Origin of the sequence: Undibacterium sp. KW1 (assembly GCF_009937955.1) — a bacterium.
GTDB lineage: Bacteria > Pseudomonadota > Gammaproteobacteria > Burkholderiales > Burkholderiaceae_D > Undibacterium.
Window position 1 is genome coordinate 2,247,609 of record NZ_AP018439.1, and the last position, 57,671, is coordinate 2,305,279.

The following is a 57,671-nucleotide window of genomic DNA, read 5'->3' on the forward strand; positions in this document are numbered from 1 at the left end:
CGCGTCTATCAGGCAAATGCGCAAACCATCAAAACGCAGGATCAGGTTTTGCAGACACTGGTCAACCTGCGTTAATGGTGATTTTTATTTGAATTGACATGCGTCTTTTAAATCTCAGGCAAACAGGAGCAGCTCATGGATAGACTGGTATATACCGCGATGACCGGTGCCAAGCATATCCTTGAGCAGCAGGCTACCGTCTCGCATAATCTGGCCAATGTCTCGACCACGGGTTTCCGGGCGCAGCTTGATTCATTCCGTGCCGTGCCTGTCAAAAGCAATGGTCTCGCTACCCGCGCTTTTGTCGTTGATGCTACAGTCGGCACGGACTTTTCTACCGGCGCCATGCAAAACACAGGGCGTGAACTGGATGTGGCAGTCGAAGGCAAGGGCTGGCTGGTGGTGGAGAAGGCGGATGGCACTGAGGCCTTTACCAGGCATGGTAGTTTGAAGGTCAATGAAAACGGTATTTTGCAAACCCAAAGTGGGTTGAATGTCGTCGGTGATGGCGGTCCCATCACCATCCCGCCGGAAGTATCGATTGCGATTGCCAAGGACGGTACGGTATCGACCATACCGACTGGCACCAAGCCAAATGCGGTGCAAGTCATAGGTCGCCTGAAACTGGTCAATCCGCCGGAAGAAAACCTGGTGCGCGGCGATGATGGTTTGTTCAAAACCAAGGACGGTAATGCGGTTGATGCCGATCCCCTGGTAGGTGTGGCAGGCGGCATGCTGGAAAACAGTAATGTGAATGTCGTCGAATCCATGGTCAACATGATTAATCTGGCGCGCAGCTTTGAAATGCAAATGAAGCTTTTGCAGAATGCCGAGAATAACGCCACTAAAGCCAGTCAGATCCTGACTTTGAGTTGAGTGCTGATGTAGCACAATAGCCTTGTAGAAGTCTTTGCCGCGAAGATAAAGCGACGCAAAGTAAACCAGGGCAAAAGGGGAAAGCAATGATACGTTCACTATGGATAGCCAAGACTGGCCTGGATGCGCAGCAAACGCAGATGGATGTCGTATCCAATAACCTGGCCAACGTCAGCACCAATGGCTTTAAACGTTCACGTGCCGTGTTCGAGGATTTGCTGTACCAAAATATTCGCCAGCCCGGCGCGCAAAGCTCGCAGCAGACGCAATTGCCGTCCGGCCTGCAACTCGGTACTGGTGTGCGCCCGGTTGCAACAGAAAAGATTTTCACGCAAGGCAATTTGCAACAGACCGGTAATAGCAAGGACGTGGCAATTCAGGGGCAGGGATTCTTCCAGGTTCTGCTGCCTGATGGTTCTACTGCCTATACCCGTGACGGTTCCTTCCAGACAGATAATCAGGGGCAGTTGGTGACCTCCAGCGGTTTTGTGATTCAGCCAGCGATTACTATTCCTGCCAACGCACAATCGATTACGGTGGGGCGCGATGGTACGGTTTCTGTCACCCAGCCAGGTTCGGTAGCGCCTGTGCAGGTCGGTTCACTGCAATTGGCTACATTCATCAACCCGGCTGGTTTGATGGCGATGGGTGAAAATCTGTACGTAGAAACGGCGGCCTCTGGCAATCCGGGTACGAATACACCCGGCACCAATGGCGCTGGCTTGCTGATGCAAAGCTTTGTAGAAACATCGAACGTGAACGTGGCAGAAGAGTTGGTCAATATGATACAGACCCAGCGCGCTTATGAAATCAACAGCAAGGCGATCACTACTTCAGACCAGATGTTGCAACGACTGTCGCAACTGTAATGAATTAACTGGCACCCATGCGGATGTATCCTGGTGGGTGAACACATGATGACCTATACAAAATTATCCCTGCTCTTGCCATTGCTGGCACTCACGGCTTGCGCCATGACGCCACCACCTATCGTGCACCAGCCCACATCCATTCCGGCGCAATCAGCCAGGCCACAAAAGCAGGCGAATGGTGCAATTTTCCAGCAAGCCACTTATCGCCCTTTGTATGAAGATGCGCGGGCCCGTCTGGTAGGCGACACCCTGACCATATCCATCGTTGAGAAAACATCTGCGGGCAAAGCTGCTGCTGCGTCCAACAGCAAGTCTGGCGCAGCTTCTTTCGCTGCACCTACGGTATTTGGTGTGCCGGCAACGACCACGGCACAGGCCAGTCTGGCGACTTCTTCATCGACCAAATATGATGAAAAGGGCGCACAGACGGCCAGTAATAATTTTACCGGCACGATTGCCGTCACTGTCATCGATGTGCTGCCTAACGGGAATTTGCTGGTCAGCGGTGAGAAACAACTGGCCTTTGATAAAGGGGCAGAGTTCGTGCGTTTTTCTGGTGTGATCAACCCCACCACGATAGCCGCAGGCAATGTCGTCGCTTCTACACAGGTTGCAGATGCGCGATTTGAATATCGCTCCACATCGAAGATTGATATGACAGAAATGAGTTCGATGTTTTCGCGGTTTTTCCTTAGCTTCCTTCCTTTATAGCGAATTTTTTAGCAAACTCTCAGGGTAGTTTTATGAACGCACTTTCCACCTCCAGAATGATCAGGGCAGCCATACTTGCCATGGCAGTCATGACTGCCATGATCGCGCCGGAAAGTCGGGCAGAGCGTATCAAGGACCTGGCAGGCATACAGGGCGTGCGGCAAAATCAGTTGCTTGGCTATGGCCTGGTGGTTGGTCTCGATGGCAGTGGTGACCAGACTACGCAAACCCCGTTCACAGTGCAGAGTATCATCAGCATGATGCAGCAACTGGGCGTCGCCATCCCAGTGGGAACCAGCCTGCAATTAAAGAATGTGGCCGCAGTCATGGTGACTACCTCCTTGCCAGCTTTTGCCCAGCCCGGGCAGACCCTGGATATCACGGTGTCGTCCATGGGTAACGCAAAAAGTCTGCGCGGTGGCACACTGCTGATGACTCCTTTAAAAGGTGCGGATAACCAGATTTATGCGATGGCACAGGGCAATGTGCTGGTCGGTGGTGTGGGTGCTTCGGCAAACGGCAGTAAGGCGCAAGTCAATCATCTAAGTGTCGGTAAAATTTCTGGTGGTGCGACGGTGGAGAGGGCGGTACCCAATTCAGTTTCCCAGGGACCTACCATACAACTGGAGTTGAACAGCTCGGATTTTTCCACTGCCAGCCGGGTGGTGGATGCGATCAACCGCCGCTTTGGCCCGGACACGGCAGCAGCCATGGATGGTCGTGTGATACAGGTGAAAGCACCAGTCTCTGCCGATCAACGCGTGAGTTTTCTCGGCAATCTGGAAAATATCGATGTGACGCCAGCGCAAATGGCAGCGAAGGTTATCTTGAATGCCAGGACTGGCTCTATCGTCATGAACCAGGCCGTGACGCTGGAAACCTGTGCTGTCGCCCATGGGAATCTGTCTGTCGTCATCAATACTGACAATACGGTCAGCCAGCCAAATGCACTGGCAGCCGGACAAACAGCACCTACGGCTAATTCAACCGTCACGATCTCGAAAGATGCGGGTCAATTGATGATGCTAAAGGCTGGGGTATCTCTGGCTGAGGTGGTCAAGGCCCTCAATGCCATCGGTGCGACACCGCAAGATCTGCTGGCCATATTGCAGGCCATCAAGGCATCCGGTGCCTTGCGTGCGGACCTGGAAATTATCTAAGGAATCGTGATGATAGGGCGCACCGATTTCAGCGATAAAACAGCCTTTGACACCAGGGGGCTGGATGAACTCAAACAGTCGGCCAGGAATAATTCGCCCGAGGCAATCAAGGGCGCAGCACAGCAGTTTGAGGCACTGTTCTTGAACGTCATGCTGAAATCCATGCGTCAGGCAGGTGGGCAGGACGGTTTGTTTGAAAGTGAGCAAAGCCGTATGTATACCTCCATGCTGGATCAACAATTGTCGCAGACCATGGCCAAAAAGGGTGTGGGCCTGGGAGATGTGCTGGTCAGGCAGTTATCAAATAATGCCATGAACCTGGCGCTGGAAGCAGACCCTGCCACCGGTTCCGGCAATCTGGCCAACCCCGCCAGCATGCGCGGTATCAACACTTACCTGGACAATCTCAAATTCGAGCAAATGCCCGCGAATGCGCCAAAAACCGCGTTTACTGGACCAAATCACGTGCGCGAGTTCCAGGAAAAACTGTCTGCCCATGCTGAGCAGGCCAGCCAGGAAACCGGTATTCCTGCCAAATTCATGCTGGGCCAGGCTGCTTTGGAAAGTGGTTGGGGACGCCGTGAAATCAAGACCGTGGATGGTTCCACCAGCCATAATATCTTTGGCATGAAGGCGACCAAGGGCTGGAAAGGCAAGACAGTTGATGCAGTTACAACAGAATATGTGAATGGCGTAGCCCAGCGCAAGGTAGAAAAGTTCAAGGCTTACGATACTTATGCCGATGCATTCAAAGACTATGCTAAATTGATCACCAAGAATCCGCGTTATGAAAACGTGATGGCTAATGCCAAAGATGCAACAAGCTTTGCCCAGGGTCTGCAAAAAGCCGGTTATGCGACTGACCCCGAGTATGCCAACAAGCTGACAAAGATCATCAAAAACTCCCTTTCTACGTAATTTCACCATAGGTCTCCAGTGAAAGTGCAATCAGATTAAAGTTTTACCGAAACGCACCGAAAACATGATTGATGGTACTGGGTGGCTAACTTAGCAAAAGAGCAGGTTCAATTATGGGTTCAAATATATTTGGCATTGGGCAATCGGCACTGGCTGCGGCGCAGCTGGGCATTGCGACGACCGGTCATAATATTGCCAATGCATCAACTCCTGGCTATAACCGTCAAACTATCCTGCAAGCGGCGAATGAACCGCAGAATCTGGGCGGCTCATTTATCGGGCAAGGTGTGTCGGTTACGCAGATACAGCGCCAATACAATTCTTTCCTGGCTGGTCAGGTCAATGCTTCTCAATCAACAAAAAATCAGGCTGATGTGTATTACAGCCAGATCAGCCAGATCAATAACCTGGTGGCAGACCCTACTGCAGGTGTGACACCAGCTCTGCAAGATTTTTTCAAGGCTTTCCAGAATCTGGCTGCCAGCCCTAATGGCACGGCTGGCGCTGCTGCGCGCCAGGCCGCATTGTCGTCAGCACAAGCGCTGGCTGGCCGCATCAATGGTTTGGAAACGCGTCTCGACCAGATCACTGACGACGTCAATGGGCAAATTGGTACGACTGTCGGTGCCATCAATAGCTATGCTTCACAAATAGCCAGTTTGAATGACACCATAGAAAGAGCCAAGGGTATTTCAAATAGTGCCAGTGGGCCTAATGATTTATTGGACCAAAGGGATCAACTCATCACTGAATTGAGCAAGCTGACCAAGGTCAGCGTAGTGCCCCAGGGTGAAAAATATAATGTCTTTATTGGCAATGGTCAGCCACTGGTACTTGGCAGCAATGTTACGCAATTGCAGGTCAGCCAGTCATTGACGGATCCCAGCCGCACTGAAGTTTCTTACCTCGTCAATGGTTCTTCCGTGCTGTTACCTGAAAACAGTTTTGGCGGCGGCAAACTCGGTGGTTTATTCGATTTCCGCTCCAGCACCCTGGACGTGGCAAAAAATAGCTTGGGCAGGATAGCAATTGGCCTCGCCACGCAATTCAATGACCAGCAAAAGCTGGGGCTGGATTTGAACGGCCAGGTCGGTGGCGATTTCTTTACAATTTCTGGTCCTGTAACAACACCAAGTGCGCTCAATACTTCGACAGCGGGTATCAATGCAAGCATCACCGATACTTCTGCATTAACGACCAGTGACTATCGTCTGCAATTTATCGGCGGCAATTATAAAATTACCCGCTTGTCAGATGGGGCAACACAGTCTTCGGCAACTTTGCCTTTGAAGTTTGATGGTATTAATTTTCAGCTTGCACCGCCACCGGCAGCAGCGGCTCCGGCAGCGGGCGATGAGTTTCTGATCAGACCTACCATAGCGGGGGGCGCCAGTATTGCGGTAGCTATCCAGGACCCGGCCAAACTGGCTGCGGCGGCACCTTTGACGACATCTTTCCCGACGACCAATACTGGTAACGGCAAGATCAGTGTTGGTGTTGCCAATTCCCAGGCTGCCTCCAGCAGCAACTCTGCCACGGCCACGATAGGCTCGGCAACAACGGACGATTCTTTTCTTGGCACCAGCCTGGTCACACCAGTTAATCTAACGTATTCGGGCGGTAATATTACTGGCTTCCCTGCCGGTGCCACAGTATCTGTCAAAGTCGGTGCTGTTACGACGACATATCCGCCTCCAGCAACCGTGCCGTATACCAGCGGCGCTGCGGTCAGCTTTAGTGGTGTCAGTTTTTCGATCAAGGACGGCGCTGCTCCGCCTTCCAATGGTGATGTGTTTACCATATCCAAGGCGCTACCAGTAGCACCGAGCACGTTGACATTTAATTCCGCTGGCAATACCCTCACTGGCTTCCCGGCGACTGCGAATGTCACGGTGACCAATGCCGGTGTTGCTACAACTTACCCGGCCGGCACGGCGGTGCCCTATACGTCTGGTTCCACGATCAGTTATAACGGCATCAGTTTCTCGATATCGGGTAATCCTGCCAACGGTGATGTGTTCAATGTCGCGCCGAATACCAATGGTTCTGGTGATAACCGTAATGCGGTATTGCTGAGTAATCTGCAAACGCAAAACACCATTGGCGGTGGCACGACCACCTTCCAGGGGGGGTATGCCCAGTTCGTCAGCCTTGTGGGTAACAAGGCGCATGAGTTGCAAATTACCAGTGCTTCAGAAACAAAATTGCTGGCGCAAAATATCACTGCCCAGCAAACTGAATCAGGTGTGAACCTTGATGAAGAAGCTGCCAACTTATTGCGCTATCAACAGGCATATCAGGCGGCAGGCAAGTTGATGCAAATTGCAAGTACATTGTTTGACTCCTTATTGGCGTTGGGCAGATAGAGGTTATTATGCGTATCAGTACCAGCACTATTTATCAAACTGGCGGTTCCAATATTAGCGATCTGCAGTACGGTTTGAACAAGACCCAACAGCAAATCGCTGCTGGCCGTCGTGTGTTGACACCGGAAGATGATCCGATTGCCTCTGCACGTGCGCTGGTTATTTCCCAGTCAGATTCTCTAAATACCCAGTTTGCGACGAATAGGCAAGCTGCCAAGAATAATCTCAGCATTGCTGAGAGTACGCTCAGCAACGTCACTGATACCTTGCACAATATCAAGGCGCTGATTGTGCAGGCAGGCAATGGTTCTTACAACGATACCGATCGTGGATTTATCGCTCAGCAATTGCAAGGCAATCTTGATCAATTATTTGGTCAGGCAAATGCCACTGATGGCACGGGTAATTACTTGTTTTCAGGTTTCAATACCACTACTGCGCCTTATACCAAGACAGCGGGTAGCGCTGTTTATAATGGGGATCAGGGGCAGCGCTTTATCCAGGCAGACACATCAAGGCAAATACCGCTCAGTAGCCCTGGCATTGATATTTTCCAGAATATCCGTACCTCGACTGGCCAGTTCAATGTGCAGTCTAATCCGTCCAATGTAGGCACTGCAGTCGCTGCGGCGACGATCAACACCCCTACCTCAGCGAATCTGACGGGTAATAATTACGAAGTGGCTTTTGATAATCTGGGTACTTCATTTACTGTGACAAATAAAACCACAGGTAATGTGGTGGTTCCATTGACCCCGTATGTCAGTGGCGCAACGGTTACCTTTGATGGTATAGATTTGAATGTCACCAACGCGGGTGGCCCACCAGTTGCTGCGCCTGGCCCAAACGACAAGTTTTCAATACAACCAGGCAATCAAAATATCTTTGAAACTGTCACCGATATCATCAATGCCTTGAACACGCCTGCGGGTACGGCGGCAGCAAAAAAAGATTTGACTGCAGCGCTGACACAAGGCAATAACAATATCGACAAGTCTTTGAATAATGTATTGACCGTGCGTGCGCAACTGGGCACCAGCCTGAAAGAGATTGATGACCTTGATAGTGAGGGTGATGCCAAGGGCGTCGCTTTCAAACAGGATTTGTCTGCCTTGCTGGACCTGGATTATGCCAAGGCGATTACTGAACTCAATCAGCAACAAACTACCTTGCAGGCAGCGCAGCAATCATTTGTTAAGACATCTGGTTTGTCTCTGTTTGACTATATCCGCTAAGAACGTGCTTGCGATCTTAGAGGCTGTTCGAGATCTTATTGTAAACAAAAGGAATATTGCGTAAACTTAGGTGATGAGAAAAGCCTACCCAAGCGACATCAGTAGAGAACAGTTTGCGAAGATAGAAGATATTCTGCTGAGCGCACGCAAGAAAACCAAGCCGCGCCAAGTGGATTTATATGATGTTTTTTGCGCGGTATTGTACGTGTTAAAAAGTGGCTGCCAGTGGGACATGATACCGAGCGACTTTCCTCCTAAAAGTACGGTGTACACGTACTTTAAGCAATGGAAAGAGAAGCCGTTGGAAGTGAGTTAAGCCTGCTGGAGCAGGCTTTAAAAAAATCAGGTTGGCGCGGCCCGTACCAAACATGGTCGGAACGTACACAGCACCTTTTTGATTGTTGACGCCCAGAGTGTCAAAAACACGGATACGGCAAAACACAAAGGCTACGATGCAGGGAAGAAAATATCAGGAATCAAGCGCCATATTGCCGTTGACACAGAGGGGCTACCTCATGCCATTGCCGTGACAACAGCCGACATCACGGATAGAAAGGGAGCACTGGAAGCGTTTGAGCAGCACAAGCATTCCTTGGGCAAGGTTGCCAGCGTGCTCGTCGATGGTGGTTATACGGGACGCCCTTTTGCTGAGGGTGTCCATCAAATTCTGGGGGCGTCTGTACAAGTTGCCAAGCGCAATGAACTCCACACCTTTAGTGTCATGCCTCAGCGGTGGGTGGTGGAACGCTCTTTTGCCTGGCTTGAGAAATGCCATCGCCTTTGGAAAAACTGTGAGCGACAATTGAATACCAGCTTGCAATTCGTTAATTTGGCATTTCTCACTTTGCTCTTGCGGCGCGGGTGATCAAAAAAGATCTCGAACAGGTTCTTACTGCGCGAGCGTGATCGGGGCTCATGTGCTGCTCAAAATGCTCATGTACTTAAGTACATTCCGCTTTTTGCGCTGCTCTTCACCCCGCTGACGCTCGCTACAGATCGTAAACACGTTCTAACAAACTCTGATCTTTATGTATGAAGACAAAAAAGCAGCCTGGGCTGCTTTTTGTTTTCAGGTCATTCTGATGTTTAAATCTTTTCCATATCTTCTGCATCCAGTGCAATCACATGGGTTTGCAGGATGCCGCGTTCGTCATGCCATTCACGCACGACACAAGGTGCGCCTTCTTCATCAATCGCAATGACCTTGAAAAACTGACCTATCATCGATTCTATGAGGATGCGTTCATCTTCAGGGAAACTCTTGATAAATCTTTTGTCTAGATTGACTACGCGGACGATATCACCCAGAACGACGGGTTGGTTTTTGCAATCGACGGCGGCTTGAGGTGCAGACATGGTTATTTCCGGTAAATTATTTCGGATATTGTACTTGGTCTCGATCATTCTGCCGCAGGCAAAATAAAAAGGCTTGATTGTTTCAAGCAATCAAGCCTTTCAGATCTCAACTCTTGGCGTCAGGAAGTTTTCTTTTCCCGCGCAACCCAATACAGCGCAATGATGATCAACGCGTAGGGGATCATGGACAAGGCATTGGCATTGACACCGTCAAAGAAGGGATTGTTTGCTGTCGCCCAGTCACCAATTTTCTTGTCAAAATCGGTCAGGATACCTGCCGTGAAGGCAATGACGATACCAGCCAGCGCACCGCCGGCAATATAGCCAGATGATAGCAAGACACCAGAGCTGCGGTCGCCAGCTGCCTGTTTCTCTTCTTCACTGAGATGCTTGTTGTGTTCCAGCTTATTGTTACGACGATCTACTGCCCAGCGTATCATGCCGCCAACAAACAGTGGGGCCGAGGATGATAGTGGCAAATACACGCCCACCGCGAAGGCCAGCGATGGGATGCCTGCCATTTCAAGTACCAGCGCAATCATCACGCCAAACAAGACCAGGGTCCAGGGCAGTTGTCTGTCCAGGATACCCTTGATGATGTAAGACATCAGCACAGCTTTCGGCGCATCGTATTTCTTGACTTCAGTACCGTCAGGGCGTTTGTTGTAAGCACCATTGATACCGGGATCGACCAGATAGACTGCCTTGCCTGCATTATCAACGAAGTATTTACCGGCAGGGCCGCCGACATTGTCATTCTTGTGCCAGACCTTGTATGTGCCTTTATCTGTATCAGCTTGCGGGCCTTGCAGTTGTGCAGTGTCAGTCAGTTTCGATGCATCTGTCTGCAGAGCAGGGGCAACCTGTGCTGCCGGGACATACACAGTACCGGAGTCATTCAATTTCAACAGGATAGGGCCAAGGATCAGGGCAGAAGACAGGGCACCTGCCAGGATTGCATACTGTTGCAAACGCGGTGTGGAACCAACGATGTAACCGGTTTTCAAATCCTGTGAGGTGGTACCCGCGTTGCTGGAAGCGATACAGACGATCGCACCGACAGACAGGGCCGTCACATAGTATTGACCACCAGTCCAGCCCATGATCAGGAATATCAGGCAAGTGAACAGCAGGGTTGCTACTGTCATGCCAGAGATGGGGTTGGATGAAGAACCAATTTCGCCAGTCAAACGTGAAGAGACAGTCGCAAACAGGAAGCCGAACACCAGGATCAGCAAGGCACCCAGGAAATTCATGTGCAGCGGCGTCGCAAATGTAATGACAGCAATAATGGCCAGCGCACCGATGACGACCCACTTCATCGGGATATCCTGATCAGTACGCAATGGCGCAGTAGCTGCTGCAGCACCTTTGCCCAGGCCGGATAAACCAGCCGACAGGCTGCGCCAGATAGTGGGCATGGCACGCATCAGGCTGATCAGGCCGCCAGCAGCAACTGCACCAGCGCCGATGTACAGAATATAAGCGCCACGCACATCATGTGAACTCATTTCACTGATGAGCTTGGTTCCTGGGGCCAGAGGCACACTCAAGGCATCACCAAAGAACTTGATCATTGGTATTAGCAAGAGGTAAGACATGACACCACCGGCTGCCATCACGGCGGCAATGCGCGGGCCGATGATATAGCCTACACCCAGCAATTCAGGGGATACTTCTGCACCCAGCGAGCCACCTTTGAGTGGTGCACCGAATACAACTTCCGGCGTATCTTTCCAGCCTTTGAGAGCGACGTTGGCGATCTTGTACAAGAGGCCGATGCCAAAGCCGCCAAAGATAATCGCAGCACGTTTGCTGGCATCGTCTGCTGCATTTGGATTGTTCTTTTCACCGGCAGCTTCACGGGAAGAATCAGTCGCTGCTGCCTTCAAGACCTCGGCACAGGCCGTGCCTTCAGGGTATTTCAGCTCATCGTGCTTTTCCACGATCATGGTTCTGCGCATGGGGATCATGAGCAAAATACCCAGCAAGCCACCGAGGCAGCCAACCAGCATGACGCGGGAAATTTCCAGGTCAAAACCCAGGATCAGGATGGCTGGCATGGTCACGCCAAGGCCAAAGGCCAGGGATTCACCAGCCGAACCTGCGGTCTGGGTAATACTGTTTTCCAGGATGGTCGCATCTTTCGCGCCCAGTTTATTACCCAGGCGGAACAGAGTGATGGCGATCACCGCTACCGGGATCGAGGCGCTGACGGTCAAACCGACCTTGAGTACCAGATACAGGGACGATGCACCGAAAACCATGCCAAGTAATACACCCATGATCAGGGCTCTTGCGGTCATTTCGGGAAGGTGGGCTGAGGCCGGGATATACGGCTTGAACCCTGAGCCCGGCTTGGCAGCGGGCGTTGACATTTCTGTTGGCATTGGTCTACCTATTGTTGTCAAAAAGGCTGAATAAGAGGGTGCTCCATTTTCAGCGTGGCGAATAAACAATCCCCCTCTGTCACCTGAGGGGGATCGATGAAAAAACATAAATGTCCGCGCATTATCACGCTTTTTTCAGCCTGTTTGCAATGCCATCCTTAAACTTGTTGCATCTCCTCTTGTTTACTCAGGCGTGGCAAGGCTGTAATGCCGCGGATGATAGGGTTTTTTGCTGCAAGTATTGCCAGCAGCAGGGCTGCGCCACCGGCAAAACCCAGGGCATAACGTAAGCCCATATGCTCACCCAGCCAGCCACCGATCAAGGCGCCAGGGCCTGCCGGTATCAGTATCAGCCAGCGCATGGTGCTGGTCATGCGGCCCAGCATGGCTTCTGGCGTGACTGCCTGACGCAAGGCCAGGAAGTTGATAAAGATCAGTACGCCGCCTATGGAGAAACACATCAGCATGAAACCAAATGCAGCGATACCCCAGTTATTGGTCGGTGCCAAGGCCAGCAAACCCCAGCCCAGACCACAGACTGCCACGCCCAGCACCATGCACGGACCCGGCCCAATAGTGCGGCTGATGCGGCTGCCATATACGCTGGCGATAATGGTGCCCACACCCATACCCATATAGCTGAGACCAACTGCCTGTTCAGACAAACCCAATTCACGCGTGGCAAACAGGATTTGCACCACCAACGCCGCGTTATAGCAAAGCTGCCAGCCACCTACTGTCAAGGCCAGCGCGATCAGCAGAGGTTTATTGGCGACAAAAGACAGGCCTGCCTTCAAGTCACGCCAGAAGTGTGCATCTGCACGTGGCTCCCTGACTTCATTGACATGAATGCCTCGCAAGATCACAGCGGATGTCAGTAAAAGAATGGCATCAGCCAGCAAGGCTATCGGTGCACCCAGCAACTTGATCAATGCACCAGCCGTGGCGGGGCCTGCAACTTCTGCACCTGAGGTTGCCAGTGCATTCTTTGCATGTGCTTCCACCAGGCGGTCTCGTGGCACGATCTGTGTCAGCACGATTTGCGAAGCTGTGCCAGCAGTGGTATTTACTACACCAATCATGAAGCCGACTACATACAGCCAGGTCATGTTGAGATAACCCAGCCACCAGGCCACAGGCACACTGGCGACCGAAATGGATATCATTATTTCGCCAACTACATACACTGGCAGCTTGCGCACCCTGTCCAGCCATACACCTGAAGGCAGAGACAGCAAGACAAAGGGCAGGATCTCCATGAAGGTCAGCATGCCCATCTGGGTGGCACTGGCGTGCAGTAACAGGGCGGCAGTCAGCGGCAGGGCCAGCATGGTGACCTGGGCACCAAACGAGCTGATCAGTATCGAGGTCCAGAGACGCCGATAGACAAGATCGCGTAACAAGTCCCTTTCTGGGAGCGAAAACAGTCCTAAAATTTTATTTTTCATAATGAGCAATACAATAATTTGCCCGTGTCTTTATTCTTGACGAGATGAATAGTAGTACACAGGTCTGGGCGTCTATGCGCAACCAGGTTGGAGCAAAAAAGCAAAGGCGGATGATATGTAATGCCTGGTTTGGCCTGGTATGGCTGAGCAAAACTGGGGCAGCGATTACTACCGTATCATCGGAGCATCTGGCGGCTAGCGCAGATTAGTCGAACTCGTACAGCTATTCGAACTTAATGGGGCTTGGAGTATGCGCAAAGCTACGTCGCCAGTGCTGAAAAGCCTGGATGCACCACGGTGTTGCTAGTGACGCTGTAGTTTGAAAGTGCATTTACCCGAGTCCTGAGGGTTGAAAGTGAATGAAAATTGAATCAGAAAATTACCCCGCGTCACAGATTTTTATTGACGCACAGTACAAATAGATTGTATTGCTCTTCATTAGTTCCCGCTAGTGAAAAAAATATGATGTTTGAAAAACCTGTAGTCATGATTGACTTTGAAACCTCCGGCATGTCACCAGAACAGGGAGGGCGCGTTACCGAAGTGGCAGCATTGCGCATCGTCGGTGGTGAAATTGTTGACCGTTATGTCAGCCTCATCAACAGCAATGTGCGTATCCCTTACTTTATTACTGAATTGACAGGCATTACCCAGGCCATGGTCGATAAAGCACCCCCAGCATCTGAAGTGCTGCCTGAACTCGTGGAGTTTATTGGTAACGATACATTGGCTGCGCACAATGCCAGTTTTGATGAGAAGTTCTTATTGGCCGAGAGCGATAGGCTGGGCCTGTGGCCTGCCCATGATGGCGTGATTTGCTCGGTCAAACTGGCGCGCAGGGTGTTTCCTGGCTTGAGTACTTATTCCTTGGGCCCACTGGCAGCTTCCATGGGCATACGTTTCAAAGGTTCTGCTCACAGGGCAGAGGCAGATGCAGAAGTCGCATCAAATTTGATGTTGCGCATAGCCAGCGAGCTGGGCCAGCGTTATGGCTATTCCGCAATTGACCCGCGCTTGCTACAGGATATTAACAAGCTGGCAGCAGCCAAAGTGCCTGCATTTTTGAAAAAGCACAGAGCGGCTGAGATTGCGGCTGATGCGGCGCCGGTGCACTTGCTAAAGACCAAGGGTGTGCAACGCTTTCGCCACTACAAAGGTGGTATTTATGAGCTGGTGTGCGAGGCAACGCAAGAATCTGATTTAAGCCCCGTCATTGTTTATCGCGCCCACGATGGTTCCATCTGGACCAGACCCAGGTCGGTCTTTTTTGAAATGCTGCAGATCAATGGCGCAGAAGTCATGCGCTTCACGCCCATCAAGGAATAAAAAAGGCGGGCACATTTCATCTTACCCGCCTTGCATGTTGCTTTTCTTGTTATGCCGGTTTAGCCTGCTCAGTCTGCGTCAGCGGGTTTGCTGCTGCCGATGCCTGCTTGGGAGGCCCATCGGTAATCAGTTTGCGTAAGACAGGGATCAGGACAATGAGGACGATGCCTACGCCAACACTACTCCAGCCCAGTAAAGAGAAAATGTAGTTATAGGTTGGATTGGTGGATGAGGCCAGACCTTCTGTCGCATCAGGGATCAGGCCTGAGAATTTGCTGGCCAGAATAGATGCTGTGCCGGTTACCAGCATCCAGGTGCCCATCATGACGCCCTGATACTGGCGCGGTGCCAGTTTGCCTATCATGGCATAACCGATAGGCGAAATAAGCAGCTCAGCAATACTTTGCAGGATGTAGCTGATGAATATCCATTTGAAAGCCACCAGGCCGTTGCTGGCAGCAGTTGCTATGCCTATGGGCAGGACAAGGAAGCCCAGACCGATGATAATCAGTGAAGCAGAGAACTGACGCGGAATATCTATATTCCAGCCCTTGGCACGCAACTTGTCGAACAACATCGCCATCAGCGGGCCGCCAAACATGATGACAAAGCTATTGATGTTTTGTATCCATTGCGGCGCAACTTCATAGCCCCAGACCATGCGATCTACATTGCTGACGGCAAACAGTTGCAAGCCCATCGGGGCCATTTGATACAGTGTCCAGAATACCAGCGAACCTATGGTCAGCAAGACGTAGGCCGTCATATTATTACGTTCACGTGGCTCTTTGTGAATGGCAGTCAGGATGATGAAAATGACAGCAATCGCAATGCTGATGATCATGACCAGGTTGCCCGTCATCTCAGCGCGGTGCAGCATGAATTCAACCAGCGGTACCAGGCCAGCCATGACCGCCAGACCGACCAGAAAGCGCCAGCGGAACTGGTTTGCGGTGGCATCAAGCAGGGTGGTGTTCAGGTCACACAACCTGCGCCAGTTGATTGCCGCCAGTACGATCGCCATGAAGTTGCCTATGGTGGCGAAAATAAACAGGCTGGCATAGTCTTCTTGCAGCTGGTAATAACCGGCAGCGGTGAAGCCAATAAAAAAGCCCAGGTTCATGCCTGCATAATTCCACAGGAAGGCGCTTTCGCGACGATTGTCTTCAGGTTTGAAGCGTTGTGTCAGCATCAGGTTAAGACAGGTGACGTTCAGACCACTACCCGTCAGGAAGAAGGCCAGTCCCCAGTACATGGTGGCTGAAGTACCTACGGAAATAGTCGCACAGCCTATGACTTGCAGGATCATGCCACCAACAAACAGGTTGCGGTTACTGATAAAACGACCTGCCAGATAACCACCAAACAAATGCAGACCATAATTAAATGCACCAAACACACCCATGATGGCCGTGGCATCCTTGGCAGTAAAGCCCAGCTTCTTGGTCGCATACAGTACCAGGGTGGAATACAGTACGGCAAAGCCCAGGGTGGCAAAAATCTGTATGAAAAACAATGCGCCTGCGCCTTCAGGTACGGCAGCCAGTCTTTGTTTGATTGTGGACAAGGTGGTCTCCAGAGTGGTGGTCTGGCAGGCATTGTAAAGCAAAGAAATACTGGAAATAAGACAATTTGTATAGATAATTTCCATGCAGAAGCTGGAATGCAAAAACATGCGAAAATGAATGATAGTCAAGTCAGCTCAAATCTGAATCAACAAGACCATAGGAAGCAATGGACAGCATAGATCTCGAAGTACTTAAAACCTGTGACGCGTGGATCAAGGCAGGACAAGCCTGCGAACTGGTCACTGTCATCAAGACCTGGGGTTCCAGTCCAAGGCCGGAAGGCGCGACGCTGGCTATTGCCGGTAGTGGGCAGGTGGTGGGCTCGGTCTCTGGCGGCTGCATAGAAGACGACTTGATAGAAAGAGTGCAGCGCGACGGCATGCAGCGTCATTTGCCAGAGATCGTCACCTATGGCATTACCGCAGATGAAGCTCACCGTTTTGGCCTGCCTTGTGGTGGCACGATAGAGCTGGCTATAGAGCCTTTATCAGCGCGCAGCAAGGTGGACGCTTTATTGCAAGGTTTGCAAAGGCATGAATTGTTGGCGCGACGTCTGGATTTGCATACGGGGGAGGTGACACTTGATAGAGCCGATCCGGGTCAACAATTACAGATTACGGATGACGCTTTGACGACCGTACACGGCCCGCGCTGGCGCTTGCTCATCATAGGAGCCGGGCAGTTGTCACGCTTTTTGGCCAGTATCGCAGTAGGCATGGATTACCAGGTCACAGTCTGCGATCCGCGTGAAGAATACCGCAGTGGCTGGCAGGTAGAGGGCGTGCAATTGATTCATGCCATGCCCGACGATCTGGTACTGGAAATGCAACTGGATAGCCGAAGCGCCGTGGTCGCCCTGACGCACGACCCTAAACTGGACGATCTGGCCCTCATGGAAGCCTTGAAGTCTGATGCTTTTTATGTCGGTGCTATCGGTTCGCGCATTAACAATGCCAAGCGACGCGAGAGATTAAAAGAGTTCGACCTCAATGACGAACAACTGGCAAAACTCCATGGCCCCATAGGTTTGTATATAGGTAGCAAGACACCAGCCGAGATTGCGATTTCCATACTGGCTGAATTGACCGCTGTAAAAAATCGCATTCTGCTGCCTGCAGAAGTCAATGTCGCCCATGCCAAATCCACGCTAACCTGATTTTTTGAAGAAAGAATAGTGATTAAAACGATGACTAACTACGCTTTTCGTCTCTTGAATGTGTTTGCCGAAGAAACCCTGGGTGGTAACCCGCTATGTGTATTTGAAGATGCCACGGGCATGTCAGATGAACAAATGCAGGCACTGGCTTTGCAGTTCAATTTGTCGGAAACAGTGTTTGTATTGCCCTCAGAAGTCGCTACCGCCAGAATGCGTATCTTCACGCCAGATGCAGAAATGCCCTTTGCCGGGCATCCGAGTCTGGGTTCGGCGCAGGTGGTTGGCAGCCTCAGCAATTCCAGCCAGATTTCGCTGGAATGCAAGGCAGGCCTGGTTGATCTGCGTCTTGAGAATGGTATTTGGACACTGACCACGCCTCATAAAGGCGATCCAGTGGTCAAAGCCAGTGGTCTTTCTGTCGCGCAAGCAGCTTCTTTAATGGGTCTGGATGAAGGCGACATTCATTCTGTGCCGCTGTGGATCAACACTGGTAGCGAACAAATGCTGCTACCCCTGAATTCACGCGAAGCGGTTTTACGTGCCACGCCAGACGTCAGCAAGTTGCCTGTCTGGCCTGCCAATAGCCTGGGGCGCAAGTCTGTCTATGTATTTGCTTTTGATGAGCCAACGTCAGAAGACGAACGTCTGTCCGTAACGGCGCGTTATTTCTTTGCCAAGCAGGGCGGCGGCTTTGCCGAAGACCCGGGCACAGGTTCTGCATGCGCCAACCTGGGTGGCTGGTGGCAGCATCAGGGGCGTGATTTGCCCATCAGCATGCGCATAGCCCAGGGCGCGCAAGTCAGGCGTCCATGCCAGCTTTACCTGGATGTGGCGGCAGACAAGAGCATACGGGTAGGGGGCAAAGTAATAGAAATTGCACAAGGCCAGCTGCAAATCTAGAAAAATCCTTCTGAATCAGGCTTAAATCAAGCCGGGCAGCATATAAATAGACATAAAGCACGGGAAGAGCAGGCGTAAATCCTTTAAAATAGCGACTTCATTCATTTGCACTGAAAAACCAGTGGCCTGACGAACTTATGTCTGTGGCCCGGTTCAGGATATTCCCCTATGAGCATGTCTACTACCCAGGAAATCGTTGCCGAATTGCGCGCTGGCCGCATGGTGATACTGGTTGATGAAGAAGATCGAGAAAACGAAGGCGACCTGATCATGGCCGCAGAGTTCGTCACGCCGGAAGCCATCAATTTCATGGCCAAGTTTGGCCGTGGCCTGATTTGTCTGACGTTGACAGAAGAACGTTGTGATCAATTGAACCTGGCCATGATGACCAGCCGCAATGGTACCTCCTTTGGTACCAACTTCACCGTATCGATAGAAGCGGCGGAAGGCGTAACTACCGGTATCTCTGCCGCTGACCGTGCCCGCACGGTACAGGTTGCTGTTGATAAAAAGTCCACTGCGGCCGACATCGTCCAGCCTGGCCATATTTTCCCGCTGAAGGCGCAAAGAGGCGGTGTCCTCATGCGTGCTGGCCATACTGAAGCCGGTTGCGACCTGGCTGAGCTGGCTGGTCTTACACCGGCATCAGTGATTTGCGAAATCATGAAGGACGACGGCACGATGGCACGTCTGCCTGATTTGATCGAGTTCGCCAAAGAACATGATATGAAAATAGGGACGATTGCCGACCTGATTCATTATCGCAGCCAGACAGAGAGCATCGTAGATCGCGTGGCCGAGCGTGAAATGCATACCGTGCATGGCAGCTTCAAGGCTCTGGTATATCGCGACAAACCCAGTGGCTCTGCCCATCTGGCGCTGGTGCATGGCGATATCAGCCGTGAAAAAGAGGCTCTGGTGCGTGTACATCAGCCGGTATCCATCATCGATTTGCTGGAAAGCCAGGCTACCACGCATTCATGGAATGTCGCGGCCGCCATGGCAGCCATCAAGAAGGCAGATTCCGGCGTTATCGTCTTGCTCAACTGCGGCGAGACTGCAGAACAGTTGTTTGACCAGTTCAAGGCACTTGATACGCCAGAAACCAAACCCGCAGGCCGGGCTGCGCGTATGGACTTGCGCAATTACGGCATAGGTGCACAGATTTTGAAGGATGTAGGCGTAGGCAAGATGAAATTGCTGGCCAATCCACGTAAGATGCCGTCCATGACAGGATTTAATCTCGAAGTTGTTGGGTATCTCGATAAGCCGTGCGCAGACAAATAAGGATGAGCGTGCCGGGCTGCAGCAGTGTCACCAGCGGTCTTTTTAGTGCACTTTCATCACTCACATCACATCAGGCGCTAAAAGCGCAAGAAAGAATATTATGACAGTTGGACATTACGAAGCAAATCTGGATGGCGCAGGCGTACGTGTAGGTATCGTACAGGCGCGTTTTAACGACAATATTGGCAATGGCTTGCTGGATGCCTGCCTGGCAGAATTGTCACTGCTGGGCGTACTCAATGAAGACATCCTGCACGTGACTGTGCCAGGTGCACTGGAAGTGCCACTGGCCTTGCAAAAACTGGCAGAAACCAATCAATTCGATGCCCTGATCGCCCTGGGTGCAGTTATCCGTGGTGAAACCTATCACTTTGAGCTGGTATCGAATGAATCAGGCGCGGGCATCACCCGTGTTGGCCTGGATGCTGGCATCCCTATCGCCAATGCCATCCTGACGACAGAGAATGATGAGCAGGCTGAAGTGCGCATGCAGGAAAAAGGTCGCGACGCCGCCCGCGTTGCCGTAGAAATGGCCAACCTGACCCTGGCCCTGGAAGAACTGGCAGAAGCCACAGAAGACGTGCACTATGATGCCTGATCGTTTTGCTCAGGTTTGATTTACATTTAAGTTCAAGCCTGCACGGTGATCATCCAGCTCTAAGTTAGCATGATAAGTTAGTAAGACAAGTTAGTAAGAGAAGATATGAATAATAAAACATTACACGCCAATCCCAGCAAGAACCGTTCGCCACGCCACCGTGCGCGCGAATTTGCCTTGCAGGGCATGTACCAGTGGCTGCTGAACAATGAAGATTCCGGCGCGATTGAAGCCCATATCCGTGAAGCCCACGGTTTTGAGAAGGCAGACAGAGAGCATTTTGATTCCCTGTTGCATGGTGCTATCAAACAATCCATAGAATTGCGCGAGCAAATTGCCCCTTTGATTGATCGCAGTATTGCAGAATTGTCACCTATCGAGCACGCAGCGCTGCTGATCGGTGCCTATGAATTGAAAAACCATATAGAAATCCCTTACCGCGTCGTCATCAACGAAGCTGTAGAGTTGACCAAGTCCTTTGGTGGTCTGGATGGTCACAAGTATGTCAATGGTGTACTCGACAAACTGGCAGCAAAGCTGCGTGCGACAGAGGTTGCAGCAGGTAAGTAAGGTACTGACCAAGTTACTGACCATATTTGTAAAAGTATCTACCGCCTTATTTTGAAAGATAAATAAGGCGGTTTTTTTCAGCCTGTGTTTTTAGGAAGTGCCATGCATCGAAATCTTGCAGCAAGACTGGACAATATCGCCCCTTTCCATGTGATGGAACTCATGAAGATGGCGGCAGAACTGGAAAAACAGGGCCGTCATCTGATACATATGGGAATAGGCGAGCCAGACTTTACTGCGCCACAAGCAGTGATTGATGCTGCGACCAAAGCAATGGCAGCCGGGCGTTTGCAATATACCTCTGCCCTGGGTTTGCCAGCATTGCGCACGGCAATATCGCAGCATTACCGTGACGTGTTCGGTCTTGACGTGCCAGCTTCCCGCATTATTGTGACTGCCGGAGCATCGGCTGCCTTATTGCTTGCATGCGCAGCGTTGGTCGAGCCTGGCAGGGAAGTGCTGATGCCCGACCCTTGCTATCCCTGCAACCGCCATTTTGTTGCGGCATTCGAGGGCAGGGCAAAACTCATTGCCAGCGGGCCGGATCACCGCTTTCAGCTGACTGAAGAAATCGTCCGCCAGCAATGGGATGAGCACAGCAGTGGCGTTTTGCTGGCTTCGCCATCGAACCCTACCGGTACTTCCATAGAACACGAAGAATTGGGCAAGATCGTCTCTACAGTAAAAAAGTTGGGTGGTTTTAGCATCGTTGATGAGATTTATCAGGGTCTGACTTATGATGGCGAACCATTTTCTGCCCTGTCATTGGATGAAGATGTAGTCGTCATCAATAGCTTCAGCAAATATTTCAATATGACAGGCTGGCGTCTTGGCTGGCTGGTGGTGCCTGAGCGTATCGTGCCTGCACTGGAAAAGCTGGCGCAAAACCTGTTCATCTGCCCATCTTCAATCGCCCAGTATGCGGCGCTGGCTTGCTTTGAGCCAGCGACTATCGCCATTTATGAAGAGCGCAAGGCAGAATTCAAGCGCCGCCGCGACTATATCGTGCCTGCATTGCGTGAACTGGGTTTTGGCATTCCAGTTATGCCAGATGGTGCGTTTTATGTGTATGCCGATTGCTCCAGCTTTGCCGACGATGCAGATGCCTTTGCCAAACAGGTATTGAATGAAGCCGGTGTGGTGATCGTACCCGGCCTCGATTTTGGTCCGGCGACGGCGACATCGTATGTGCGTCTGTCATATGCCAATTCATTGGAGAATTTGCAGGAAGCAGTGGCCAGGTTGAAGAAATTTTTGGCTGACAGATAATTGAGGCGGGGCGCCCAGACCAATCGCTTATACCAATAAAAAAAGCCGTCTGATCATAAAATCAGACGGCTTTTTTATCAAAGGGCAGGCTTACAGTGCTGCAACCTGATCTTTTTTGGCTTCTATCGTTGCCTTGGCTTCTGTCGCCTCAGGTTTGTGTACGGGAGCGGCCTCAATCGGACGTGCTTGCACAGGTGCAGGTGCTGGTGCCGGGGCACTAAAGAAAGTAGGCACATTTTTACCTGCCGAAACATCTTTCAGACGCTTGTATTCATTCAATACGCGCGCACCATAGCCTGAATCATTGTCGGAATCGGCTGCACCTACATACATCTTCAGGCCAGCTTCAACGGAACCACCACGGGTGACATAATCTTTCAGTATCAAGGCACCAACACGGATATTGGCAACCGGGTTCAGGGCAGCTTTAACACCACCAAGATCCTGGAATTTGTCATGATGTACTTTGGACATGACCTGCATCAAGCCTTGTGCACCTACCGGGCTTTCAGCAAATGGGTTCAGGCCGGATTCTATCGCCATGACTGACAGTATCAGCAAAGGGTCTATCTTGATTTCCTTGGCGGTCAGATAAGCGGCAGATACCAGCATATTGGTCGCATCATTGGCAACGCGGTAGCGCTTGGCCAGCCAGTTGGTTACCCATTGTTGCTGACGCTGATTGCCCAGCATTTTTGCTTCTTCTTCAGATGCGCTTACTTTTTGCAAGCCCGCATCAGAATTCGCCTGGCCTGGCGCTTGCATCAGATGCGCAAGATTTGGTGCCGGGACGGCAGCTACGGCCTCTGCAGGCTCTTCGCCAGCTTCAGCATAGGGTGATAATCCCTTGAATTTGTCTGTCAGTTCTGGTTTGACATACATCATGACCAAAACGACCATGGCAATAATGCCAGTGAGTGTCAGCAGGTTGCGCACGGTGGTGAAAAAACCACTGGTTGTATCACGCGCTACCATGAAAAGCGCTTTGCGCTTGTCCGTTGATGAAAAACTACTTTGTTGTACAGCCAAAATAAAACGTTGAATCATGTTACCTCCTGAATCTTCGCGATGTCTCATTCAACTTAATGAAAAGTCAAATGCATAGAGCCTACTTCCGCGAATCAGAAACATCGTCCTCGTCACCAGTGTGATCGCAAGACGCCGGAGTCGTTTGTCAAATCAGGCCCGTCGAACCTGTTCATGGTGTGTCCAGTGACAAACAACTATTTTCGGGATAAGGCAGACGCCTTTTGAAAACAATCCTTACAATGTTATGTGGGGCCCGATCCCCGTGAATGATGTTACCGTTTGGCGAAACTCTCTTTGTGTCGAAAGTGGCGGAAGTCATTAACCTCTTCATCAAGTTGGGCGAATTGTAGGGGCGGTTTTATATCAAGTCAACACTATCAAACGAGAAGTTGATTACTTTTATGTATAATTAATTGTGCTGCAATGCAGCAAAGTTCAATAAAATCAAACACTTGGCAGAAATTGCTAGTGCGACTAGTGCAGAGATACGAAAAAGCGAAAAATGATGAAATATTCTGATTTGAGAGATTTTATTGCTCAACTGCAAGAAAAAGGCGAACTAAAACAGGTGGACTTGCCTGTTTCGCCACATTTGGAAATGACCGAGATTTGCGACCGCACTTTGCGTGCTGAAGGTCCGGCTCTTTTATTCACCAAACCTGTTGGTCATACCATACCAGTGCTGGGTAATTTATTTGGTACGACACGCCGCGTAGCACTTGGCATGGGGGCAGAAAGCCTGAGCGAGTTGCGCCAGATCGGCCATGTTTTATCGGCGCTAAAAGAACCAGAACCGCCCAAGGGCTTTAAAGAAATTCTGGGTATGGGCTCAATGGTAAAAGCTGTCTGGGACATGTCGCCTAAAGAGCTGCGCGGTGCCAAATGCCAGGAAATAGTCTGGGAAGGTAATGACGTTGATCTCGCTCGTTTACCCATACAGCATTGCTGGCCTGGCGACGTTGCGCCATTGATTACCTGGGGCCTGGTCATCACCAAAGGCCCCAATAAAAAACGCCAGAATCTGGGTATATATAGACAGCAGGTGTTGGGCCGCAATAAAGTCATCATGCGCTGGCTGGCACATCGCGGTGGTGCGCTGGATTTTCGTGAGCATGGCATCGTCAATAAAGGCAAACCTTATCCCATTGCTGTTGCACTGGGCGCTGACCCGGCCACCATATTAGGTGCAGTGACGCCTGTGCCAGACAGTTTGTCTGAATACCAGTTCGCCGGGCTCTTGCGCGGCAGCCGTACAGAATTGGTGAAGGCCATAGGCAGCGAATTGCGCGTGCCTGCATCAGCAGAAATAGTACTGGAAGGGCATATCTATCCTGACGAAAATCACCCCAGCGGCTATGAGCATGCGCTGGAAGGGCCGTATGGTGACCACACCGGATATTACAATGAGAAAGACTGGTTCCCGGTCTTCACGATAGACCGCATCACCATGCGCCGTGACCCTATTTATCACTCTACGTATACAGGTAAACCGCCAGATGAACCTGCGGTACTGGGTGTAGCGTTGAACGAAGTCTTTATCCCTTTGCTGCAAAAGCAGTTCAGTGAAATCACGGATTTTTATTTGCCACCAGAAGGTTGTAGTTACCGCATGGCCGTGGTGCAAATGAAGAAGGCTTATGCCGGTCATGCCAAGCGTGTCATGTTCGGGGTCTGGAGCTTTTTGCGCCAGTTCATGTATACCAAGTTCATCATCGTCGTTGATGAAGATGTCAATATCCGTGACTGGAAAGAAGTTATCTGGGCGATCACTACCCGTGTTGATCCTTTGCGTGATACCACGCTGGTCGATAATACGCCGATTGATTACCTGGACTTTGCTTCACCCGTCAGCGGCCTGGGTAGCAAGATGGGTATAGATGCCACCAATAAATGGCCGGGCGAGACCAGTCGTGAGTGGGGCACGACCATAGAAATGACGCCAGAAGTCAAGGTCAAGGTAGATCAGATCTGGCAAGAGCTGGGCTTGTGAGTGTTTGATAAGTGGATTGTAAGCCCGGTGTTTTAGCGATTAAATTTTTGCGTGTATATATATGAGTGTATCTGGTGTTTCAGGGACTTTAGGTGCTTCCATGGTTTGGGATTATCCGCAACCGTTCGCGCGGGCAGTGAAGCCGCAAGAAAGTGATATCGATGGTTTGAATCACACCAATAATGCCGTGTATGTACGCTGGTGTGAAGAAGTCGCATGGGGGCATTCTGAAGCGCTGGGTTTGAGTCTGGCAGACTATCATCGCCTGGACCGCGCGATGGCAATCAGGCGCGGTGAATATGATTATGTCTTGCCAACCTTGCTTGGTGAATCGCTGACGCTGGCGACCTGGCTGTTTGCCAGTGATGGCAAACTCACCATGGACAGGCGTTTTCAATTGATACGTGACAGTGATGGTGCCACGGTGCTACGGGGGCGCTGGGATTTGGTCTGTATAGAGCTCAGCAGTGGACGTGCCCGCCGCATGCCGCCTGAGTTTTGCGATATCTATTTACCAGCGGTGGTGTCATCGGCATCACTCTCAACCGAATAGGTGTGCAGGGGCCGAACAGGTATTTGTTGGACTCAGGCTACGCTTTGCAGTATGGCGGCGACATGCAGGCAAGCAAGAAGCATTATTCAAGTACAATCAACTACTTCTATTTCTTGCTTCCTGCACATGAAACGCCCGCGTTTTTTACCCGATAACATGACCTTGCTGCTATTGGGCGTCGTCACTCTGGCCAGTCTGTTTCCTGCACGTGGCGCAGTCGCATCAGGCTTTGATCATTTGTCCGTTGGCATGATCGCCTTGCTGTTTTTCATGCATGGTGCCAAATTGTCACGTCAGGCCGTGATAGCTGGTTTGACCCATTGGCGACTGCATTTGCTGGTGATGGCATGCACTTTCGCAATTTTCCCCTTGATAGGGCTGGCATTGAAGCCTTTGCTGCTCACCCTGATTACACCAGAGTTATATATAGGCATACTGTTTCTCTGTGTATTGCCCTCGACTGTGCAGTCTTCGATTGCGTTTACCTCTGTTGCGCGCGGCAATGTACCTGCTGCCATTTGCAGCGCGTCGCTGAGTAATATGCTGGGCATATTCCTGACGCCCTTGCTGGTCAGCCTGGTCGTGGTAGCCCATGGTGAAAGCCATTCTTCACTCGACGCGATGCTGAAGATAGTTTGCCAGCTCTTATTGCCCTTCGTTGCCGGACAACTGGCGCGGCCCTGGTTGCAGTCCTGGATGGAAAAATATGCGAGTACGCTGAGCATGGTGGATCAAAGCTCGATTTTGCTGGTGGTATATGTGGCCTTCAGTGAAGCGGTTGTGCAAGGTTTGTGGCAGCAACTGCCACCCCTGATGCTGGCAAGTCTGCTGGGCATTAGTGCATTGATGCTGGCGATTATCATGACCTTGACTACCGTCATCAGCCGTCGCCTGGGGTTCAACAAGGAAGATGAAATCACTATCGTGTTTTGCGGTTCCAAGAAAAGTCTGGCCAGTGGTGTGCCCATGGCCAAAGTTTTATTTGCCAGTCATGCCCTTGGTATGGTCTTATTACCATTGATGCTGTTTCATCAGCTACAGTTGATGGTATGTGCCTTCATGGCGCAACATTACGCTAAAAGATAAGGAGTCAGTCATGCCACGTTTTGCTGCCAACCTCAGCATGATGTATACAGAGTTGCCTTTTAATGAACGTTTTGCCGCTGCTGCAAAAGATGGTTTCAAGGGCGTCGAATACCTGTTTCCTTACGATTACGCTGCTACTGAACTCAGGGATCTGCTCAATGCAAACGGGCTGGAGCAAGTCTTGTTCAATACTTCTCCAGGTAACTGGGCCTTGGGGGAGCGCGGAATAGCATCCCTGCCTGGCCGGGAAGAAGAGTTCAAGCAGGCCTTTGATACTGCGCTGGATTATGCGCGCGAGCTGGGCAACCGGCATTTGCATGTCATGGCTGGTTTAATACAGCCTGAACAGGACAGAGAAAGGCATCGCGCTGTCTATTTGCGCAATCTTGCTTATGCTGCCTTGCTGGCCTCGCGAGAAGGCATCACCATCCTTATTGAACCCATCAATACCCGTGACATACCAGGGTTTTTCCTGAGCCGGCAAGATGAGGCGCAAGAGATTTGCCAGGAGATAGGCGTAGAGAACATCCGTGTGCAATTTGATATCTACCATTGCCAGATCGTCGAAGGCGATGTCGCCACCAAGCTGCGCCGTGATATGTCACGCAAGCATGCAGGCATAGGTCATATACAGATAGCCGGGGTACCAGACCGGCATGAACCGGATATCGGTGAAGTGAATTACCCTTATCTGTTTGATTTGATTGATAAACTGGGCTATCAAGGCTGGATAGGTTGTGAGTACCGGCCACGTGCGGGAACTTCAGAAGGCTTATCCTGGGTCAAGCCCTGGTTGAAATAATCGATAGCACCATGTAAAAAAGCAGTCGCGATGACTGCTTTTTTATTGCCCGTCTGGTCAGGCTTGATGCTTATTCTTCGCTGACTTGCAAAATCAGTTTGCCAAAGTTTTTGCCTTCAAACAGCATCATCAGGGTATCAGGGAAAGTTTCCAGACCTTTGACGATATCTTCACGCGTCTGGAATTTGCCCTCGGCCATCCACTTGCCCATTTCAGTGACAGCTTCGCCATAGCGGGCAGCGTAATCAAATACGACTATGCCTTCCATGCGGGCGCGGTTTACCAGCAGCGACAGGTAATTGGCCGGGCCTTTGACTGGTGTGGTGTTGTTGTACTGGGAGATCGCGCCGCAAATGATGATGCGCGCTTTCAGGTTGATGCGGGTCAGCACGGTATCGAGGATGTCACCACCGACATTATCAAAATAAATATCAACGCCATTCGGGCAATGCTCTTTCAAGCCATCTTTGACTGAACCGGATTTGTAATCGATGCAGGCATCAAAGCCAAGTTCATTGACGACGAAATCACATTTATCCTTGCCGCCGGCAATACCAACGACGCGGCAACCTTTTTGCTTGGCGACCTGACCTACTGTCTGGCCAACCGCACCGGCGGCGCCAGATACCACCACCGTTTCACCTGCTTTTGGCTGACCAACATCCAACAAACCAAAATAAGCTGTCATGCCAGGCATGCCCAGCGCATTCATGAATTTGGGCAGAGGGGCGAGTTTTGGGCTGACCTTGTAAAAGCCCGCCGTTTTATCATCAGCCGCACCTACCCAGTATTGCTGCACACCTGTGCCGCCAGAAACATAATCACCGACCGCAAATTTGGGAGATTTGGAGGCAATCACCTTGCCTATACCGCCGGCGCGCATGACTTCATTGATGGCTACTGGGCGGATATAGGATTTACCTTCATTCATCCAGCCGCGCATGGCAGGGTCCAGCGAGATGTAAATGGTCTGTACGATAATTTCACCATCTGTGATATCGCGTACTTCTTCCGTCGTGAAGTTCCAGTCGCTGTGCTTGGGGTTGCCGACAGGGCGGGCGGCGAGGCGATATTGTTGATTGCTGAGTGTGCTCATGTTGTCTCCAGAATGTTGTACTTGGGTTGCTGCTGTCTGAACCAATTTTTTCGGGTGGGGCTGCCAGAAGAACGACTATACACCAATTAGAACGATCGTGCTTTTTGTTGTGATTATTTAATTGAAGCTGGATTCTATGAATTATGCGACTGATCATGCGACAATAGACGGTTAATCTCTAAGCTTTGCAATCAATTTAACGAATTTAATTTGTTTCTGGCCATGGACGGCAGCAAATCCTGGCCTATACACCGACATCATGAGCATACGACCAGAATATATCCTGACTTTATCCTGTCCCGATCAGCGCGGCATTGTGCATAGCGTATCGGGATTTTTAGCCAACCACGGCTGTAATATTATCGATTCTGCCCAGTTTGGCGATGCACAATCTGCAACTTTCTTCATGCGCGTGCATTTTGCCGTAGAGGATTCCAGCGTCAGCGACAGCGCCTTGCGTGAAGAATTTGCGGCTTTGGGTGCCAGCATGCAAATGAACTGGCAATTGCATGATGCCCATCACAAGCCACGCGTTATGCTGATGGTATCGAAGATAGGCCATTGCCTGAATGATTTGCTGTTCCGCTACAAGAGCGGTTTGCTGCCTGTAGAAATTAAGGCCATCGTCTCGAACCACACTGATTTTTATCAACTGGCAGCCAGCTACAATATTCCTTTCCATCATCTGCCACTGGCAGCTGGCGCAACGGCAGAAGCCAAACAGGCGCAGGAACAAAAGGTATTGGATATTGTCGCCAGTAATGATATTGAACTGGTGGTACTTGCCCGTTACATGCAGATATTGTCACCGCAATTATGTGATGCGCTGAAAGGCAAGGCCATCAATATCCACCATTCTTTCCTGCCTAGCTTCAAGGGCGCAAAGCCTTATTACCAGGCGCATGAGCGTGGCGTCAAACTGATAGGTGCGACAGCTCACTTTGTGACAGGTGATCTCGACGAAGGCCCGATTATTGAACAAGATGTGGAACGTGTTGATCATTCCATGGAGCCAGAAACCCTGACAGCCATAGGCCGCGATGTGGAATGTGTGGTGCTGGCGCGTGCCGTCAAATGCTTTGTCGAGCACCGCATTTTGTTGAATGGTCATAAAACGGTGGTGTTCAAGTAATGGCACTCAAATCCATCATTTATAAAGCCGACCTTAATATCTCGGACATGGACCGTGGCTATTACGCGGACCATAGCCTTACGATTGCCCGTCATCCGTCGGAAACCGATGAGCGCATGATGATACGCGTGCTTGCTTTCGCCATTCATGCGGCTGAACGCCTGGAATTTGGTAAGGGCATATCAGATACGGAAGAACCTGATATCTGGCTCAAGGATTACACCGACGCCATACAGTTATGGATAGAAGTCGGCCAGCCAGATGATAGACGCTTGTTAAAGGCTTGTGGTCGTTCTGAGCAAGTCATCGTCTATAGTTTTGCCAGCGCCAGTGACATCTGGTGGAAGGCAATGAATAGCCGCCTTGATCGCGCCAAAAACTTGCGCGTCATGAATGTGCCTTCAGCGCAAAGCCAGGCACTGGAAAAACTCGCGCAACGCAATATGCAATTGCAATGCACGATACAGGATGGACAAATCTGGATGTCAGCCGGAGATGCCTCCGTACAAATTGACCTGGAAGTTCTTAAAGAGTTTGCCTGAATGCGTTTGTCTGAATGCATAGGCAGTCGTGACAATAACCTGAACTTGTTACGCATAGTCGCCGCACTGGCCGTGCTGGCAGGGCATAGTTTTGCCTTGCTGGCACAGCCAGAGCCCTGGGGTGCGCTGACGGGCATGACGCCTGGCTCTATCGCGGTAGATGTATTTTTCATCGTCAGTGGCATGCTGGTGACGGGCAGTTTGATGAACAAGCAAAGTGTGATTGACTATGTCTGCGCACGGGCGTTGCGCATCTTTCCAGCACTGATATGCATGTTGCTGCTGACAGTATTTGTACTTGGACCTTCCTTCACCAGCTTGCCTCTGACAGAGTATTTGTCTGCTGCCGGGACATGGCAATACCTGTTCAAGTGCGCAAGCCTCTTGTCTGGCGTGAGTTATGTCTTGCCTGGTGTCTTTGCACAGAATCCCTATCCAAATGCAGTCAATGGTTCACTCTGGACCATGCCTTATGAAATCAAGATGTATCTGCTGCTGCTGGTATTCTGGTGTGGGCTGGTACTGCTGAAGAATAGGCGCCTGCAGATATTGAAGTATCTGATCATTGCCATTACTTTACTGGCAGCCTTACTGGTTTTTGCGCGCCATTTTTATTTGCAAGATGATAGCCAGTTCACCCGTTTGTTATTCATGTTTTTCTCTGGTGCCAGCCTGTTCATGTTAAAAGAAAAACTGCTGCTGACCCGGCGCTTCTTTTATCCTTTGCTGTTACTGGTACTGGCAGCAGCGTTCATCAACAAACCGGTATTCTTTAGCCTGTATCACCTGTTCATTGCCTATCTGGTAGTCTGTATTGCCTACTTGCCTGCAGGGTGGGTAAGGCGCTATAACAGCTTGGGAGATTATTCATACGGGGTGTATATTTACGCTTTTCCCGTGCAGCAGGCAGTTGCCGCCTTGTTTCCCGGCATTGTGGTGTGGAGTATGGTGATAGCCTCAGGTTCTGTGACCATATTGCTGGCGATATTTTCTTGGCACAAGATAGAGAAGCCAGCCATGGCTTTGAAACCAGTAGTAATTGCACGGCTGCGTAATTATTTGCCGTTTTAAGACTGGAATTCAGTTTCGCTAATTCAATCAGCTGACTGAGATACATGGGCGGACTGACAAGCAGCTTCTGCCCAGTGTAATGGTGGAGGAAGTCTGCTGACACTGAACTCCAGATGCAATACCCGACGTTGAATAGCGAGCTTTGCCTTGTCGGATGCATGGAGTAACAAGGGTTTCATCAATAACATATCGCCCGCTCGCATAGCACAAGTCTCGTGCATGGCAGTCTGGCTAATGTCCAGGACCTGGCTCTCGCTAAGTTTGCCAGATTGATGGCTGCCTGCGATGACTTTCAGTGCAGCGTTCTCAGCACCAGCATCATCGAGGGCAATGCGGCATGTCAGCATTGCTTCCAGCACTGCCGCTGGTGGTTCAACGTAATGCACATCTTTCTTGTAAGTCCATTTGCTGTAGCCAGCCAGTTCAGTTTTCTGGTTAACACAAATCGTCATATCCTGATGCCAGGACACCAGCCAATTATGATCAGCATTTTTATTGAAAAAGATGCTGCGCACTGTCTGGGCTCCTGCCATATTTGCAGCATTTAGCAGCGCATGCAGTTTGTCCCAGTTTAATGCGCGATGTATGGACGGATAATTTTGCAATACCTGACGCACACCATATTGATCAGAAATGGACTGGCAGGCTTGCCGCAATCGCTGTAATTCAGGCTCATCCAGAAAGCCCGGCAAGATGACAAAACCCTGGCTGGCCAGGGTTTCTGCGATGCCTGAAGCTTTGTGATGCATTAAGCCTGCAAGACTTTTTTCAGCCACAGGCTGATGTCATCCACTTCTTCAGGACAAACGGAATGCGGCATCATGTATTCATGCCATTCCACCTGATAGCCCAGTTCTTTCAGCAGATCGCGCGATTGTTCGGCACGCTGTATCTGGATGACGTTATCGCCACGGCCATGGGCCTGGAAGATGGGCGTATTTTGGTTCGCCGCATGGCGTTCTTCGATAATCACGTCACGCAAGGGCACATAGCCAGACAGGCACAGCAAGCCAGCCAGTTTTTCGTGATAACGCAGACCAGTCTGCAAAGTCATGGCGCAACCTTGAGAAAAACCAGCCAGGATGATGCGCTCAGACGGTATGCCGCGTGCATTTTCGCGGGCGATCAATTGCTCTATGCGTTTTTGTGACAGGCGTAAGCCAGCTTCATCTTCACGCTTGGCGATATCCGTACCGAGGATATCGTACCAGGAGCGCATGACATAGCCACCATTGATAGTGACTGGCATGGTCGGCGCATTCGGGAAGACGAAACGTATGCCAGGGTTGCCACGCAAATCCAGTTCTCTGACGATGGGGACAAAATCATTTGCATCTGCACCCAGGCCATGCATCCATATGATGGCAACGGTCGGGTTAGGTGCGCTTTCCAGCTCTACGGTTTCTAAAATATCTTGTGTCATGATGATTTTCGGGGAGAAGAAAAATAAGCTGCCAGTTTGACCGACAGCAACAGCAGGCCACAGGGTAGCCAGACGGTCAGTAGTTCAGATTGTATTACACGCCAGCCGCGTGCTGTCAGAAAGCGATTTACGCCTATCGGTGATACCTCAATGAATTGCCAAGGGAAGAAATAGCGCTCTTCTGTCAGTGGCCAGAAAAATTCCACACCTAGTCCACCTGTAGTCAGTGCATCCAGCAGGCCATGTGAAATGGTGGCGAAGGCAATGAACAGCCAGCAAACCAGAATAGAACTACGCAAGCGTGTATGAAATATACTGGCCAGACTGGCGACCAGCATGGCAAATACAATGGAGTGGCTAAAGCCGCGATGACCAAAGGCTGATTCATAAGCAATGCCAAGCTTGAAGGCAATGACATCAAGGTCAGGCAAGATCGCGGCCAGCATACCCGTTAGCACGAGAGGCCAGGGCAGGCGTTTTTGCCCCAAGATCAGGCCCAAAGTCAGCGGCACTACAGGATGCGTCAGTATGGTTGCCATCGTTGTCGATGTTTGCTGTTCAGGCAGAGGCAGATGGAGTCTTGGCGCGTATCGCGTTTTTAGGGCGGAAAGCCTTGCAGATGCTGTCATCCGTCTCTATGTACGGGCCACCTATCAAGTCTATGCAATAGGGGACTGCTACAAAAATGCCGGCAACGATTTGCTTGCCTTCTGCATCCTTCAGGCCTTCCAGGGTTTCCTTGATGGATTTGGGCTGACCTGGCAAGTTCAAAATCAATGCAGCATGGTCTGGTGTTTCGCGTATTACCGCCACCTGGCGTGACAGGATGGCTGTCGGCACAAATTGCAGACTGATCTGGCGCATTTGCTCGCCAAAGCCCGGCATTTCCTTGGTGGAGACTGCCAGTGTCGCTTCAGGTGTCACATCACGCCTGGACGGGCCAGTGCCGCCAGTGGTAATCACGAGATGACATTGCTCTTCATCTACCAGAGCAATCAAGGCCTGTTCGATGGCCGCGCGTTCATCCGGGATCAGGCGTGTGACCATTTCCCATGGGCTGGAGAGAGCTTTGCCAAACCATTCCTGCAATGCGGGCAAGCCCTGGTCCTGATAAATGCCGGCAGAGGCGCGGTCTGAGATTGATACCAGGCCTATTTTGAGTTTTTCGCCATCTGCTACCGTCATTTGTCCAGACTCACTTGTCATCAAACTCATCGTCTTCTTCATCCAGGTCTGCATCATCCGCTTCGTCCGCGTTGGCTGCAGCTTTGGATTTTTGCAAATCTTTCAAAATCTGGAAGATTTCGCGATAAGCCTTCGGCGGTTTGTTTTCAGCCTGTTCTTTACGCGCATTGCGTATCATGGTGCGCAATTGCTGTACGTCGAGCTGAGGGTGTTCAGCCATCAACTCTGTCAGGGCATTATCATCTGCCAGCAATTTGTCGCGGCGACGCTCCAGCGCATGCATGGCGGCAGTCTCGGCCTTGGATGCACCTTTCCAGCTGTCGATGGTTTTCTGGATCAGGGCAATTTCTTCCTCATCCAGGGTGCGCATTTTCTTGCCTACATATTGCATCTGGCGACGGCGGCCTTCGTGATCCTTGATTTGCTGGCATTCCAGAATGGCATCGCGCACGTCTTCTGGCATCGGTACGCGCTTGACGCGTTCACGTGGCTGCTCGACCAATTCTTGCCCCAGCTTCTGCAAGGCGGTCATTTCGCGCTTTAACTGGGATTTTGATGGGCGGTCGTATTCTGGTTCGAACTCACTGGACTGATAGCCACATGAGCCACGATTTGGATTTGGCATAATTCTGCGCCTTTACTATTAACTTAATGAAACGGCTGCTATGATACCCTTTTTAGCTTGGAATTACCTAAAATCAAGCTGCGATTGACCCATAAGTGACCCATTTATGGTGTGAATCAAGGTAAATAATTAGGATATTTCCCTTTGGCCATTTGGTCATTTAGCATTGACAAACATAGAATCCCATCCATGAGCAAACCAGTTTTTACCCATACCCAGGACCAGTTAAAGCAAATCGCGCAGGATATGTTGCGTTTCGCCCGTGAAAAAGGGGCATCGGATGCGGCAGTGGAGATCAGTGAAGGTGGCGGTCTGTCCATCAGCGTACGCAAGGGCAAGGTAGAGACCATAGAGCAAAACCGCGACAAGGGCATAGGTATTACGGTATATATCGGTCAGCGCCGTGGCAATGCCAGTACTTCGGATTTTTCCGAGCAAGCCCTGCGTGACTCTGTCGATGCGGCCTACAATATTGCCCGTTTTACAGCAGAAGATGACTGCGCCGGCTTGCCTGAAGCAGATTTGCTGGAAATGGCACCGCGCGATCTCAAGCTGTGCTACCCATGGCTGATCACCGCCGAAGAGGCCATAGAGCTGGCAAAACGCACTGAGGCGGCAGCTTTTGCGGTGGACAAGCGTATCACCAATAGCGAGGGGGCCAGTGTACATGCCCAGCAATCTCATTTTGTGGCTGCCAATTCGCGCGGTTTCATGGGCGGCTATCCGATTTCCCGTCACACGATCTCGGTGGCACCTATTGCAGGCAAGGGCGCAAAAATGCAAAGGGATGACTGGTATTCTTCCCAGCGTAGCGCCAAAAAACTGGCAAATCCAGAAGAGATAGGTCGTTATGCCGCCGAGCGTGCCTTGGCCAAGTTGAATGCGCGCCAGTTGGACACTCGCAAATGCCCTGTCCTGTTTGAGGCGCCACTGGCGGCCGGTTTGCTGGGGGCATTGGTGCAGGCAACCTCTGGTGGTGCCTTGTACCGCAAATCGACTTTCCTGCTTGACTCTCTGGGTACGCAGATTTTCCCGTCCCACGTACAGGTGATAGAAGACCCGCATGTCATCGGCGCTGTCGGCTCTTCACCATTTGATGATGAGGGCGTAAAAACCCAAAAGCGCAATGTTGTCACTGACGGTGTCTTGCAAGGCTATTTCCTATCTACTTATTCTGCCCGCAAACTGGGCATGCAAACGACGGGTAATGCTGGTGGCTCGCACAATCTGACATTGACATCCAGTTTGACCAAGCGTGCAGACAATTTCGCGGGCATGCTTAAAAAAATGGGAACTGGCTTGCTGGTGACTGAGTTGATGGGGCAGGGCGTCAATTATGTGACGGGTGATTACTCACGCGGTGCATCTGGCTACTGGGTAGAGAATGGCGTGATCCAGTACGCAGTGGAAGAAATCACTATTGCTGGCAATATGCGTGAAATGTTCCAGCAAATTGTCGCTATCGGCAATGACACCCTCGTGCGCGGTACCAAGGAGACTGGTTCCATCCTCATAGAAAGCATGACGATTGCCGGCAGCTAATCGGTACTGAAGATTGTTGCGCTAGTATTGAACAGTGTAGAAAAAGACCATTATTGCGATGGTCTTTTTTCTTATGCACCCAAGTAAGCTTCTATCACCTTGGGATTGCTGAGCAGGTTGGCGCCGGTGTCGCTGAGAACGATATTGCCGTTTTCCAGCACATAGCCATGTTTGGCGATTTTCAACGCCTGCCTGACGTTCTGCTCCACCAGCAGGATGCTGAGGCCGGTTGCATTGATTTCTTTGAGGATGCGGAAAATCTCCTGTACTACCAGCGGAGCCAGCCCCATGGAAGGTTCATCCAGCAGCAGCGCTTTGGGCTTTGCCATCAAAGCACGGCCTATGGCAAGCATTTGCTGTTCACCGCCTGACAAATTACCCGCCAGGCCCGTTGCTCGGTTTTTCAATACGGGGAAAAGGGTATATACCCATTCCATGTCCTGTCCTATCTGTGCCTTGTCCTTGCGGGTGTAGGCACCCAGCTCCAGATTCTCCCTGACTGTGAGAGTGGTTAATATCGCCCGGCCTTCGGCGACCTGTACCACACCTTTTTGCACGATATGGTGGGGCGATGTCTGGCTGATTTCTTCGTCTTCCAGAAAAATTTTGCCAGCCGCTGATTTCAACAAGCCAGAAATCGCCAGCAGAGTTGTGCTTTTCCCAGCACCGTTGGCGCCAACAAGGGCAGTGATTTCCCCAGTATTGATGGCCAGGCTGATACCTTTGACGGCTGCGATATGACCATACATGACATGCAAGTCCTGAACCCGCAAGATTTGAGTCATTCTGCGTCCTCCTTGCCGAGATAAGCTTCAATTACATCCGGGTTGTTACGCACTTCTTCGGGTGTGCCTTCTGCAATGATTTTGCCAAAATTGAGTACAGCTATGCGGTCGCATAATTCCATCACAAAGCGCATGTCGTGTTCTATCATGAAAATCGAAAAACCGCGGTTACGTATATTGACGATTTCTGCCATCAGTTCAGTTTTTTCTGCCGGGTTCATGCCAGCGACCGGTTCATCCAGTAACAGCAGTTTGGGCTGGGTGGCGAGGGCGCGGGCAAATTCCAGTTTGCGTTGTTCACCATACGACAGATTGTCGGCCAGCATATGCGCTTTATGGTCCAGCCTGACCCAAGACAGTAATTCGTGCGCACGTTCTTTGGCTTTTCTTTCTGCGTCTTTGTAAGCTCCCAGATTGAACAGCATGCTCGCTACGCCATAGTCGAGATGATCATGCATGCCGACCACGACGTTCTCCAGCAGGCTCATTTCCTTGAAAATGCGGATGTTCTGGAATGTGCGGGCAACGCCGAGTTGCGTGATCTTGTGGCTGGCGACCGAAGTCAGATCATGATTATTGAAGCGCAACTCGCCACTGCTGGGGCGCAACAGGCCGGTAATCAAATTGACGATGGTGGTTTTCCCGGCACCATTAGGGCCAATCAAGCCATAGATACTGCCCTGGGGCATGGTAAAGCTGACATCCTGCAATACTCGCAGGCCGCCAAAATTTTTACTGACAGAACGTAATTCCAGCATTTAGCTAACCTTTCCGGAGCTTGACGATGTTAACTTTTTGCGAAAGTTTCTGATTCTTGCCGGGTCCCAGATGCCTTTGGGTAAATACAGGATGACCAGTATCAGTATCAGGCCATTGGCTGCCAGACGGAAGTCTTTCAGCGAGTGCATGAATTCTGGCAACAGAGTCAGGCTGCTACTGCCTATCAGCGGGCCTATCAGATTGCTGGTGCCGCCAAAGACTGCCATGGTCAATATATCTACTGCATTTTCAAATGCATAATTACCTGGACCTATCGTGAAGGTGTAGTGTGCATTCAGACCACCGGCAATACCCGCGATGGATGCTCCCATGACAAAGGCCAGCAATTTGTAGCCACCGACATTGACGCCCATGAGCCTGGCGGCAATCTCGTCCTCCTTGATCGCTTCAAAGGCGCGGCCTGTCTTGGAACGCCTCATCCTCGCAAGAATGAACAAGATGGCTGCCAGCAAGAGCACGATATGCCACCATTCGGTTTTTTGTGGAATACCATTCAGACCCATGGGGCCGCCAGTGATTTCCATATTCAGGACGATGACACGTACTACTTCACCAAAGCCTAGCGTTGCCATGGCCAGGTAAACACCGGACAGACGCAGCGTAGGTATGCCTATGATCAGCGCAACAATTGCTGGCATGATGGCACCTGCCAGCAATGCCAGCGGGAACGGCAATGCCGTCTGCATGCTGATCATGGAGGCGGTATAGGCACCTATGCCCATGAAGGCCGCATTGGCCAGTGACAGCAAGCCACAAGACAAGGTCAGGTAAATCGAAAGAGCCAGCATGGCATTGATGCCTATGCCAAAAATGACTGTGCTATAAATAGCCCAAAAACCATCCCACCATTCAAGCATATTGTTACGCCTTTCTTTCCAGTACTCTGCCGAACATACCGGAAGGGCGTACCAGCAAGATGATAAATAACAGACCAAAAGCCACCGCATCGCGGAAATCGCTCGATATATAAGCGACGCTCATCACTTCAGCAAAGCCCAGGAACAAGCCGCCTATCATGGCACCGCGTATATCGCCCATGCCACCCAGGATAATCACGGCAATGCCCTTATGCAGCATCGGTTGCCCCATGAAAGGGGAGATGGCATTGAACGACAGGCCGACCAGTACACCGGCAGCGCCGCCCAGTGCTGCTGCGGCAAACGAAGTCAGGAAAAACAGACCCTCGACATTGATACCGAGCAGATAAGCAGCCTTGGGAGATTCCGCAATCGCCCGCAAGGCGCGGCCTATTTGCGTGCGGCGCATGACTTGTAGTAGCACCAGCATGAGGATAAAGGCAATCACGACAATCGCCATTTGTACCGCCGTCAGATGTAAATTGCCAAGGCTGAAGCTTTCTTCCGGGATAGTACCAAAAGGGAAGCGTTTGTTTTCTGCACCAAAAATCCCCTGGGATATATTGGTGATCATGATGGCCACGCCTATGGTAGCTATCATCGGTGCCAGATGCGGCGCATTGCGCTGACGCAAAGGACGCAAGACCAGGAAATCGACGACCACGCCCAGCAATCCACAGGCCAGCATGGACAGCAACATCGCCATCCATAAAGACATCTGGAACGAGCTGACCAGTAGCAGGGCCATATAACTGCCCAGCATGAAGATGGCACCGTGCGATAAATTGATGACGCCAAGAACGCCGAACACCAGCGTAAATCCTAAAGCAAAAAGCGCATATACGCTGCCCAGCGTCAGGGCGTTAATGAGTTGTTGTGCCAGCATGGGTATCCAGATGATGAGGATTGCTTCGTTTCATGCGCAGATGCAGGCCGGCCATCAATGCATGTAGAAGGGATGAAAATTATCCCAGCAAGAGAAGTCGTAAAACATCTGCCCCTCACCCCTGGCTTGCCAGGGGGAGGGGCAGGTATGCATTTATTTCAGCAATACAAATTTGCCGCCTTTGGCAATATTGACGATAGCATCTTGCTGTGCGTCATAGCCAGCTTCCTTGCCATCCTTCGGTGCAGCACGGCGGAATGCAAATTTGCCAGTGGCACCTTCAATCTTCACGGCTGGCAGTGCATCGCGCAATGCCAGGCGATCTTTTTCAAGGTTGCCGCTCAGGCTGACTTTTTTCAAAGCTTCTGCAACGATGTGCATGGCATCAAACGCCTGCGCCGCAAACTGGTCAGGGTCGGAACCAAATTTTGCTTTGTAGTCAGCCATGAAGCTCTTGTTGGCAGCAGATGGGTTTTCAGCAGACCATGGGCTGCCCATCAGGGTATTGTCAGCAGCGTCTTTGGCGATTTCAAACAGTTTTGGTGAATTAAAACCATTACCGCCGACGAATGGCTGTTTCATGCCGAGTGAGCGGGTTTGCAGGATGATATTTGCCGCTTCTTCCGCCAGGCAGGAGCAAACGATGGCATCAGGATTGGATGCCTTGATCTTGGTCAGCTGTGCCTTGAAATCCACGTCGCCCTTGGCATAGGTTTCGGTATCCGTGACCGGGATTTTTTGTTCAGCCAGTGCGCTTTTGAAAACATCATAGCCACTCTTGGTGAAAGCATCATCGTTGCCATACAGGATGGCGACTTTCTTGATATTGAATTGCTTAACCGCTGCGCGCGTAGTCACTGGCAATACATCGGCTTCCATGACGGAATTGCGGAAAGTGAATGGCCCCATATTGGTAATGCCATCAGCAGTGTTGCTGGTGCCAAATACAACAGTCTTGGTGGCATTGGCAATCGGGTCAGCGGCAAAGGCCGAGTTCGACAGGGTAGGGCCAAAAATCATCAATACTTTTTCCTGGAACAACAATTTCTTGAAGACATTGATGGCTTCTTCTTTTTTGCCTTGCTCATCTTCTGCAATCAGTTGTATCTTGTTGCCATTCACACCACCCTTGGCATTGATCTGGTCGGCTGCCAGCGTGAAGCCGTTTTTGATCGCTACGCCATATTTGGCGGCTGGGCCGGTCAGGGCTTCGGCAACGCCGATTTTGATATCGGCAGCCTGGCTCATTGTGGAATAGGCCAGGAAGGTGGCAGCGGCTAATAACTTAAGACGGTATGACATTGTGTTCTCCTGAAAAGTACATTTTGGTTTTTGTGGTCCGCAACATGAATTAAATATATCTGATCCATGCGCATTACTAGCAAAGCGGCCAACAAAATTTATGAGATATTGATTGTCACGGAGGATTGTATGGGCTCGCAACCTCAGCAGCAATAAAACGCCATGCTGCGATGCAATATTGATTACTTAAGTAGTACTACTGAAATCTGTGATTTTCAGGCTTGGAAATATAGTGCTGACCAATGAAAAACATGCCAGCACCTGCATTTGCAGGTGGGCTGGCATGTTGTGATGATGCAGGTGAAGACTGTTGTTATTGCAGTTTCAGGCGCAAACGGGCAATCGCTGCTTTAACCTGGTTTGGCGCGGTGCCGCCTATATGGTCGCGGGCGGCAACTGAGCCTTCCAGTGTCAGGACATGGAACACGTCTTCATTGATGAGGCTGGAAAAAGCACGCAATTCTTCCAGCGACATATCGCTGAGGTCGCAGCCTTTTTCTACACAAGTGCGTACTGCCAGCGCCACTGCTTCGTGGGCATCGCGGAAAGGCAGGCCTTTCTTGACCAGGTAATCAGCCAGATCGGTTGCTGTCGCATAACCCTGCAAGGCAGCGGCGCGCATGGCTTCTGGCTTGACGGTGATGCCACCGGCCATGTCAGCAAAAATGCGCAGGGTGTCGATAACGGTATCTACTGTATCAAACAAGGGTTCTTTATCTTCCTGATTATCCTTGTTGTAAGCCAGTGGCTGGCCTTTCATCAGGGTCAGCAGGGCGATCAGGTGACCATTCACGCGGCCAGTCTTGCCACGCGCCAGCTCTGGTACGTCAGGGTTTTTCTTTTGCGGCATGATGGAAGAGCCTGTGCAAAAGCGGTCAGCGATATCGATGAAGCCTATGCGCGGGCTCATCCAGATCACCAGTTCTTCTGACATGCGCGATATATGCGTCATCACCAGTGCCGCAGCTGCGCAAAACTCGATAGCGAAATCGCGGTCAGAAACGGCGTCCAGCGAGTTATAGCAAACTTCGTCAAAGCCCAGGGTTTTGGCAACGCGTTCGCGGTCAATAGGGAAGGTTGTGCCAGCCAGGGCAGCAGCACCCAGTGGCAGCCGGTTGACGCGCTTGCGACAGTCTTGCATGCGCTCTGCATCGCGGCCAAACATTTCTACATAAGCAAGAATGTGGTGCCCAAAAGTGATGGGCTGGGCCACTTGCATGTGGGTAAAACCTGGCAAGATCGTATCCGCATTCTTTTCTGCCAGATCGAGTAGCGCCAGACGGAAGTCTTGCAAGAGACCAAGGATATTGTCGATGGCGCTGCGCATGTACAGGCGGATATCGGTGGCAACCTGGTCATTACGTGAACGGCCAGTGTGCAGGCGTTTGCCAGCATCGCCGACCAGCTCAGTCAGGCGTTTTTCTATATTCAGGTGCACATCTTCCAGGTCCAGTAGCCATTCAAACTTGCCACTGTCGATTTCAGACTTGATCTGCGCCATGCCGCGTTGGATATCCGCATAGTCCTGGGCAGTGATGATATTTTGGGCCTGCAGCATTTCCGCATGCGCCAGCGAGCCTTCTATATCAAAGGCAGCCATGCGGTTGTCAAAGAAAACGGAGGCAGTGTAGCGTTTGACCAGATCGGAAACAGGTTCAGAGAAACGGGCAGACCATGCCTCGCTTTTTTTATTGAATTGTGATGTCATAGTGAATTGTTGCCATATTGGCTGCATTTGCGAGAGAATTTCCCTTGATTATCCCAGATTTTGCGCCTGATTACCCTTGGAAATGCCAAAGGTCTAGCCGGACTGGATTAATTAAGCACTGCATAAGCACTGAATACGCACTGAATTTGTTGGCAGAAATGTTGACGACTGCCTATAAACCAGGAATGAACTTGCCCCGAAGCGTTTGAAAAATAATAAAGATAATTAAAAATGGCCAATGATAAGAAAAACAGCGCAAGTGAGCAGCTCATCCCGGATTGTTGTAATTTGGGTGTGTTTTCGCGCATCCTGATCAGTGTGAATCTGATCGCCTTATTGGCTTTATGGTCGAGAGGGGATGAGTGGCGTATCGTATTGCAAAATTTTCTGGAAAGCGCGGCATTGATTGAGACGATATGTCTGCTTTCCTTGCTGATCCTATGTAATTTACGTAGATTTTCTGCGCGTTATTACATGTCTGGCTGGTTTCAGCGCTTATTGTGTTGTATGTTGCCAACGGCGATCGCTGCCTTGCTGATGATTTATTTGCGCATGCAAGACTGGATTATGGCCAGCTTTCCCAAGTTAAATCCCTTGTTTGTCGTGGTCGCAACTGGTTTGCTGGCATTGGCATATCAACAGTATTTTGAATTGCGTACCCGGGCTTTTTCACCTGCGCTGGGTGAAGCCAAACTGCAGGCCTTGCAAGCCAGGATACGTCCACATTTTTTGTTCAACAGCTTGAATACTGCCTTGTCGCTGATACGCACCGAGCCGCGTCGCGCAGAAATGGTGCTGGAAGATCTCTCAGACCTGTTCAGGGTATTAATGCGCGATACCCGCGATGTCACCAGCTTGCAGGACGAAATACGCTTGTGTGAACAATATCTGGCGATAGAAAAAATACGCCTGGGTGAGCGTATGCAGGTGACATGGGATAAAGAAAAAATTTCCCCCCAGGAGCTAGCCGAGATAGAAATTCCTTCATTGTTATTGCAGCCCCTGCTTGAAAATGCAGTTCATTACGGCGTTGAACCATCGGTGCAGCAAGCAACTGTCACGGTAGAGATAAGACGTCTGCTGGACAAGGTGGAAATTCGCATCCGCAATCCCTATCACGCAGAGGCAAATATGGTTTCCGGTAATCAGATGGCACTGGAAAACATAAGGCAGCGACTAAGTTTGCTTTATGATATCGAAGCGCAAATTCAATACGGCGTAGTAGATGCGTACTTTGAAGTTAAGTTGCAATTCCCGGCTAAGAGATGATGACACCAAGAATACTGATAGTTGATGATGAGGCACCCGCAAGACAAAGGCTGTTGACGCTATTGTCAGACATAGAGGCAGAGTGCCCGGTGACGGTAGTTGGAGAAGCCGAGAATGCCATGTTGGCACTTGAAAAAATCAGCAATCTGCAACCTGATATTGTGTTGCTGGATGTCCAGATGCCGGGCATGAATGGCATAGAACTGGCGCAGCATCTCGCACAGCATCAGGCCAGCCTGCGCTCACCGGCGATTATTTTTGTGACTGCCTATGATGAGTTTGCCGTCAAAGCGTTTGAGGTACATGCACTTGACTACCTGATGAAGCCGGTGCGGGCCAGCCGTCTGGTGGATGCGCTGGTGCGTGCCAGTGAAAAAGTGAAGGGCGCGCGCCGCCTGCCTGAAACCATGGCAACAGATATCAGCGGCCCCAGGCGCAAGCATTTTTCAGTATTGGAAAGAGGGCGGATATTATTGGTGCCAGTGGCCGAGGTGCTGTTTCTGAAGGCGGAACAAAAATACGTGACGCTGCATACTGCCCAGCGCGAGTACCTGCTGGAAGAGTCACTGACTTCGATAGAGGTGGAACTGGGGGACTTGCTGGTCAGGGTGCACAGGAATGCCCTGGTCGCGCGCGCCGCCATTAATGGTGTGGAGCGGGCAGTGCAAGTGGTGGATGCTGACAATAATCAGGAAAAAGTATCTGAATCCTGGCAAATCATTGTCAGCGGTTGCGCTGAACGTTTGCCGATTTCACGCAGACAGTGGCCGGTTATTAAAGCCCTGGTGCGGGTTTGATTTGTGTTTTTGTGTGCTCAGTTGCGTTTAGTTGCGCTTAGCGCCAGACAGGCAAGCCAGTCAGGTCAGTGTTGTCATCATGCACCCACGCTGGCAGACCAGTGCGGTCGGTGGGCCCGAGTACATCCAGAAGATCAAGCTGCTCCTGTTTTTTGCCGCGTTGACGTGGGGCGGGCACTGGTTTCCTGGTTTCTGGCAATAAAAATGCTGGTTCGCCAAAGCCGGGTAATTCCAGGGTAGCGTGATCTTTATTGTCTTTCATCAGTTGAGCTTGATCAATGTTGATGTGTAGCGATGCATGGTAAAGCTTAAGCAAAAAAGCAAAATAAACCGTCCTCCGCAATTGCTTGCCAGAAGAAATATAGCGCCGGTAAATTTGTGCGAATGCACCAGAACAAAGAAACTTGGTTGCGGGGGCAGGATTTGAACCTACGACCTTCGGGTTATGAGCCCGACGAGCTGCCAGACTGCTCCACCCCGCGTCTGAAGGAGGCGAATTGTACATGGCGAAGGCCCTATATACAATCATTTATAGAAATATTTTTATATTGCCCTTAAATTGAAGGCCCGGCGACAGTGCAATTTGCCATTCTTCACAATACAAATGTGGCAAATAGTGCTGCTGATGCAACCCGCGCAATAAATTGCATGCATAATGGAAGCAAAGAGAAACACGCTGATGCTGCCTTGCAGGTATCAGCCGCAAATTATTTTCAGGAGTGAAAAAGCAGTTATGGAATTCGAAGTTATCGACACGCAAATTTCGCCAGGCGGCCGTATGGAAGTTTTGTCCAAGGCTGAGGTCGTGCAATTGCTCGACAATAGTCATGGCGGTTTGTACCAGGTGTTTCGTAGTTGCGCACTGGCGGTCTTGAATTGCGGCAGTGGTCTCGACGATGGCAAGGAATTGCTGGAGCGTTACAAGAGCTTTGACATCAGCATCATCCAACGCGAACGCGGCATCAAGCTTGATGTCAAGGGCGCACCAGCCAGTGCTTTTGTGGATGGCGTGATGATCAAAGGCATACAGGAACACTTGTTTGCCGTATTGCGCGATATTCTGTTCATCAAGGCCGCGATCGAAGATGACCGCAAGTTTGATCTGGCGACAACAGAAGGTATCAGTGATGCGGTTTTTCACGTCATGCGTAACGCCAATCTGCTCAAGCCTCAGGTTAATCCGAATATGGTGGTGTGCTGGGGCGGGCATTCGATTTCCAGCGAAGAATATGACTACACCAAGCATGTAGGGTATCAACTGGGTTTGCGTGGCATGGATATCTGTACAGGGTGCGGCCCAGGTGCCATGAAAGGCCCGATGAAGGGTGCCGCCATAGGTCATGCCAAACAAAGGATTACCACAGGCCGTTATCTGGGCATTACCGAACCGGGCATTATCGCTGCCGAAGCGCCGAATCCCATCGTCAACGACCTGGTGATCTTGCCGGATATAGAAAAACGTCTTGAAGCTTTTGTGCGCATGGGGCATGCCGTCATCGTCTTCCCAGGTGGGGCAGGCACGGCAGAAGAAATTTTGTACTTGCTGGGTATCTTGCTGCATCCTGATAATGCAGAGTTGCCATTCCCCTTGATCTTTACCGGGCCGGAAAGTGCGGCAGATTACTTCCGTCAGATCGATCAGTTCATTGCTGCAACGCTGGGCCCTGAGGCACAGCAGAACTACAAGATCATCGTCAATGACCCTGCGCGCGTGGCACAGGAAGTACAGGCTGGTATCAAGGAAGTGCGTGAGTTCCGCAAGGCTAAGGGCGATGCGTATTATTTCAACTGGTTGCTGAAGATAGATGCAGAGTTCCAGAAGCCGTTTGAACCCACGCATGAAAACATGCGCAACCTGGCTTTGCACAAGAATCAGGATACGCATCTGCTGGCAGCAAATCTGCGTCGTGCTTTTTCAGGCGTGGTGGCGGGCAACGTCAAAAATCAGGGCATACGTGCAATAGAAAAACATGGACATTTTGAAATTCGCGGCGATAGTGAAATAATGGCATCAATGGATACCTTGCTGGCATCTTTTGTTGCACAAAATCGCATGAAATTGCCTGGTAAGGCTTATACCCCTTGCTACCGTGTAATAAAGTAATTGCGTTGCAGTAAAACCGTAGGATAATGTTGCAATCCTGTTCCATCACGATGAGGAAAACAGACATGAGTTCCGTACAACAAGAAGTCGATGAACGTACCAACCTGACAGCGTCCAACAAGTTTGAATTGTTGCTGTTCCGTCTGGGGACAGATGGCAACAGCGACAGGTCTGAATTGTTTGGCATTAATGTTTTCAAGGTGCGAGAGATAGTTGCCATGCCGACGATTACCGGTATGGCGGGCGCGATGCCCCACATGCTGGGCGTGGTCAATTTGCGTGGACAGATTATTCCTGTCATCGACTTGCCTTCGGTGGTCGGGCTCAAACCTAAAACTGGCCTGAACATCATGCTGGTCACTGAGTATGCGCGCACCACCCAGGGTTTTGCGGTTGAATCGGTAGAAGAAATCGTGCGCCTGGACTGGAATCAAGTCTTGTCGGCTGAAAACAGTGCGGCGGGTGGCATGGTTACCAGCATCGCCCGTCTTGATGGTGATACAGAAGACACCCGCTTGGCCCAGGTACTGGACGTGGAGCAAATCTTGCGCCAGATTACACCGTCTGATACCAAGGATGTAGATCCTGAGACCATAGGTGCCAAGCTGCAGATGATACCTGGCTCTGCCATTTTGGCGGCCGATGATTCAGCTGTCGCCCGCGGGTTGATCGAGCAGGCACTGACAGCCATGGGTGCCCAGTTCATCATGACCAAGACTGGCAAGGAAGCGTGGGAAAAATTACAATCCCTTGCGACTGCAGCCCAGGCAGAAGGCAAGGGCGTGCGCGACAAGGTATCCATGGTGCTGACTGATCTGGAAATGCCGGAAATGGATGGCTTTACCCTGACACGTAAGATCAAGAACGATGACCGCTTCAAGTTTTTGCCGGTTGTGATTCATTCATCCTTGTCAGGCGCAACCAATGAAGATCATATCAAGACTGTAGGTGCAGACGCCTATGTTGCCAAATTCGTGGCTGAAGAACTGGCGGCAACAATACGGTCTGTATTGGCAAAATAAAAGACTGCCGTAGAAACTGAAAACTGAAGCTTGCAAAAAAGGGCGCAATTATTTCATTAATTGCGCCCTTTTTGTATCTGGCCTGGCCGCGCTTATCTGGCTTGTGCCGGGACACGTTCCCAGCCACCAGGACAAGACTTGATCGCTGGGTAAAAACCGTCTGGCTGATGGCAATATAGCCAATCCTTGCCTGCCGTAGATTGCGGGGCAGGATTGGGCTGGCTGATGATATCGCGGTCATCAACATCGCTTTGAGTATAGGTCGTATATGTAGGGTAATTGTCTGTATAAACCACATTGCCGGTGCTGACGACAGGTGTCACATAGGTGACAGCAGGGGCGACGACCACGCTGGGGTAATAAGGCAACGAATAAGCATAGGGGTAATACGCTGACACATAACTATGACGGTTGCCATAGCTGAAATACAAGGGCGGGATGGAGACGCCTATGCTTACCCTGGGATGGAAATGATGGCCGCCAGGACGTGCCCATACTGAGCCGGAGATTGCCAGCAGAGCCAGCGTGACAGCAAATATTCTGAGTGATTTCATGGTATTTCCGCAATAAAATATTTGTTTGATGCCTATTTATCAGTTTAGGTCGAAATATGGAAACTTATTGAGAAAAATTTACTCTTTAGGATTCGCGGCGATTCACTACGCCAGACCTGGTTTGCAAGCATGTTAACCAGAATAAATAAAACAATAGCGCGTTATCTTAAGGGGAATTATGAAATTCGTGATTAAAAAATGTGCAGCCTTGTGCGCTCTTGCCTTGATGGTCAATCTGCCAGTGTATGCTGTCGAAGCCGCCATGGCTGATGCACCTGAAGCTGCCAAACCGAGCATACGCGAACAATACACCAAATATGAATACCAGATTCCCATGCGTGATGGTACACGGCTTTTTACCGTGGTGTATGTTCCCAAGGATAGCAGTAAATCTTATCCTTTCCTGATGACCCGTTCACCCTACGGCAGCGGTGTCTATGAAGGTGGGCAGTCGCACTATGGCGTGGATTTCTACCCGCAATCACTCGGACCCTCCAAAGAATTTGATCAAAGTGGCTATATCTTCGTCAAGCAAGACGTGCGTGGCCGTTATATGTCTGAAGGCGTCTGGCAAGAAATGACGCCGCATATCAAGGCCAGCAGGCTGGCGGGCGAGGGTGTCGAAAGCCAGGACATGCATGACACCGTCGAATGGCTGTTGAAAAACGTCAAGGGCAATAATGGCAAGGTCGGCATCTGGGGTATTTCCTACCCTGGCTTTTATGCCTCGGCCAGTATTATAGAGTCACATCCGGCGATCAAGGCCGCTTCACCGCAGGCCCCCGTCACCGATCTGTTCATGGGGGATGATTCCTATCACGGCGGTGCCTTCATGCTGGCAGCCAATTTTGGGTTCTTTTCCAATTTTACGGTAGAAAAAAATCCCACCACCTTGCCCAAGCGCTGGGAAGAGTTTGATTTTGGTACCTCGGATGGCTATCAATATTTTCTCAAGTATAAAACCCTGAAAAACATTACTGCCCAACTGTCAGACAAACAACGTGAATTGCTGATGCCTACCATTGAGCATAGTACCTATGATGATTTTTGGAAGAGCCGCAATATCGCCGCGCATCTGAAGAACATCAAGGCAGCCGTGTTGACTGTTGGTGGCTGGTATGACGCAGAAGATCCGCAAGGCCCATTCACGACGTATCACAGCATCAAAAATAATAACAAGGGTTTTTACAATGGCCTGGTCATGGGGCCCTGGTCGCATGGCGGGTGGGCGGGTGCCGAGGGTAAATCATTGGGGAATGTGAGTTTCGATGTCAAAACGGGTGATTATTACCGCAAGAATATCGTTTTCCCATTCTTTGAACAGCATTTGAAGGGCGCCACTGGCAAGGCTTTGCCGGAAGTGACCGTATTTGAAACCGGCACCAATGTCTGGCGTGAATACCCAAGCTGGCCACCGCAACAGGCACAAAAACGCACCCTGTATTTTGGCAAGGATGGTAGCTTGAGCTGGAAGGAGCCGCAGGCAGAATTCAATACCTTTGACGAATATGTCAGCGATCCCAACAAGCCCGTGCCTTTTATCTCTTACGTCGCCACTGGTGCGCCGCGCGAATATGTGGTCTCTGACCAGCGCTTTGCTTCCACACGGCCAGATGTGCTGGTCTATCAGACCGAACCTCTGGAAGAAGACGTGACTATCGTCGGGCCAGTTAATCCAAAATTGTTTGTCTCAACCTCTGGTACGGATGCAGATTGGGTCGTCAAACTGATTGATGTTTATCCATCGACTTATCCGGATAAACAGGTGGTGCGCGAACGTGCCAATGATGTGCCGCCACCGTCCGTTGCCATGGCTGGTTATCAGCAACTGATCAGAGGCGAGCCTTTGCGCGGCAAGTTCCGTAACAGTTTTGAAAAACCTGAACCTTTTGTGCCTGGCAAAGTGGCTGCCATCAGCTATAACATGCCGGATATCCAGCACACCTTCCGCCGTGGTCACCGCATCATGGTGCAGGTGCAGAGTAGCTGGTTCCCGCTGGTAGATTTGAATCCGCAAAAATTCATGGATATTCCCAAGGCCAATCCTGAAGATTTCCAGAAAGCGACACAGCGGGTTTATCGTTCACCCGGACAGTATTCAGGTATAGCCGTGCAAGTAATGCCGTAAAAATCAAGAGACAGGGACAAAAAAAATGGATACAAAAAATATCTTCAAACGCAGTGTGCTGGCCAGCCTGGTTGGCGTGGCATGTATGGGTAATGCAGTATTTGCTCAGACAGCGACTTCAAACCAATTGGTCTTGGAATCCATGACCATGGATAAAAAGGCGGATCCCTGCACAGATTTCTTCCAGTATTCAAATGGCGAATGGCTGAAAGCCAATCCCATTCCTTCCGACCGTGCGCGTTACAGTGCCTATGATGAAGTGACTGAACGAAATTTGACAGCATTGAAACTGATCGCCGAGACCGCAGCAAAGGGGGATGGCAAGAGCAAGGCAGCACAACTGGTCGGCGCTTTTTATGCTAGCGGCATGAATGAAGCGCAGATAGAAAAAGAAGGTATCAAACCTCTGGAGCCGCAGTTTGCGCAAATCAATGGCATCAAGGATAGTACGCAATTGCTGGCTGTGATCGCTGATTTGCACAAGCAAGGTGTCTCACCTTTGTTTGGCTTTACTGTAGATCAGGATGCCAAAAACACGACCCGCTACATTCCGCAAATCATGCAGGGTGGCCTGGGCTTGCCAGACCGTGACTATTACCTGAAGAGCGATACCAAGACCAAGGATATCCGTAACAAGTACGTCGCCTATGTCACTCAGATTTTTACTTTGCTCGGTGATACTACTGACCAGGCAAAGAAAAATGCTGCCGTCGTGATGGCGTTGGAAACCAGACTGGCCAAGGCATCCTTGACCAAGGTTGAATTACGTGACCCGCAAGCCAGTTACCATTTGTCTGACTTGAATGCCTTGCAAAAGACAGACAAGAAAACTGCCTGGTCCACCTATTTCAATGAACTGGGACTGGCAGAACCTGGTCAATTCAATCTTGCCCATCCCAAATTCATTGCAGAAGCAGGGCGCATGGTTAATTCCATCAGTCTTGATCAATGGAAAACTTATTTGCGCTGGCAATTGGCAAACGCGCGTGCGAAGGATTTGAGCTCAGCCTTTGTCAATGCCAGCTTTGATTTCTATGGCAAAACCCTGGCAGGTACCAAGGAATTGCAACCACGTTGGAAGCGTGTTCTGGGGTCTATTGATGCCATGGCAGGTGAAGCCATGGGTGAGCTGTATGTTGCCAAATTCTTTGGTCCTGAAGCCAAGGCCGGTGTGCTGGAAATGGTGGATAATATCAAGCTGGCCATGCGTGAAAGCATAGGCAAGCTGGAATGGATGTCAGACACGACCAAGCAGCAAGCCTATAAAAAGCTCGACACCATTCTTGTAAAAATAGGCTACCCCGATGTCTGGCGTGATTACAGCAGCCTGCAGATCGATACGGGTCCTTATGCTGCGAACATGGCACGCGCTGCAGAATTTGAATTCAAGCGCAATCTGGCCAAGCTGGGCAAGCCCATAGACAGGAATGAATGGGGCATGACCCCACAAACCGTGAATGCCTACTACAACCCCACCATGAATGAAATGGTGTTCCCGGCAGGCATACTGCAACCGCCTCTGTACCATGTGAATGCTGATCCTGCTGCCAACTATGGCAATACCGGTGCAACTATAGGCCATGAACTCACACATGCTTTTGATGATGAAGGCCGCCAATATGATGCTCAGGGTAACCTGAAAAGCTGGTGGACCAAGGACGATGAGAAAAAATTCCTGGTCCGCGTCAAAGCCATAGAAAAGCAATTTGGCGAATTTAACCCCATTGACAAATTGCATATCAATGGCAAGCTGACTGCGGGTGAAAATATTGCCGATCTGGGTGGGATGAAAATTGCCCTGCAAGCTCTGCATAAATCACTGGAGCGCAAGCCTCAAGCCAAGGAGATTGATGGCTTGACAGTTGATCAGCGCTTCTTTGTTGCCAATGCCCAAAGCTTCCGCAGCCTTATCCGTGATGAAATGTTGCGTATGAAACTGGCAACTGATCCTCACTCACCCGACAAATACCGTGTCATTGCGCCATTGGCAAATATGCCGGAATTTTCTGATGCTTTCCAGTGCAAGGGCGATCGCTCACCCCTGCGCCCAACAGCGACGCGGGTAAATATCTGGTAACAGCGTATACTATGGCTTGAAATGCAGTAATGGATGCAGGTTACAGGGGCGCTGGATGCAAATCTGGCAATCCCAGGCCTGCCAATATTTCTTGTCATCAGAGTGCATGCCAGCCATGCACTCCAGATATGTAGGGCTATATGGAAACCAAAGTTGTCGAATTTGAACGTCCACAGATGGATGTGGGTAGTAGCTGTACCGCCAATGCCTGGGCGCGCATCCCTGATGCGCCTTCAGTGATAGAAAAACTGGAACTCAAAGCCAGAATACGCCAGCTCTTGAAAGAAAAGCAGGCTGTACTGGTAGCGCATTATTATGTCGATGCCGAATTGCAAGACCTGGCAGAAGAAACCGGTGGCTGTGTTTCTGACTCGCTGGAAATGGCGCGCTTTGGCCGCGATCATCCCGCCAAGACCCTGGTTGTGGCCGGCGTCAAGTTCATGGGCGAAACAGCCAAAATACTCAGTCCTGAAAAAACCATTTTAATGCCTGACCTGGATGCGACCTGCTCGCTGGACCTGGGTTGCCCGGCAGATGAGTTTGCGGCGTTTTGCGATGCCCATCCTGACCGCACCGTCGTCGTGTATGCCAATACCAGCGCAGCCGTCAAGGCAAGAGCTGACTGGATGGTGACGTCCAGCATCGGCCTGGATATAGTCGCTCACTTGCATGCGCAAGGCAAAAAAATACTCTGGGCACCCGATAAACATCTGGGTGGTTATATACAGAAGCAAACAGGTGCAGACATGTTGCTATGGCAGGGTTCCTGCCTGGTACACGATGAATTTAAGGGCATAGAGCTGGATGTACTCAAGGCTGAGCACCCCAATGCCAAAGTCCTGGTTCATCCTGAATCCCCGGCTGCTGTGGTGGCATTGGCTGACGTAGTTGGCTCGACTTCGCAAATGATCCATGCAGCACAAACGCTGGATGCAGATGAATTCATCGTCGCTACCGACAATGGCATCCTGCACAAAATGCAAATGGCAGCGCCGACCAAACGCTTCATCGTTGCTCCAACTGCGGGTAATAGCGCGACTTGCAAGAGCTGTGCACACTGCCCATGGATGGCCATGAACGGTTTGCGCAATCTGGTACAGGTACTGGAAAACGGCAATAATGAAATCCAGGTTGATCCGGCAGTAGGGCAAAAGGCCAAAGTCTGTATAGATCGCATGCTGGATTTTGCGGCAGCCAAAAAAGCCAATGTGCGCCCTTCAGGTGATCTGGCGAGAGAAGCCAAACTATTCTCCGGCATAGGCCCGGCCTGAGAACCTGTTACGATCTTACTGCGCGAGCGCAATCGGAGTTTACGCGGGGCTCATGCGCTGCTCAAAATGCTCATGTACTAGAAGTACATTCCGCTTTTTGCGCTGCGTTTTTGTTACCCTGACCCCGCTGACGCACGCTCGCTACAGATCGTAAGCAGGCTCTGAATGCTGCGCAAGCTCCACCCAATTACACACGAGGTTATCTGGACATGTCTGGTAATTTAAAGAATACGCATTTCCCTTTTGATGCAGATTTACAAAAAGCTTTTGAACGCAACATCAGCGATGCACTGGCTGAAGATGTCGGTGCTGCTGACCTGACTGGCTTGCTGGTGCCTGCAGATGAAGTCGTGCAGGCACAAGTCATTGTGCGTGAAGATGCTGTTCTGTGCGGTGCTCCATGGTTCGACGCCGTTATGACGGCACTGGATGCTGCCACAGTCGTGGATTGGCAATATGCCGAAGGCGAGCAGATGAAGGCAAATACTGTCGTCTGCAAAATCAAGGCACCTGCCAGAGCCTTGCTGACAGCCGAACGTTCTGCGCTGAATTTCCTGCAATTGCTATCTGCTGTTGCGACCGCCACCAGCAAATATGTCTCCATCATCGCAGACACAAAAGCAGCCATACTCGATACCCGCAAAACCTTGCCCGGCCTGCGTCTGGCTCAAAAATATGCGGTGCGCGTGGGTGGTGGCAAGAACCAGCGCCTAGCCTTGTATGACGGTATTCTTATTAAGGAAAACCATATCGCGGCAGCAGGTGGCGTGGCTGAAGCCATGCAAAAAGCCCTGAGCCTGAATGCCGGCGTGAGCATACAGATAGAAGTCGAAACCCTGGAACAATTAAAGACAGCACTGGACGCTGGTGCTACCTCCATCCTGCTTGATAATTTTAATACCGTCATGATGCGTGAAGCAGTAGCTATCACGGCAGGCCGTGCCTTGTTGGAAGCCTCTGGCGGTATAGACCATGCATCGGTGCGAGCGATTGCCGAGACAGGAGTCGATAGGATATCCATAGGCAGCCTGACCAAGGATATCAAGGCGACGGATTATTCTTTGCGGATAGTTTAATTCCTGCATGTCATATGCTGTTTGAAAACCAAAATTTTACATCCAGGTTGAAGAAGCCAGTCAGCCTGGATGAGCATGTTTTTCGCTACTGTGAGTTTTCAGATATTCAATTTGAAGGTGGAGACATCTCATCTGCTTTTCTGGCTTGGAGCTTTACCGGCTGCGGATGGTACTGGGGTTTGTTCAATACCTGCATCCTTGTTGATGTGAAGTTCATCAATTGTATTTTTCGGGGAACGACATTTTCTGGTGCCAGGTTTGTAAACTGTGAATTTGAGAATTGCCAATTCTTGAAAGACAATCTTGACGGAAGTTGTACGTTCGATGAGGTGAGCTGGTTTGCTTGCGCGCAGGAAAATTGCGCGGGATTGGAGAGTGAATTTCGTACCAGGGATAAAGATCGAAGTTATGCCCCTTAATTTCGACCTGCTTGTAAGTAAATCACTAATCCTGAAGTCATAATTTCTGATCGCGATGAAATGATTTACTCTGTGTACCTCAAAACCAGAACATGCTGTAATTCATTATTTCGTTCACTCACAGTTTTTATCCAGACCGCAGCTTTTTCACCATAGAGCCTGAGCAGTAATTCTGCCATGCTGCTCATCTGGACTGGATTCAAGGCTGCTTCCCGGATGAGTGCCAGATAAGATGCACCAATGCCTATGAGCTTGTAGCCGTAATTCTCCCGGAGATGCTTGCATAAAGCATGGTTCTCAAAGGGATTCAGGTCTGAATCAAAATAGCCGTTAGGGAAGGCAGCCAGACTATCTTCGGGTTGATTGACGATGGCCCTGAACGCATAAATACTATCGTCAATGATGGAAAGCCAGTTTTCTTGTGCCAGCAATAGTTCTGCCAGAGACTCATCATTCAGTAGCAGGTTTTTTTCTTGAAAAATCTGTTCCAGTGAGGTTTCTTGGCAAAGTTTTAGAAAATTTGCGTACCGGATAAAAAACTCAGATGCCGTGCTCAGGTAGCCGACATGCTCGCCATCTTCAAAGCATGCTGCATCAAGCGTACTCAAGTCATACCCTTCTGTCTCGTCGAGATCGTGAGAACCTGAGCTATGCATGGACGTGTATTGTGCCTGACCGAGGTCATCCAGTGTCAGCAGCAGATGCGAATCTGGAAATCTGCTGCTTAATTCTTTCCAGTCCTGGATTAATTCTTCCTGATTTGCAAATTTATCCGCTACATAGACTTCGCACAAATACTCAAACTGTGTATCTGATAAGGGTTCAAATCTCATTCTCTGTGCGTTCAAAATGGGGATAAATTTTTTGCTTGCTAGAGCAGTCCTGCATTAGGTTTTGCAAACCAGCGCATCAGAAATGGAATGGCGCGAATCATGCCGAATAGCATAAACAGGCCGGCGCCACCCAATTTCAGCTTGTCACTCAGGCTAAGTCAGAAGGCCAGTAATGCGACAAACAGCCAGATTCGTAGCACTTGCATGATCTCCAGAGGAATATCTGCTTCGACTACTTCAAAACTGGAACTGCTTTCTTCTATGAGGCGATAACTGGCCAATGGAACAATGGGAATATAGACCAATACCACCCACTTGGTAGTGATGAAGGACTGATCCGGATGAAATTTGCATTTGCCGTAAAAAGTCGTGCCTATGCCATTGATGGTTCTTGCCATGATGTAGTGTATGAAAAGTGATTCGGATTGTAGGAGCAATCAGGGCCAGGCAGCTAAGCTGGCGAGCGATCAATGCATCGGCCAGCGCCTGATTATCCCGCATCAACCATCTGTACGTAAAGCCGCAATTGGATCCAATGCTGCGGCCTGTCGTGCCGGGAACACACCAAAACCGAGGCCAACTGCTATGCATGAGCTGACAGCAATCAACAGGCTCAGCGGTGACCAGGCGACAGACCAGCCTGCCAGCGCAGCGATGCTATATGCTGCTACTGCTCCCAGCACTACTCCCAGCAAGGCGCCGCTGAAAGCGATGACGAGGGCTTCGGCAAGAAACTGTTCTATCACATCGCGCCTGCGTGCACCCAGTGCGCGCTTGAGGCCGATTTCACGGCGGCGTTCCAGTACATTGGCCAGCATGATGTTCATGATGCCTATGCCGCCCACCAACAGGGAGACGGCAGCGATGGAACTCATGACGATGGTAAAAATGCGCTGGGTTTGCTGGTTTTGTCTATACAGACCCATGGGTACGATGAGATTGGTGTCGTCAGCACCGGCATGCCTTTGCTCTATCAGGTTTTGCAGCACACGGGCCGCAATATCAGGTGCTGTCTGGCCGTCCAGGCGCAAACTCAAGCTATCGACCTCGTTTTCCAGCGCAGTGAATCGGAAACGGGCACGCCCGGTGAGCCAGGGGACGAACAGGCGCTCGTCATCAAGGCCCAGTTTGACGCCTTCGAATTCGGATTTGGAGAGGGCGCGGTCAGCCAGCACGCCAACTACTTCAAGCCAGGCGTGATTGAGCTTGATGCGCTCGCCAACTGGGTTTTTGTCACCAAAGAGTTGATGGGCAAGGCGCGGGCCTATCACGCAGACAGGGGCGAGGGTGGCATCATCCTGCTGGCTTAACCAGCGCCCCTGGCCGATTTGCAGGCCACCGAGTTCGGCATACGAATCAGATACGGCAAAGGCGCGGGCAGGGACGACATTGCTGCCGGTGACCAGTTGATCTACCTTGATCTCTTTTTTGAGTGCCACTGCCTTGGCGCCAGGTACAACGGACAATGCAGCATCTGCGTCAGCAGCCGACAAGCCCAGTGAGCGTGTACGTATTTCCTTGAGTCTTTTGTCGTCAATATTCTTGCTGTCTATGATGACATTGTCCAGGCCCAGTTCGGCGACCAGGCGCAAAGCTTCGCGGCGGCTGCCTTCACCCACGGCCAGCATGGCAACGATGGCTGCCACACCAAAAATCATGCCTAACAGGGTCAGACCAGTACGCAGCTTGCGCCTTTGCAGCTCATTGACTGCTTCCAGTAT

54 protein-coding genes, 1 tRNA gene and 1 pseudogene (2 of these 56 cut by a window edge) are annotated in these 57,671 nt (G+C 50.7%); 33 read left to right on the forward strand and 23 right to left on the reverse strand.

Annotation, left to right across the window (positions count from 1 at the left end; translation table 11 throughout):
- From flgE to UNDKW_RS10095, 9 genes and pseudogenes are all read left to right on the forward strand, one after another.
- Positions 1–75 carry the final stretch of a flagellar hook protein FlgE gene (gene flgE, locus UNDKW_RS10055; RefSeq protein WP_162058574.1) on the forward strand. It extends 1,260 nt beyond the left edge of the window, so only the last 75 of its 1,335 coding nucleotides appear in the window; its start codon lies beyond the left edge, outside the window; the stop codon is at positions 73–75.
- Positions 76–135: 60 nt separating this feature from the next.
- Complete coding sequence (gene flgF / locus UNDKW_RS10060; RefSeq protein WP_162058575.1) at positions 136–876, forward strand: flagellar basal-body rod protein FlgF; 741 nt, start codon at positions 136–138, stop codon at positions 874–876.
- 86 nt (positions 877–962) lie between these two features.
- Entirely contained in the window at positions 963–1,745 is a 783-nt protein-coding gene (gene flgG / locus UNDKW_RS10065) for a flagellar basal-body rod protein FlgG (protein ID WP_162040926.1), read from the forward strand.
- Positions 1,746–1,790: 45 nt separating this feature from the next.
- Positions 1,791–2,459: a flagellar basal body L-ring protein FlgH gene (locus tag UNDKW_RS10070; RefSeq protein ID WP_162058576.1), complete on the forward strand. Its 669-nt coding sequence runs from the start codon at positions 1,791–1,793 to the stop codon at positions 2,457–2,459.
- 56 nt (positions 2,460–2,515) lie between these two features.
- Positions 2,516–3,619 (forward strand): flagellar basal body P-ring protein FlgI, encoded by a 1,104-nt coding sequence (locus UNDKW_RS10075; protein ID WP_162061868.1) that lies wholly within the window; start codon positions 2,516–2,518, stop codon positions 3,617–3,619.
- A 9-nt stretch (positions 3,620–3,628) separates the two neighbouring features.
- Positions 3,629–4,537 (forward strand): flagellar assembly peptidoglycan hydrolase FlgJ, encoded by a 909-nt coding sequence (gene flgJ, locus UNDKW_RS10080; RefSeq protein ID WP_162058577.1) that lies wholly within the window; start codon positions 3,629–3,631, stop codon positions 4,535–4,537.
- Positions 4,538–4,650: 113 nt separating this feature from the next.
- A complete protein-coding gene (flgK, locus tag UNDKW_RS30390) occupies positions 4,651–6,903 on the forward strand; it encodes a flagellar hook-associated protein FlgK (RefSeq protein WP_162058578.1) in 2,253 nt (750 codons plus the stop codon).
- 8 nt (positions 6,904–6,911) lie between these two features.
- Positions 6,912–8,138, forward strand: coding sequence for a flagellar hook-associated protein FlgL (gene flgL, locus UNDKW_RS10090; protein WP_162058579.1), 1,227 nt, complete (start codon positions 6,912–6,914; stop codon positions 8,136–8,138).
- 73 nt (positions 8,139–8,211) lie between these two features.
- Positions 8,212–9,003: pseudogene (locus UNDKW_RS10095) on the forward strand (IS5 family transposase).
- 221 nt (positions 9,004–9,224) lie between these two features.
- On the opposite strand, the gene UNDKW_RS10100 reads toward UNDKW_RS10095, so the two are convergent.
- The 3 genes from UNDKW_RS10100 to UNDKW_RS10110 form a co-directional block, all read right to left on the reverse strand.
- Positions 9,225–9,494 carry a hypothetical protein gene (locus UNDKW_RS10100; protein ID WP_162040930.1) on the reverse strand — a complete coding sequence of 90 codons (270 nt, stop codon included), beginning with the start codon at positions 9,492–9,494 and terminating at the stop codon, positions 9,225–9,227.
- A 119-nt stretch (positions 9,495–9,613) separates the two neighbouring features.
- Positions 9,614–11,884 (reverse strand): OPT family oligopeptide transporter, encoded by a 2,271-nt coding sequence (locus UNDKW_RS10105; RefSeq protein WP_232063327.1) that lies wholly within the window; start codon positions 11,882–11,884, stop codon positions 9,614–9,616.
- Between the two features lie 158 nt (positions 11,885–12,042).
- Positions 12,043–13,287: an MFS transporter gene (locus UNDKW_RS10110; protein ID WP_232063328.1), complete on the reverse strand. Its 1,245-nt coding sequence runs from the start codon at positions 13,285–13,287 to the stop codon at positions 12,043–12,045.
- A gap of 507 nt (positions 13,288–13,794) precedes the next feature.
- On the opposite strand from UNDKW_RS10110, the gene UNDKW_RS10115 reads away from it, so the two are divergent.
- Positions 13,795–14,658 (forward strand): DUF1653 domain-containing protein, encoded by an 864-nt coding sequence (locus tag UNDKW_RS10115; RefSeq protein WP_370529105.1) that lies wholly within the window; start codon positions 13,795–13,797, stop codon positions 14,656–14,658.
- 49 nt (positions 14,659–14,707) lie between these two features.
- Here UNDKW_RS10115 and UNDKW_RS10120 read toward each other — a convergent pair whose 3' ends face one another.
- Positions 14,708–16,225 carry a peptide MFS transporter gene (locus UNDKW_RS10120; RefSeq protein ID WP_197893134.1) on the reverse strand — a complete coding sequence of 506 codons (1,518 nt, stop codon included), beginning with the start codon at positions 16,223–16,225 and terminating at the stop codon, positions 14,708–14,710.
- Between the two features lie 167 nt (positions 16,226–16,392).
- On the opposite strand from UNDKW_RS10120, the gene UNDKW_RS10125 reads away from it, so the two are divergent.
- The 6 genes from UNDKW_RS10125 (at position 16,393) to UNDKW_RS10150 (ending at position 22,006) form a co-directional block, all read left to right on the forward strand.
- Entirely contained in the window at positions 16,393–17,382 is a 990-nt protein-coding gene (locus tag UNDKW_RS10125) for an XdhC family protein (RefSeq protein ID WP_162058583.1), read from the forward strand.
- A 30-nt stretch (positions 17,383–17,412) separates the two neighbouring features.
- A complete protein-coding gene (locus UNDKW_RS10130; protein ID WP_162058584.1) occupies positions 17,413–18,282 on the forward strand; it encodes a PhzF family phenazine biosynthesis protein in 870 nt (289 codons plus the stop codon).
- 168 nt (positions 18,283–18,450) lie between these two features.
- Positions 18,451–19,569 (forward strand): bifunctional 3,4-dihydroxy-2-butanone-4-phosphate synthase/GTP cyclohydrolase II, encoded by a 1,119-nt coding sequence (ribBA, locus tag UNDKW_RS10135; protein ID WP_162058585.1) that lies wholly within the window; start codon positions 18,451–18,453, stop codon positions 19,567–19,569.
- 100 nt (positions 19,570–19,669) lie between these two features.
- The gene (gene ribH, locus UNDKW_RS10140) at positions 19,670–20,167 is read left to right on the forward strand and encodes a 6,7-dimethyl-8-ribityllumazine synthase (protein WP_162058586.1); all 498 of its coding nucleotides are present in this window, start codon (positions 19,670–19,672) and stop codon (positions 20,165–20,167) included.
- A gap of 105 nt (positions 20,168–20,272) precedes the next feature.
- Entirely contained in the window at positions 20,273–20,737 is a 465-nt protein-coding gene (gene nusB, locus UNDKW_RS10145; RefSeq protein ID WP_110253024.1) for a transcription antitermination factor NusB, read from the forward strand.
- Between the two features lie 102 nt (positions 20,738–20,839).
- Complete coding sequence (locus UNDKW_RS10150; protein WP_162058587.1) at positions 20,840–22,006, forward strand: pyridoxal phosphate-dependent aminotransferase; 1,167 nt, start codon at positions 20,840–20,842, stop codon at positions 22,004–22,006.
- 90 nt (positions 22,007–22,096) lie between these two features.
- Here the strand turns inward: UNDKW_RS10150 and UNDKW_RS10155 are convergent, their stop codons facing one another.
- A complete protein-coding gene (locus tag UNDKW_RS10155) occupies positions 22,097–23,053 on the reverse strand; it encodes a transglycosylase SLT domain-containing protein (protein ID WP_162058588.1) in 957 nt (318 codons plus the stop codon).
- Between the two features lie 487 nt (positions 23,054–23,540).
- Between UNDKW_RS10155 and ubiD the strand changes: the two genes are divergently transcribed.
- The 4 genes from ubiD (at position 23,541) to otnI (ending at position 27,466) form a co-directional block, all read left to right on the forward strand.
- Positions 23,541–25,025: a 4-hydroxy-3-polyprenylbenzoate decarboxylase gene (ubiD, locus tag UNDKW_RS10160; RefSeq protein ID WP_162058589.1), complete on the forward strand. Its 1,485-nt coding sequence runs from the start codon at positions 23,541–23,543 to the stop codon at positions 25,023–25,025.
- 100 nt (positions 25,026–25,125) lie between these two features.
- Complete coding sequence (locus UNDKW_RS10165) at positions 25,126–25,578, forward strand: thioesterase family protein (RefSeq protein WP_162058590.1); 453 nt, start codon at positions 25,126–25,128, stop codon at positions 25,576–25,578.
- Positions 25,579–25,704: 126 nt separating this feature from the next.
- Complete coding sequence (locus UNDKW_RS10170; protein ID WP_162058591.1) at positions 25,705–26,664, forward strand: bile acid:sodium symporter family protein; 960 nt, start codon at positions 25,705–25,707, stop codon at positions 26,662–26,664.
- A gap of 10 nt (positions 26,665–26,674) precedes the next feature.
- Positions 26,675–27,466 (forward strand): 2-oxo-tetronate isomerase, encoded by a 792-nt coding sequence (gene otnI, locus UNDKW_RS10175; RefSeq protein WP_162058592.1) that lies wholly within the window; start codon positions 26,675–26,677, stop codon positions 27,464–27,466.
- A 70-nt stretch (positions 27,467–27,536) separates the two neighbouring features.
- Here otnI and UNDKW_RS10180 read toward each other — a convergent pair whose 3' ends face one another.
- Positions 27,537–28,562 carry an NADP-dependent oxidoreductase gene (locus tag UNDKW_RS10180; RefSeq protein ID WP_162058593.1) on the reverse strand — a complete coding sequence of 342 codons (1,026 nt, stop codon included), beginning with the start codon at positions 28,560–28,562 and terminating at the stop codon, positions 27,537–27,539.
- A gap of 259 nt (positions 28,563–28,821) precedes the next feature.
- On the opposite strand from UNDKW_RS10180, the gene purU reads away from it, so the two are divergent.
- The 3 genes from purU to UNDKW_RS10195 are packed head-to-tail and all read left to right on the forward strand — an operon-like array spanning position 28,822 to position 31,307.
- Entirely contained in the window at positions 28,822–29,694 is an 873-nt protein-coding gene (gene purU / locus UNDKW_RS10185) for a formyltetrahydrofolate deformylase (RefSeq protein ID WP_162058594.1), read from the forward strand.
- A complete protein-coding gene (locus UNDKW_RS10190) occupies positions 29,694–30,236 on the forward strand; it encodes a YaeQ family protein (protein WP_162040944.1) in 543 nt (180 codons plus the stop codon). The genes purU and UNDKW_RS10190 overlap by 1 nt, the downstream gene beginning before the upstream one ends.
- A complete protein-coding gene (locus UNDKW_RS10195) occupies positions 30,237–31,307 on the forward strand; it encodes an acyltransferase (RefSeq protein WP_162058595.1) in 1,071 nt (356 codons plus the stop codon). It begins immediately after the preceding gene.
- Between the two features lie 23 nt (positions 31,308–31,330).
- Here the strand turns inward: UNDKW_RS10195 and UNDKW_RS10200 are convergent, their stop codons facing one another.
- From UNDKW_RS10200 to yjgA, 5 genes are read right to left on the reverse strand one after another with little or no spacing between them, the layout of a single operon-like run.
- Complete coding sequence (locus UNDKW_RS10200) at positions 31,331–32,056, reverse strand: phytanoyl-CoA dioxygenase family protein (RefSeq protein ID WP_162058596.1); 726 nt, start codon at positions 32,054–32,056, stop codon at positions 31,331–31,333.
- The gene (locus UNDKW_RS10205; protein WP_162058597.1) at positions 32,056–32,730 is read right to left on the reverse strand and encodes an alpha/beta hydrolase; all 675 of its coding nucleotides are present in this window, start codon (positions 32,728–32,730) and stop codon (positions 32,056–32,058) included. Before UNDKW_RS10205 ends, UNDKW_RS10200 begins: the two co-directional genes overlap by 1 nt.
- The gene (locus UNDKW_RS10210; RefSeq protein WP_162058598.1) at positions 32,727–33,269 is read right to left on the reverse strand and encodes a metal-dependent hydrolase; all 543 of its coding nucleotides are present in this window, start codon (positions 33,267–33,269) and stop codon (positions 32,727–32,729) included. Before UNDKW_RS10210 ends, UNDKW_RS10205 begins: the two co-directional genes overlap by 4 nt.
- 19 nt (positions 33,270–33,288) lie before the next feature.
- On the reverse strand, positions 33,289–33,945 hold the full coding sequence (mog, locus tag UNDKW_RS10215) for a molybdopterin adenylyltransferase (RefSeq protein ID WP_370529106.1): 657 nt from the start codon (positions 33,943–33,945) through the stop codon (positions 33,289–33,291).
- The gene (yjgA, locus tag UNDKW_RS10220; protein ID WP_162058599.1) at positions 33,926–34,540 is read right to left on the reverse strand and encodes a ribosome biogenesis factor YjgA; all 615 of its coding nucleotides are present in this window, start codon (positions 34,538–34,540) and stop codon (positions 33,926–33,928) included. Before yjgA ends, mog begins: the two co-directional genes overlap by 20 nt.
- Before the next feature lie 189 nt (positions 34,541–34,729).
- On the opposite strand from yjgA, the gene pmbA reads away from it, so the two are divergent.
- Positions 34,730–36,082 carry a metalloprotease PmbA gene (gene pmbA / locus UNDKW_RS10225; RefSeq protein ID WP_162058600.1) on the forward strand — a complete coding sequence of 451 codons (1,353 nt, stop codon included), beginning with the start codon at positions 34,730–34,732 and terminating at the stop codon, positions 36,080–36,082.
- 71 nt (positions 36,083–36,153) lie between these two features.
- On the opposite strand, the gene UNDKW_RS10230 is transcribed toward pmbA, so the two are convergent.
- From UNDKW_RS10230 to argH, 6 genes are all read right to left on the reverse strand, one after another.
- Positions 36,154–36,867: an ABC transporter ATP-binding protein gene (locus UNDKW_RS10230; protein ID WP_162058601.1), complete on the reverse strand. Its 714-nt coding sequence runs from the start codon at positions 36,865–36,867 to the stop codon at positions 36,154–36,156.
- Positions 36,864–37,625 (reverse strand): ABC transporter ATP-binding protein, encoded by a 762-nt coding sequence (locus UNDKW_RS10235; RefSeq protein WP_162058602.1) that lies wholly within the window; start codon positions 37,623–37,625, stop codon positions 36,864–36,866. Before UNDKW_RS10235 ends, UNDKW_RS10230 begins: the two co-directional genes overlap by 4 nt.
- Complete coding sequence (locus UNDKW_RS10240; protein ID WP_162058603.1) at positions 37,626–38,504, reverse strand: branched-chain amino acid ABC transporter permease; 879 nt, start codon at positions 38,502–38,504, stop codon at positions 37,626–37,628. It lies immediately after the preceding gene.
- Between the two features lie 4 nt (positions 38,505–38,508).
- The gene (locus tag UNDKW_RS10245) at positions 38,509–39,390 is read right to left on the reverse strand and encodes a branched-chain amino acid ABC transporter permease (RefSeq protein WP_162058604.1); all 882 of its coding nucleotides are present in this window, start codon (positions 39,388–39,390) and stop codon (positions 38,509–38,511) included.
- A gap of 153 nt (positions 39,391–39,543) precedes the next feature.
- Positions 39,544–40,692, reverse strand: a complete 1,149-nt coding sequence (locus UNDKW_RS10250; protein ID WP_162058605.1) for an ABC transporter substrate-binding protein — start codon at positions 40,690–40,692, stop codon at positions 39,544–39,546.
- A 313-nt stretch (positions 40,693–41,005) separates the two neighbouring features.
- Positions 41,006–42,400 (reverse strand): argininosuccinate lyase, encoded by a 1,395-nt coding sequence (gene argH, locus UNDKW_RS10255; RefSeq protein WP_162058606.1) that lies wholly within the window; start codon positions 42,398–42,400, stop codon positions 41,006–41,008.
- A gap of 231 nt (positions 42,401–42,631) precedes the next feature.
- Between argH and UNDKW_RS10260 the strand changes: the two genes are divergently transcribed.
- Complete coding sequence (locus UNDKW_RS10260) at positions 42,632–43,669, forward strand: sensor histidine kinase (protein WP_162058607.1); 1,038 nt, start codon at positions 42,632–42,634, stop codon at positions 43,667–43,669.
- The gene (locus tag UNDKW_RS10265; RefSeq protein WP_162058608.1) at positions 43,669–44,466 is read left to right on the forward strand and encodes a LytTR family DNA-binding domain-containing protein; all 798 of its coding nucleotides are present in this window, start codon (positions 43,669–43,671) and stop codon (positions 44,464–44,466) included. The genes UNDKW_RS10260 and UNDKW_RS10265 overlap by 1 nt, the downstream gene beginning before the upstream one ends.
- A 37-nt stretch (positions 44,467–44,503) precedes the next feature.
- Here the strand turns inward: UNDKW_RS10265 and UNDKW_RS10270 are convergent, their stop codons facing one another.
- Both UNDKW_RS10270 and UNDKW_RS10275 read right to left on the reverse strand, forming a co-directional pair.
- A complete protein-coding gene (locus tag UNDKW_RS10270) occupies positions 44,504–44,728 on the reverse strand; it encodes a hypothetical protein (protein WP_162058609.1) in 225 nt (74 codons plus the stop codon).
- A 143-nt stretch (positions 44,729–44,871) separates the two neighbouring features.
- Positions 44,872–44,948: transfer RNA gene (locus tag UNDKW_RS10275), tRNA-Met, on the reverse strand.
- Positions 44,949–45,199: 251 nt separating this feature from the next.
- Here UNDKW_RS10275 and ppnN point away from each other — a divergent pair.
- Together ppnN and UNDKW_RS10285 are read left to right on the forward strand one after the other, a co-directional pair.
- A complete protein-coding gene (gene ppnN / locus UNDKW_RS10280) occupies positions 45,200–46,570 on the forward strand; it encodes a nucleotide 5'-monophosphate nucleosidase PpnN (RefSeq protein ID WP_162058610.1) in 1,371 nt (456 codons plus the stop codon).
- Positions 46,571–46,635: 65 nt separating this feature from the next.
- Positions 46,636–47,592: a chemotaxis protein gene (locus tag UNDKW_RS10285; protein ID WP_162058611.1), complete on the forward strand. Its 957-nt coding sequence runs from the start codon at positions 46,636–46,638 to the stop codon at positions 47,590–47,592.
- Between the two features lie 92 nt (positions 47,593–47,684).
- Here the strand turns inward: UNDKW_RS10285 and UNDKW_RS10290 are convergent, their stop codons facing one another.
- Positions 47,685–48,146: a hypothetical protein gene (locus UNDKW_RS10290; protein WP_162058612.1), complete on the reverse strand. Its 462-nt coding sequence runs from the start codon at positions 48,144–48,146 to the stop codon at positions 47,685–47,687.
- Between the two features lie 178 nt (positions 48,147–48,324).
- Here UNDKW_RS10290 and UNDKW_RS10295 point away from each other — a divergent pair, with 178 nt between their 5' ends.
- The 5 genes from UNDKW_RS10295 to UNDKW_RS10315 all read left to right on the forward strand — a co-directional run bounded on the left by UNDKW_RS10295 (position 48,325) and on the right by UNDKW_RS10315 (position 55,117).
- Entirely contained in the window at positions 48,325–50,274 is a 1,950-nt protein-coding gene (locus tag UNDKW_RS10295; RefSeq protein WP_232063329.1) for a CocE/NonD family hydrolase, read from the forward strand.
- A gap of 25 nt (positions 50,275–50,299) precedes the next feature.
- Positions 50,300–52,351 (forward strand): M13 family metallopeptidase, encoded by a 2,052-nt coding sequence (locus tag UNDKW_RS10300; RefSeq protein WP_162058613.1) that lies wholly within the window; start codon positions 50,300–50,302, stop codon positions 52,349–52,351.
- Between the two features lie 140 nt (positions 52,352–52,491).
- Positions 52,492–53,622 (forward strand): quinolinate synthase NadA, encoded by a 1,131-nt coding sequence (gene nadA, locus UNDKW_RS10305; RefSeq protein ID WP_162058614.1) that lies wholly within the window; start codon positions 52,492–52,494, stop codon positions 53,620–53,622.
- A gap of 209 nt (positions 53,623–53,831) precedes the next feature.
- Positions 53,832–54,698, forward strand: a complete 867-nt coding sequence (gene nadC / locus UNDKW_RS10310) for a carboxylating nicotinate-nucleotide diphosphorylase (protein ID WP_162058615.1) — start codon at positions 53,832–53,834, stop codon at positions 54,696–54,698.
- 14 nt (positions 54,699–54,712) lie between these two features.
- Entirely contained in the window at positions 54,713–55,117 is a 405-nt protein-coding gene (locus tag UNDKW_RS10315) for a pentapeptide repeat-containing protein (protein WP_162058616.1), read from the forward strand.
- 65 nt (positions 55,118–55,182) lie between these two features.
- Here the strand turns inward: UNDKW_RS10315 and UNDKW_RS10320 are convergent, their stop codons facing one another.
- The 3 genes from UNDKW_RS10320 to UNDKW_RS10330 form a co-directional block, all read right to left on the reverse strand.
- Complete coding sequence (locus tag UNDKW_RS10320; protein WP_162040967.1) at positions 55,183–55,950, reverse strand: hypothetical protein; 768 nt, start codon at positions 55,948–55,950, stop codon at positions 55,183–55,185.
- 158 nt (positions 55,951–56,108) lie between these two features.
- On the reverse strand, positions 56,109–56,348 hold the full coding sequence (locus UNDKW_RS10325) for a hypothetical protein (protein WP_162058617.1): 240 nt from the start codon (positions 56,346–56,348) through the stop codon (positions 56,109–56,111).
- Between the two features lie 102 nt (positions 56,349–56,450).
- Positions 56,451–57,671 carry the 3' portion of an ABC transporter permease gene (locus tag UNDKW_RS10330; RefSeq protein ID WP_162058618.1) on the reverse strand. 15 nt of this gene lie beyond the right edge of the window, so the window shows 1,221 of its 1,236 coding nt (coding positions 16–1,236); the start codon falls outside the window, past its right edge — the gene reads right to left on this strand; it ends in the stop codon at positions 56,451–56,453.

Coding starts and splice junctions, on each gene's coding strand:
- flgF (WP_162058575.1), top strand. CDS start 136: ATGGATAGACTGGTATATACCGCGATGACCGGTGCCAAGCATATCCTT.
- flgG (WP_162040926.1), top strand. CDS start 963: ATGATACGTTCACTATGGATAGCCAAGACTGGCCTGGATGCGCAGCAA.
- UNDKW_RS10070 (WP_162058576.1), top strand. CDS start 1,791: ATGATGACCTATACAAAATTATCCCTGCTCTTGCCATTGCTGGCACTC.
- UNDKW_RS10075 (WP_162061868.1), top strand. CDS start 2,516: ATGATCAGGGCAGCCATACTTGCCATGGCAGTCATGACTGCCATGATC.
- flgJ (WP_162058577.1), top strand. CDS start 3,629: ATGATAGGGCGCACCGATTTCAGCGATAAAACAGCCTTTGACACCAGG.
- flgK (WP_162058578.1), top strand. CDS start 4,651: ATGGGTTCAAATATATTTGGCATTGGGCAATCGGCACTGGCTGCGGCG.
- flgL (WP_162058579.1), top strand. CDS start 6,912: ATGCGTATCAGTACCAGCACTATTTATCAAACTGGCGGTTCCAATATT.
- UNDKW_RS10100 (WP_162040930.1), bottom strand. CDS start 9,494: ATGTCTGCACCTCAAGCCGCCGTCGATTGCAAAAACCAACCCGTCGTT.
- UNDKW_RS10105 (WP_232063327.1), bottom strand. CDS start 11,884: ATGCCAACAGAAATGTCAACGCCCGCTGCCAAGCCGGGCTCAGGGTTC.
- UNDKW_RS10115 (WP_370529105.1), top strand. CDS start 13,795: ATGATGTTTGAAAAACCTGTAGTCATGATTGACTTTGAAACCTCCGGC.
- UNDKW_RS10125 (WP_162058583.1), top strand. CDS start 16,393: ATGGACAGCATAGATCTCGAAGTACTTAAAACCTGTGACGCGTGGATC.
- UNDKW_RS10130 (WP_162058584.1), top strand. CDS start 17,413: ATGACTAACTACGCTTTTCGTCTCTTGAATGTGTTTGCCGAAGAAACC.
- ribBA (WP_162058585.1), top strand. CDS start 18,451: ATGAGCATGTCTACTACCCAGGAAATCGTTGCCGAATTGCGCGCTGGC.
- ribH (WP_162058586.1), top strand. CDS start 19,670: ATGACAGTTGGACATTACGAAGCAAATCTGGATGGCGCAGGCGTACGT.
- nusB (WP_110253024.1), top strand. CDS start 20,273: ATGAATAATAAAACATTACACGCCAATCCCAGCAAGAACCGTTCGCCA.
- UNDKW_RS10150 (WP_162058587.1), top strand. CDS start 20,840: ATGCATCGAAATCTTGCAGCAAGACTGGACAATATCGCCCCTTTCCAT.
- UNDKW_RS10155 (WP_162058588.1), bottom strand. CDS start 23,053: ATGATTCAACGTTTTATTTTGGCTGTACAACAAAGTAGTTTTTCATCA.
- ubiD (WP_162058589.1), top strand. CDS start 23,541: ATGAAATATTCTGATTTGAGAGATTTTATTGCTCAACTGCAAGAAAAA.
- UNDKW_RS10165 (WP_162058590.1), top strand. CDS start 25,126: ATGGTTTGGGATTATCCGCAACCGTTCGCGCGGGCAGTGAAGCCGCAA.
- UNDKW_RS10170 (WP_162058591.1), top strand. CDS start 25,705: ATGAAACGCCCGCGTTTTTTACCCGATAACATGACCTTGCTGCTATTG.
- otnI (WP_162058592.1), top strand. CDS start 26,675: ATGCCACGTTTTGCTGCCAACCTCAGCATGATGTATACAGAGTTGCCT.
- UNDKW_RS10180 (WP_162058593.1), bottom strand. CDS start 28,562: ATGAGCACACTCAGCAATCAACAATATCGCCTCGCCGCCCGCCCTGTC.
- purU (WP_162058594.1), top strand. CDS start 28,822: ATGAGCATACGACCAGAATATATCCTGACTTTATCCTGTCCCGATCAG.
- UNDKW_RS10190 (WP_162040944.1), top strand. CDS start 29,694: ATGGCACTCAAATCCATCATTTATAAAGCCGACCTTAATATCTCGGAC.
- UNDKW_RS10195 (WP_162058595.1), top strand. CDS start 30,237: ATGCGTTTGTCTGAATGCATAGGCAGTCGTGACAATAACCTGAACTTG.
- UNDKW_RS10200 (WP_162058596.1), bottom strand. CDS start 32,056: ATGCATCACAAAGCTTCAGGCATCGCAGAAACCCTGGCCAGCCAGGGT.
- UNDKW_RS10205 (WP_162058597.1), bottom strand. CDS start 32,730: ATGACACAAGATATTTTAGAAACCGTAGAGCTGGAAAGCGCACCTAAC.
- UNDKW_RS10210 (WP_162058598.1), bottom strand. CDS start 33,269: ATGGCAACCATACTGACGCATCCTGTAGTGCCGCTGACTTTGGGCCTG.
- mog (WP_370529106.1), bottom strand. CDS start 33,945: ATGAGTTTGATGACAAGTGAGTCTGGACAAATGACGGTAGCAGATGGC.
- yjgA (WP_162058599.1), bottom strand. CDS start 34,540: ATGCCAAATCCAAATCGTGGCTCATGTGGCTATCAGTCCAGTGAGTTC.
- pmbA (WP_162058600.1), top strand. CDS start 34,730: ATGAGCAAACCAGTTTTTACCCATACCCAGGACCAGTTAAAGCAAATC.
- UNDKW_RS10230 (WP_162058601.1), bottom strand. CDS start 36,867: ATGACTCAAATCTTGCGGGTTCAGGACTTGCATGTCATGTATGGTCAT.
- UNDKW_RS10235 (WP_162058602.1), bottom strand. CDS start 37,625: ATGCTGGAATTACGTTCTGTCAGTAAAAATTTTGGCGGCCTGCGAGTA.
- UNDKW_RS10240 (WP_162058603.1), bottom strand. CDS start 38,504: ATGCTTGAATGGTGGGATGGTTTTTGGGCTATTTATAGCACAGTCATT.
- UNDKW_RS10245 (WP_162058604.1), bottom strand. CDS start 39,390: ATGCTGGCACAACAACTCATTAACGCCCTGACGCTGGGCAGCGTATAT.
- UNDKW_RS10250 (WP_162058605.1), bottom strand. CDS start 40,692: ATGTCATACCGTCTTAAGTTATTAGCCGCTGCCACCTTCCTGGCCTAT.
- argH (WP_162058606.1), bottom strand. CDS start 42,400: ATGACATCACAATTCAATAAAAAAAGCGAGGCATGGTCTGCCCGTTTC.
- UNDKW_RS10260 (WP_162058607.1), top strand. CDS start 42,632: ATGGCCAATGATAAGAAAAACAGCGCAAGTGAGCAGCTCATCCCGGAT.
- UNDKW_RS10265 (WP_162058608.1), top strand. CDS start 43,669: ATGACACCAAGAATACTGATAGTTGATGATGAGGCACCCGCAAGACAA.
- UNDKW_RS10270 (WP_162058609.1), bottom strand. CDS start 44,728: ATGAAAGACAATAAAGATCACGCTACCCTGGAATTACCCGGCTTTGGC.
- ppnN (WP_162058610.1), top strand. CDS start 45,200: ATGGAATTCGAAGTTATCGACACGCAAATTTCGCCAGGCGGCCGTATG.
- UNDKW_RS10285 (WP_162058611.1), top strand. CDS start 46,636: ATGAGTTCCGTACAACAAGAAGTCGATGAACGTACCAACCTGACAGCG.
- UNDKW_RS10290 (WP_162058612.1), bottom strand. CDS start 48,146: ATGAAATCACTCAGAATATTTGCTGTCACGCTGGCTCTGCTGGCAATC.
- UNDKW_RS10295 (WP_232063329.1), top strand. CDS start 48,325: ATGAAATTCGTGATTAAAAAATGTGCAGCCTTGTGCGCTCTTGCCTTG.
- UNDKW_RS10300 (WP_162058613.1), top strand. CDS start 50,300: ATGGATACAAAAAATATCTTCAAACGCAGTGTGCTGGCCAGCCTGGTT.
- nadA (WP_162058614.1), top strand. CDS start 52,492: ATGGAAACCAAAGTTGTCGAATTTGAACGTCCACAGATGGATGTGGGT.
- nadC (WP_162058615.1), top strand. CDS start 53,832: ATGTCTGGTAATTTAAAGAATACGCATTTCCCTTTTGATGCAGATTTA.
- UNDKW_RS10315 (WP_162058616.1), top strand. CDS start 54,713: ATGCTGTTTGAAAACCAAAATTTTACATCCAGGTTGAAGAAGCCAGTC.
- UNDKW_RS10320 (WP_162040967.1), bottom strand. CDS start 55,950: ATGAGATTTGAACCCTTATCAGATACACAGTTTGAGTATTTGTGCGAA.
- UNDKW_RS10325 (WP_162058617.1), bottom strand. CDS start 56,348: ATGGCAAGAACCATCAATGGCATAGGCACGACTTTTTACGGCAAATGC.